This window comes from Mesorhizobium sp. CNPSo 4684 (genome assembly GCF_057784315.1).
Genome location: NZ_JBWLUX010000018.1, coordinates 54501 through 110126 on the forward strand (window position 1 = coordinate 54501; position 55626 = coordinate 110126).

Annotated in this window: 54 protein-coding genes (1 of these 54 cut by a window edge); 26 read left to right on the forward strand and 28 right to left on the reverse strand. The window is 63.4% G+C overall.

The features are described 5' to 3' along the window. Positions 1 to 37: 37 nt before the first annotated feature. Both AC04SG_RS18405 and AC04SG_RS18410 read left to right on the forward strand, forming a co-directional pair. The gene (locus tag AC04SG_RS18405; RefSeq protein WP_488552189.1) at positions 38 to 1411 is read left to right on the forward strand and encodes an NfeD family protein; all 1374 of its coding nucleotides are present in this window, start codon (positions 38 to 40) and stop codon (positions 1409 to 1411) included. Then, positions 1408 to 2166, forward strand: a complete 759-nt coding sequence (locus AC04SG_RS18410; protein WP_192248875.1) for a slipin family protein — start codon at positions 1408 to 1410, stop codon at positions 2164 to 2166. Before AC04SG_RS18405 ends, AC04SG_RS18410 begins: the two co-directional genes overlap by 4 nt. Before the next feature lie 141 nt (positions 2167 to 2307). On the opposite strand, the gene AC04SG_RS18415 is transcribed toward AC04SG_RS18410, so the two are convergent. Continuing rightward, a complete protein-coding gene (locus AC04SG_RS18415; RefSeq protein ID WP_488552190.1) occupies positions 2308 to 3237 on the reverse strand; it encodes a LysR family transcriptional regulator in 930 nt (309 codons plus the stop codon). 97 nt (positions 3238 to 3334) lie between these two features. On the opposite strand from AC04SG_RS18415, the gene AC04SG_RS18420 reads away from it, so the two are divergent. Continuing rightward, entirely contained in the window at positions 3335 to 4345 is a 1011-nt protein-coding gene (locus AC04SG_RS18420; RefSeq protein ID WP_488552191.1) for a zinc-dependent alcohol dehydrogenase family protein, read from the forward strand. A gap of 63 nt (positions 4346 to 4408) precedes the next feature. On the opposite strand, the gene AC04SG_RS18425 is transcribed toward AC04SG_RS18420, so the two are convergent. From AC04SG_RS18425 to AC04SG_RS18435, 3 genes are read right to left on the reverse strand one after another with little or no spacing between them, the layout of a single operon-like run. Beyond that, positions 4409 to 6724, reverse strand: coding sequence for a xanthine dehydrogenase family protein molybdopterin-binding subunit (locus AC04SG_RS18425; RefSeq protein ID WP_488552192.1), 2316 nt, complete (start codon positions 6722 to 6724; stop codon positions 4409 to 4411). Further along, positions 6721 to 7704, reverse strand: a complete 984-nt coding sequence (locus tag AC04SG_RS18430; protein WP_488552193.1) for an FAD binding domain-containing protein — start codon at positions 7702 to 7704, stop codon at positions 6721 to 6723. Before AC04SG_RS18430 ends, AC04SG_RS18425 begins: the two co-directional genes overlap by 4 nt. Further along, entirely contained in the window at positions 7701 to 8195 is a 495-nt protein-coding gene (locus AC04SG_RS18435; RefSeq protein WP_488552194.1) for a (2Fe-2S)-binding protein, read from the reverse strand. Before AC04SG_RS18435 ends, AC04SG_RS18430 begins: the two co-directional genes overlap by 4 nt. Positions 8196 to 8600: 405 nt before the next feature. Here AC04SG_RS18435 and AC04SG_RS18440 point away from each other — a divergent pair, with 405 nt between their 5' ends. Beyond that, positions 8601 to 9218 carry a TetR/AcrR family transcriptional regulator gene (locus tag AC04SG_RS18440; RefSeq protein ID WP_488552195.1) on the forward strand — a complete coding sequence of 206 codons (618 nt, stop codon included), beginning with the start codon at positions 8601 to 8603 and terminating at the stop codon, positions 9216 to 9218. A 7-nt stretch (positions 9219 to 9225) separates the two neighbouring features. Here AC04SG_RS18440 and AC04SG_RS18445 read toward each other — a convergent pair whose 3' ends face one another. The 6 genes from AC04SG_RS18445 to AC04SG_RS18470 all read right to left on the reverse strand — a co-directional run bounded on the left by AC04SG_RS18445 (position 9226) and on the right by AC04SG_RS18470 (position 17103). After that, on the reverse strand, positions 9226 to 11316 hold the full coding sequence (locus AC04SG_RS18445) for a bifunctional AfsR/SARP family transcriptional regulator/alpha/beta hydrolase (RefSeq protein WP_488552196.1): 2091 nt from the start codon (positions 11314 to 11316) through the stop codon (positions 9226 to 9228). 525 nt (positions 11317 to 11841) lie between these two features. Then, complete coding sequence (locus AC04SG_RS18450) at positions 11842 to 12129, reverse strand: hypothetical protein (protein ID WP_488552197.1); 288 nt, start codon at positions 12127 to 12129, stop codon at positions 11842 to 11844. A 12-nt stretch (positions 12130 to 12141) separates the two neighbouring features. After that, positions 12142 to 14691, reverse strand: coding sequence for a caspase family protein (locus AC04SG_RS18455; RefSeq protein WP_488552198.1), 2550 nt, complete (start codon positions 14689 to 14691; stop codon positions 12142 to 12144). A 266-nt stretch (positions 14692 to 14957) separates the two neighbouring features. Continuing rightward, a complete protein-coding gene (locus AC04SG_RS18460) occupies positions 14958 to 15962 on the reverse strand; it encodes a zinc-dependent alcohol dehydrogenase family protein (protein ID WP_488552199.1) in 1005 nt (334 codons plus the stop codon). 49 nt (positions 15963 to 16011) lie between these two features. Then, positions 16012 to 16284: a hypothetical protein gene (locus AC04SG_RS18465; RefSeq protein WP_488552200.1), complete on the reverse strand. Its 273-nt coding sequence runs from the start codon at positions 16282 to 16284 to the stop codon at positions 16012 to 16014. Between the two features lie 66 nt (positions 16285 to 16350). Further along, positions 16351 to 17103 carry a DUF899 domain-containing protein gene (locus AC04SG_RS18470; protein ID WP_488552201.1) on the reverse strand — a complete coding sequence of 251 codons (753 nt, stop codon included), beginning with the start codon at positions 17101 to 17103 and terminating at the stop codon, positions 16351 to 16353. Between the two features lie 387 nt (positions 17104 to 17490). Here AC04SG_RS18470 and AC04SG_RS18475 point away from each other — a divergent pair, with 387 nt between their 5' ends. Together AC04SG_RS18475 and AC04SG_RS18480 are read left to right on the forward strand one after the other, a co-directional pair. Then, the gene (locus AC04SG_RS18475; RefSeq protein ID WP_488552202.1) at positions 17491 to 18711 is read left to right on the forward strand and encodes a helix-turn-helix domain-containing protein; all 1221 of its coding nucleotides are present in this window, start codon (positions 17491 to 17493) and stop codon (positions 18709 to 18711) included. A gap of 33 nt (positions 18712 to 18744) precedes the next feature. Then, positions 18745 to 19377 (forward strand): Vgb family protein, encoded by a 633-nt coding sequence (locus tag AC04SG_RS18480; RefSeq protein WP_488552262.1) that lies wholly within the window; start codon positions 18745 to 18747, stop codon positions 19375 to 19377. Between the two features lie 40 nt (positions 19378 to 19417). On the opposite strand, the gene AC04SG_RS18485 is transcribed toward AC04SG_RS18480, so the two are convergent. Continuing rightward, on the reverse strand, positions 19418 to 19723 hold the full coding sequence (locus tag AC04SG_RS18485; protein ID WP_488552203.1) for a hypothetical protein: 306 nt from the start codon (positions 19721 to 19723) through the stop codon (positions 19418 to 19420). A gap of 253 nt (positions 19724 to 19976) precedes the next feature. On the opposite strand from AC04SG_RS18485, the gene AC04SG_RS18490 reads away from it, so the two are divergent. Further along, a complete protein-coding gene (locus tag AC04SG_RS18490; protein ID WP_488552204.1) occupies positions 19977 to 20588 on the forward strand; it encodes a sulfotransferase family protein in 612 nt (203 codons plus the stop codon). Between the two features lie 164 nt (positions 20589 to 20752). Here the strand turns inward: AC04SG_RS18490 and AC04SG_RS18495 are convergent, their stop codons facing one another. From AC04SG_RS18495 to AC04SG_RS18505, 3 genes are all read right to left on the reverse strand, one after another. After that, entirely contained in the window at positions 20753 to 21484 is a 732-nt protein-coding gene (locus AC04SG_RS18495; RefSeq protein WP_488552205.1) for a DUF2270 domain-containing protein, read from the reverse strand. A gap of 148 nt (positions 21485 to 21632) precedes the next feature. Then, complete coding sequence (locus tag AC04SG_RS18500) at positions 21633 to 21863, reverse strand: hypothetical protein (RefSeq protein WP_488552206.1); 231 nt, start codon at positions 21861 to 21863, stop codon at positions 21633 to 21635. A gap of 93 nt (positions 21864 to 21956) precedes the next feature. Beyond that, the gene (locus AC04SG_RS18505; RefSeq protein ID WP_352560664.1) at positions 21957 to 22259 is read right to left on the reverse strand and encodes a hypothetical protein; all 303 of its coding nucleotides are present in this window, start codon (positions 22257 to 22259) and stop codon (positions 21957 to 21959) included. 302 nt (positions 22260 to 22561) lie between these two features. Here AC04SG_RS18505 and AC04SG_RS18510 point away from each other — a divergent pair, with 302 nt between their 5' ends. The 8 genes from AC04SG_RS18510 (at position 22562) to AC04SG_RS18545 (ending at position 31982) form a co-directional block, all read left to right on the forward strand. Then, complete coding sequence (locus AC04SG_RS18510) at positions 22562 to 23704, forward strand: helix-turn-helix domain-containing protein (protein ID WP_488552207.1); 1143 nt, start codon at positions 22562 to 22564, stop codon at positions 23702 to 23704. A gap of 406 nt (positions 23705 to 24110) precedes the next feature. After that, positions 24111 to 25760 (forward strand): putative bifunctional diguanylate cyclase/phosphodiesterase, encoded by a 1650-nt coding sequence (locus AC04SG_RS18515; RefSeq protein WP_488552263.1) that lies wholly within the window; start codon positions 24111 to 24113, stop codon positions 25758 to 25760. 266 nt (positions 25761 to 26026) lie between these two features. Next, on the forward strand, positions 26027 to 26548 hold the full coding sequence (locus AC04SG_RS18520; protein ID WP_436259314.1) for a ubiquinone biosynthesis methyltransferase UbiE: 522 nt from the start codon (positions 26027 to 26029) through the stop codon (positions 26546 to 26548). Further along, positions 26545 to 27723, forward strand: a complete 1179-nt coding sequence (locus AC04SG_RS18525) for a methyltransferase domain-containing protein (RefSeq protein WP_488552208.1) — start codon at positions 26545 to 26547, stop codon at positions 27721 to 27723. The genes AC04SG_RS18520 and AC04SG_RS18525 overlap by 4 nt, the downstream gene beginning before the upstream one ends. Continuing rightward, positions 27720 to 30086, forward strand: a complete 2367-nt coding sequence (locus AC04SG_RS18530) for a SpoIIE family protein phosphatase (protein WP_488552209.1) — start codon at positions 27720 to 27722, stop codon at positions 30084 to 30086. The genes AC04SG_RS18525 and AC04SG_RS18530 overlap by 4 nt, the downstream gene beginning before the upstream one ends. Positions 30087 to 30088: 2 nt before the next feature. Next, entirely contained in the window at positions 30089 to 30649 is a 561-nt protein-coding gene (locus AC04SG_RS18535) for a slr1658 superfamily regulator (RefSeq protein WP_488552210.1), read from the forward strand. 18 nt (positions 30650 to 30667) lie between these two features. Next, on the forward strand, positions 30668 to 31006 hold the full coding sequence (locus AC04SG_RS18540) for a slr1659 superfamily regulator (protein ID WP_488552211.1): 339 nt from the start codon (positions 30668 to 30670) through the stop codon (positions 31004 to 31006). Positions 31007 to 31259: 253 nt separating this feature from the next. After that, on the forward strand, positions 31260 to 31982 hold the full coding sequence (locus AC04SG_RS18545; RefSeq protein WP_488552212.1) for an ATP-dependent DNA ligase: 723 nt from the start codon (positions 31260 to 31262) through the stop codon (positions 31980 to 31982). A 49-nt stretch (positions 31983 to 32031) separates the two neighbouring features. Here the strand turns inward: AC04SG_RS18545 and AC04SG_RS18550 are convergent, their stop codons facing one another. Both AC04SG_RS18550 and AC04SG_RS18555 read right to left on the reverse strand, forming a co-directional pair. After that, on the reverse strand, positions 32032 to 34254 hold the full coding sequence (locus tag AC04SG_RS18550; RefSeq protein WP_488552213.1) for a sensor domain-containing diguanylate cyclase: 2223 nt from the start codon (positions 34252 to 34254) through the stop codon (positions 32032 to 32034). Positions 34255 to 34462: 208 nt separating this feature from the next. Further along, entirely contained in the window at positions 34463 to 34651 is a 189-nt protein-coding gene (locus tag AC04SG_RS18555) for a hypothetical protein (RefSeq protein WP_142868598.1), read from the reverse strand. A 179-nt stretch (positions 34652 to 34830) separates the two neighbouring features. On the opposite strand from AC04SG_RS18555, the gene AC04SG_RS18560 reads away from it, so the two are divergent. From AC04SG_RS18560 to AC04SG_RS18570, 3 genes are all read left to right on the forward strand, one after another. Continuing rightward, positions 34831 to 37122, forward strand: coding sequence for a cation:proton antiporter domain-containing protein (locus AC04SG_RS18560; RefSeq protein ID WP_488552214.1), 2292 nt, complete (start codon positions 34831 to 34833; stop codon positions 37120 to 37122). A gap of 18 nt (positions 37123 to 37140) precedes the next feature. Next, on the forward strand, positions 37141 to 37707 hold the full coding sequence (locus tag AC04SG_RS18565; protein WP_488552215.1) for a hypothetical protein: 567 nt from the start codon (positions 37141 to 37143) through the stop codon (positions 37705 to 37707). Between the two features lie 168 nt (positions 37708 to 37875). Continuing rightward, complete coding sequence (locus AC04SG_RS18570; protein ID WP_488552216.1) at positions 37876 to 38178, forward strand: DUF1330 domain-containing protein; 303 nt, start codon at positions 37876 to 37878, stop codon at positions 38176 to 38178. A gap of 150 nt (positions 38179 to 38328) precedes the next feature. On the opposite strand, the gene AC04SG_RS18575 is transcribed toward AC04SG_RS18570, so the two are convergent. Both AC04SG_RS18575 and AC04SG_RS18580 read right to left on the reverse strand, forming a co-directional pair. Further along, the gene (locus AC04SG_RS18575; RefSeq protein ID WP_488552217.1) at positions 38329 to 38958 is read right to left on the reverse strand and encodes an ankyrin repeat domain-containing protein; all 630 of its coding nucleotides are present in this window, start codon (positions 38956 to 38958) and stop codon (positions 38329 to 38331) included. A gap of 131 nt (positions 38959 to 39089) precedes the next feature. Next, on the reverse strand, positions 39090 to 40301 hold the full coding sequence (locus AC04SG_RS18580; protein ID WP_488552218.1) for an MFS transporter: 1212 nt from the start codon (positions 40299 to 40301) through the stop codon (positions 39090 to 39092). A gap of 356 nt (positions 40302 to 40657) precedes the next feature. On the opposite strand from AC04SG_RS18580, the gene AC04SG_RS18585 reads away from it, so the two are divergent. After that, positions 40658 to 40909 (forward strand): endonuclease domain-containing protein, encoded by a 252-nt coding sequence (locus tag AC04SG_RS18585; protein ID WP_488552219.1) that lies wholly within the window; start codon positions 40658 to 40660, stop codon positions 40907 to 40909. Between the two features lie 120 nt (positions 40910 to 41029). Continuing rightward, positions 41030 to 41458, forward strand: a complete 429-nt coding sequence (locus AC04SG_RS18590; RefSeq protein WP_488552264.1) for a VOC family protein — start codon at positions 41030 to 41032, stop codon at positions 41456 to 41458. Positions 41459 to 41551: 93 nt separating this feature from the next. Here the strand turns inward: AC04SG_RS18590 and AC04SG_RS18595 are convergent, their stop codons facing one another. Then, positions 41552 to 42136 carry a dihydrofolate reductase family protein gene (locus tag AC04SG_RS18595; RefSeq protein ID WP_488552220.1) on the reverse strand — a complete coding sequence of 195 codons (585 nt, stop codon included), beginning with the start codon at positions 42134 to 42136 and terminating at the stop codon, positions 41552 to 41554. Positions 42137 to 42256: 120 nt separating this feature from the next. On the opposite strand from AC04SG_RS18595, the gene AC04SG_RS18600 reads away from it, so the two are divergent. Continuing rightward, positions 42257 to 42673, forward strand: a complete 417-nt coding sequence (locus tag AC04SG_RS18600) for a winged helix-turn-helix transcriptional regulator (RefSeq protein ID WP_488552221.1) — start codon at positions 42257 to 42259, stop codon at positions 42671 to 42673. Between the two features lie 222 nt (positions 42674 to 42895). Continuing rightward, positions 42896 to 43096, forward strand: a complete 201-nt coding sequence (locus AC04SG_RS18605; protein ID WP_488552222.1) for a hypothetical protein — start codon at positions 42896 to 42898, stop codon at positions 43094 to 43096. Positions 43097 to 43296: 200 nt separating this feature from the next. On the opposite strand, the gene gcvA is transcribed toward AC04SG_RS18605, so the two are convergent. Continuing rightward, positions 43297 to 44196 (reverse strand): transcriptional regulator GcvA, encoded by a 900-nt coding sequence (gcvA, locus tag AC04SG_RS18610; protein WP_488552223.1) that lies wholly within the window; start codon positions 44194 to 44196, stop codon positions 43297 to 43299. A 130-nt stretch (positions 44197 to 44326) separates the two neighbouring features. On the opposite strand from gcvA, the gene AC04SG_RS18615 reads away from it, so the two are divergent. After that, entirely contained in the window at positions 44327 to 45031 is a 705-nt protein-coding gene (locus AC04SG_RS18615; protein ID WP_488552224.1) for an SDR family oxidoreductase, read from the forward strand. 34 nt (positions 45032 to 45065) lie between these two features. Here AC04SG_RS18615 and AC04SG_RS18620 read toward each other — a convergent pair whose 3' ends face one another. From AC04SG_RS18620 to AC04SG_RS18655, 8 genes are all read right to left on the reverse strand, one after another. Continuing rightward, the gene (locus tag AC04SG_RS18620; RefSeq protein ID WP_192248980.1) at positions 45066 to 45974 is read right to left on the reverse strand and encodes a carbohydrate ABC transporter permease; all 909 of its coding nucleotides are present in this window, start codon (positions 45972 to 45974) and stop codon (positions 45066 to 45068) included. 1 nt (position 45975) lies between these two features. After that, entirely contained in the window at positions 45976 to 46827 is an 852-nt protein-coding gene (locus tag AC04SG_RS18625) for a carbohydrate ABC transporter permease (protein ID WP_376740443.1), read from the reverse strand. A gap of 287 nt (positions 46828 to 47114) precedes the next feature. Further along, entirely contained in the window at positions 47115 to 48440 is a 1326-nt protein-coding gene (locus tag AC04SG_RS18630) for an ABC transporter substrate-binding protein (protein ID WP_488552225.1), read from the reverse strand. Between the two features lie 39 nt (positions 48441 to 48479). Next, positions 48480 to 49565 (reverse strand): ABC transporter ATP-binding protein, encoded by a 1086-nt coding sequence (locus tag AC04SG_RS18635; RefSeq protein ID WP_488552226.1) that lies wholly within the window; start codon positions 49563 to 49565, stop codon positions 48480 to 48482. A gap of 195 nt (positions 49566 to 49760) precedes the next feature. Beyond that, positions 49761 to 50351, reverse strand: coding sequence for a DUF922 domain-containing Zn-dependent protease (locus tag AC04SG_RS18640; protein ID WP_488552227.1), 591 nt, complete (start codon positions 50349 to 50351; stop codon positions 49761 to 49763). A 70-nt stretch (positions 50352 to 50421) separates the two neighbouring features. Then, positions 50422 to 51705, reverse strand: coding sequence for a D-tagatose-bisphosphate aldolase, class II, non-catalytic subunit (locus AC04SG_RS18645; protein WP_488552228.1), 1284 nt, complete (start codon positions 51703 to 51705; stop codon positions 50422 to 50424). Continuing rightward, entirely contained in the window at positions 51702 to 52685 is a 984-nt protein-coding gene (locus AC04SG_RS18650; RefSeq protein WP_488552229.1) for a tagatose kinase, read from the reverse strand. The genes AC04SG_RS18645 and AC04SG_RS18650 overlap by 4 nt, the downstream gene beginning before the upstream one ends. A 240-nt stretch (positions 52686 to 52925) precedes the next feature. Further along, positions 52926 to 53183: a DUF1127 domain-containing protein gene (locus AC04SG_RS18655; protein ID WP_488552230.1), complete on the reverse strand. Its 258-nt coding sequence runs from the start codon at positions 53181 to 53183 to the stop codon at positions 52926 to 52928. Positions 53184 to 53353: 170 nt separating this feature from the next. On the opposite strand from AC04SG_RS18655, the gene AC04SG_RS18660 reads away from it, so the two are divergent. From AC04SG_RS18660 to AC04SG_RS18670, 3 genes are all read left to right on the forward strand, one after another. After that, positions 53354 to 54781, forward strand: a complete 1428-nt coding sequence (locus AC04SG_RS18660) for a LuxR C-terminal-related transcriptional regulator (RefSeq protein WP_488552231.1) — start codon at positions 53354 to 53356, stop codon at positions 54779 to 54781. A 67-nt stretch (positions 54782 to 54848) separates the two neighbouring features. Next, positions 54849 to 55478, forward strand: coding sequence for a glutathione S-transferase family protein (locus AC04SG_RS18665; RefSeq protein WP_488552232.1), 630 nt, complete (start codon positions 54849 to 54851; stop codon positions 55476 to 55478). Positions 55479 to 55625: 147 nt separating this feature from the next. Next, a protein-coding gene (locus AC04SG_RS18670; RefSeq protein WP_488552233.1) for a hypothetical protein crosses the window boundary here: on the forward strand, position 55626 shows a 1-nt sliver of it. 248 nt of this gene lie beyond the right edge of the window; a 1-nt sliver of its 249-nt coding sequence is all that appears in the window; the start codon is cut by the window's right edge — 1 of its three bases falls inside, at position 55626; the stop codon falls past the right edge of the window.

Below are 55626 nucleotides of genomic sequence, written 5' to 3' on the forward strand. Positions count from 1 at the left end.
AAAATACAACCCATATTGAATCTATGGAGCTTTGAGCGTGACCTTCGCGCGGGTGGCCCTTTTTGCTGCGGCCTTCGTTGTCGCGGCTGTCGTTTCTCCCTTCTCATCAGCCGAGAGCGAGAAGGTCGCGCTGAGCGTCGCCATCGACGGCGCCATCGGGCCGGCAAGTACCAGGCAACTCAAGGAAGCGCTTGATGTTGCCGCCACGCGGGACGCCGAAGTCCTCATCCTTCAGCTCGACACGCCTGGCGGGCTGGTCACTTCGATGCGCGAGATGATCGCCGACATCCTGGCTTCGCCGGTGCCTGTCATCGGCTATGTCGCGCCGGCCGGCGGCCATGCGGCGAGTGCCGGCACCTACATCCTCTATGCCACCCATGTGGCTGCGATGGCGCCCGGCACCAATCTGGGCGCGGCGACGCCGGTCGAGATGGGCGGGCTGCCGTCGCTTCCCGGCGGCGACAAGAACAAGGGCGAGGAGAAGGACGCCACCGGCCGGCCGGCGAGCGACGCCATGATGGCCAAGGTAACCAATGATGCGGTCGCCTTGATCCGCTCGCTCGCCGAACTGCGCGGGCGCAATGGCGACTGGGGCGAAAAGGCCGTGCGCGAGGCGGCGAGCCTGTCGGCCAATGCGGCGCTGCAGGAGCATGTCATCGACTTTGTGGCCCGCGACACCACCGAGCTGCTGCAACTGGCCGATGGGCGCACGGTCGATGTGGCCGGCAAGAAACAGGTGCTGGCGACCACGGGCCTGCCGGTCGAAACGCTGGAGCCCGGCTGGTTCATCCGGCTGCTCTCCGTCATCACCGATCCGAACATCGCCATCATCCTGATGCTGGTCGGCGTCTACGGCATTGTCTTCGAGTTCACCAGCCCCGGCGCCGTCGCGCCGGGCGTCATCGGCACGATCTGCCTCGTGCTCGGCCTCTATGCGCTCAATCTCCTGCCGATCAACTATACCGGCCTTGCCCTGATGCTGCTTGGTGTTGCCTTCCTCGTCGTCGAGGCCGTCAATCCCACAGTCGTGCTTGGATTCGGCGGCGTCGCCGCCTTCCTGCTCGGCGCCGCCATGCTGCTCAAGACTCAGGGGCCGGGCTTCGCCGTGTCATGGGCCGTCATCGGCCCCGCCGCGGCGCTGACGCTGGGGCTGGCGCTGCTGACCGGCACCTTTGTCTGGGCGGCGCGCAACAACCCGCCGCGCGTCGGCGGCGAGGCCATGCGCGGCCAGCCCGCCGAGATCCTCGACTGGCAGGGCGGTGAGGGCCATGTGCTGGCCTTGGGCGAGCGCTGGCGGGCGAAGGCCGACGGACCCGTCGCGCCGGGCGACAGCGTCGAGGTGACCGATGTCAGTGACCTCGTGCTGACAGTCAGGCGCCGCGAAGCGGGAGACAATGGAGCAATAAAATGATGATTGGTTACGTGGCCTATCTGATCCTCGCGCTGGTCGTGATCATGTTCCTGTCCGCGGCCATCCGTATCCTCAGGGAATATGAGCGCGGCGTGGTCTTCACGCTCGGCCGCTTCACCGGGGTCAAGGGTCCCGGCCTCATCCTCCTCGTGCCCTTCATCCAGCAGATGGTGCGGGTCGATCTGCGCGTGGTGGTGCAGGACGTGCCGCCGCAGGACGTCATCTCGCGCGACAACGTCTCGGTGAAGGTCAACGCGGTGCTCTATTTCCGCATCGTCGACGCCGAGCGGGCGATCATCCAGGTCGAGGACTTCATGGCCGCCACCAACCAGCTGGCGCAGACCACGCTGCGCTCGGTGCTCGGCAAGCACGAACTCGACGAGATGCTGGCCGAGCGCGACAAGCTCAACAGCGACATCCAGGAGATCCTCGATCAGCGCACCGATGCATGGGGCATCAAGGTGTCCAATGTCGAGATCAAGCACGTCGACTTGAACGAAAGCATGATCCGCGCCATCGCCAAGCAGGCCGAAGCCGAGCGACTGCGGCGCGCCAAGGTGATCAATGCCGATGGCGAGCAGCAGGCGGCGGCAAAACTCGTCGAGGCCGGCAAGATGCTGGCGGCCGAGCCGCAGGCCATGCAGCTGCGCTATTTCGAGGCTTTGCACGACATCGCCGGCGAGCGCTCGTCCACGGTGGTGTTCCCGCTACCGGTGGATCTGCTCAGCCAGTTCCTCAAGCAGCAGGGGAAGTGAGCGAAGGCCTGAGTCGGCGCGACGGGCGAGGAAACCAAGCTGGAATGAAAGCCGCTTTCCTTCGCACCCACCTTATGGTCTGCCGGCCATCTCTCCGCAAAAGGCCGGCCATCTCTCCGCAAAAGGGGAGACTGGCAAGCCTCACCGCCGCCAGGGCGGCTCCGGGGCGAAGCGCTTGCCGATCCAGTCGGCGAAGGCGCGCGTCTTGGCGGCTTGTCCCTTGGCTGAGGGCGTGACGACATAGATCGCGCCTTCGTCGGCCAGCGTCCAGTCTTCCAGGATTGGCACCAGCCGTCCGTCGGCGAGTTCGCGGCCGACCAACCAGTCGGTGCTCATCATCAGGCCGACGCCTTGCACGGCGGCCTCGACCAGCACCTCGGCATCATCGGTGACCAACGGCCCCGAGACTTCGACGCGCACGCTCCGGCCTTCCCGGTCGGTCATCTCCCAGGCCGGAAAGGTCTGGAAACCGCTGAAGCCCAGGCAGGAATGTTCGAGCAGCGCCCGCGGTGTCTCTGGCCTGCCCCTTCGGGCGAGATATGAGGGGGCGGCGCAGAGCAGCCGCCGCCGCGTCGCCACCTTGCGCGCCACCAGGCGTGAATCCTCCAGCGCGCCGAGCCGCACGGCGACGTCGAAATTCTCGGCGACCAGATCGGCGAAACGGTTGGAGAATTCGGCCTCGATGCGGACATCGGGAAATTCGGCAAGGAACTGAGGCAGCAGCGGCCCGATCCACATGCGCCCGAACGTGCCGGGCAGCGCCAGCCTGAGAAGGCCGCGCGGGCCGCCGCCGGCATGCGCCGACGCGGCAGCCTCGGCCTCGTCCACGGAGGCGAGGATAGCGCGCACCCGCACCATGAATTCGGCGCCCGCTTCCGTCAGCGACACGCTGCGCGTCGTGCGATGGAGCAGCCTGACGCCCAGCCGCTCCTCCAGCGATTGCAGGCGCCGCGACAGGATGGTCGCGTCGCGCCCGACACGCGCCGCCGCCCTTGTGAAGGACCGCGCCTCGGCGATGGCCGCGAAGGCCACCATTTCGGCAAGGGTCATCGGCTCATGAGATTGCTGCATAAGTCACACTATTGAAATGTAAAAGGCAAGGATTATCCAGACATATCGCAGCAGCTAGCTTCACTCAACCCATCAATCGTCCCACCGGAGTGAAACCATGAAAGCCATCGAACTGAGCCAACCCAGGCTGGACGCCTTCCGCGCCGCCACCATTGCCACCCCCAAACCGCAGCGCGGTGAGGTGCTGATCCGCCAGCGTGCGGCGAGCCTCAACTTTGTCGATGTCGCGGTGGCGAGCGGTAACTATCCCGGGCCGAGCTTTCCGCTCGTCCCCGTCGCCGACGGCGCCGGCGAGATCGTCGCGCTGGGCGAGGGGGTCACGAGGTTCGCCGTCGGCGATCGCGTTGTCGCCCATGCCAAGCCGCGCTGGATCGGTGGCCGGCCGCGGCCTTACGAGATGACGCAGATGCGCGGCATCTCGCTGCCGGGATCGCTGGCCGAATATGTCGCGCTGCCGGCCAATTCGGTCGTGCCGGTGCCGGCGCATCTCTCCTTCGAGGCGGCGTCGACGCTGCCGATCGCCGGCACCACAGCCTGGAACGCCATCCGCGCCGCCGATGTCGGGCCGGGCTCGGTCGTCGTGCTGCTCGGCACCGGCGGCGTCTCCATCTTTACCCTGCAGCTGGCGAAAGCCGCCGGCGCCACCGTCATCATCACTTCGTCGTCGGACGAGAAGCTGGAGCGGGCGAAGGCACTCGGCGCCGATCATCTCATCAACTACCGCGCGACGCCCGACTGGGACGGCAAGGTGCTGGAACTGACCGGCGGCCTCGGCGCCGACCTCGTCGTCGAAACCGCCGGCACCGCCACCTTCGCCCGCGCCGTCAACGCTGCCGCGCCTGGCGGCACGCTGTTCACCATCGGTTTCGTCACCGGCGCCGAGGCCACGGTCAACCTGCTGCCGATCATCATCAAGGCGTTGAAGGTGGTCGGCAACAACACCGGGTCGGTATCCGACCTTCGCGACGCCGTCCGCGCCATCGGTGCAGCCAGGATCGAGCCGGTCGTCGACAAGGTTTTTTCGCAGAACGAAGCGGTCGAAGCCTACGCACACATGGCCGCCGGCGGCCTGCACTTCGGCAAGCTGGTGTTCGGGTTGGAGTGGTAGGTAGGGGCCGACGCCGGAGATTGGCGAGGCGAGGTGACGACGATCTCCCCCGCCATCGCTTTCCTAAATCAGTTTCTCCAGAGTGATCGGCAGATCGCGCACCCTTTTCCCGGTCGCGTGGAACACCGCATTGGCGATCGCCGGCGCCACGCCGACGATGGCCAGTTCGCCCACGCCCTTGCCGCCGAGCACCGAGGAATGCAGGTCGGGAATGCCGACCGAGATCACTTCGATATCGGGGATGTCGGCATTGGTCGGCACCAGATAGTCGGCGAGGTTGTTGTTGACGATGCGGCCATGCCTGCGGTCGACGATGCCTTCTTCGAGCAGTGCCTGGCCGATGCCCATGATGATGCCGCCCTTCCACTGGCTTTCGGCGAGTTTCGGATTGTAGAGCCGGCCGGAATCCAGCGCCGACACCACGCGCGACACACGCACCGTGCCGAAATCCTCGTCGACCCGCACCTCGATGAAATGCGCGCACCAGGAGTGGCGCGAGTAGTCGCCCTCGGTGTGCGGCACCGACGTGGCGATGGTGGTGTAGTTCTTGTAGCGGTCTTCGGCGCTCGAATTGGCCGGCATGGTGTCGCCGGTGGCTTCGATGCGGTCGCGGCCGACGCTCGCCAGCAGTTCCGCAATCGAGACATCGGGACCATCGCCGCGCGGCGCGGTTATGCGGCCATTGGCGACGACCAGCGTGTTGGCCTGCAGCGCGTGGAAGGGCGAGCGCGGATCGCTGATCGCCAGCCCGACCAGCTGGTCGAGCGCCGATGTCGCCGCCTTGTAGACCGCGCCGGTCATCACGCCGGCCAGCCGCGACCCGCCGGCGACGCCGGCGCGGGGAAAGCGCGAGTCGCCGAGCTTGACCACGACATCGTCGGCCGGCACGCCGACCGTCTCGGCCGCTGTCTGCGCCAGGATGGTGTAGGTGCCCTGGCCCATGTCGATCGAGGAGCTTTCGACCTCGACGGAGCCGTCGGCGAGGATGCGCACGATGGCCTCGCCATAGGCGCGCCGCACCGGATAGGTGCCGGCGGCGACGCCCCAGCCGATCAGCTGGTGGCCGTCGCGCATCGAACGCGGCTTCGGCGTGCGCTTCGACCAGCCGAAGCGTTCCGCACCGGCGGCAAAAGCCTCGCGCAACTGCCGGGTCGACCAGGCTTTTTTCGCTTCCGGATCCTGTTCGGCATAGTTCCTGAGCCGGATCTCCAGCGGGTCGATGCCGACCTCATAGGCGAGCTCGTCGATGGCGCATTCGATGCCGAAGGCGCTGGGGTTTTCGCCAGGCGCCCGCTTGGCGCCGGGCACCACCGTGTTCACCCGCACAACATTCTGCTTCGAGGAGAAGTTGGGCGTGGCGTACATGATCGAGGTGACCGACGCCAGCGGCTCGACCCACATGCCGTCGACCGCGGTCTCGTTGACGCCGCGATGCACGATCGACTGGATCTTGCCGTCACGGCCGGCGCCGATCGTCACCGTCTGGCGGGTCGCGGCGCGGCCGCCATAGGAGGTGAAGTTCTGCGGCCTTGTCAGCACCAGCTTCACCGGCCGTCCGAGCATTTTCGCCGAGGCCGCCGCCACCGCGCTGTGGGCGAGCGCCAGCGCCTTCGAGCCGAAGCCGCCGCCAATATAGGGCGAGACCAGCCGTACATTCTCGAACGGCACGCCGAACCATTCGGCATAGGTGCGCGCCATGCCGTCCAGCCACTGGCTGGGCTCCCAGATGGTGAGCTCTTCGCCCTGCCAGCGCGCGATCAGCCCATGCGGCTCCATCGCCGCCTGGTATTCGCGCTGCGTATTGTAGGCGGCGCAGATGCGCACCGGTGCGGCGGCGAACGCCGCTTCGGCGTCGCCCCATTCCTTGGTCATGACATCGATCGGGATGCCGTCGCCGGCCTTGGCATCGCTGAGGTCGACGATGGCCGGCGTCTCGTCATAGCTGACCTCGACCAGGGCCGCCGCGGCGACCGCCTGCTCGAAGGTCTCGGCCACGACGGCGGCTATATGCTGGCCGGAATACGTGACAGTACGGGCGAGCGGTGAGTATGTCTTCTGCGTTGGCGGATTGCCCAGCCAGTCCGACGCGCCTTTGATCTCCATGATGGTGTCGGGCGTCAGCACCAGAAGCACGCCCGGCGCGGTCTCCGCGGCCCGTGTGTCGATCGCGCGCACCGTACCGGCGGCGATGGTGGCCTCGACCATCACCGCATGCGCCAGCCCGTCGAGCTGCTGCTCGAAGGCGTATTTGGCAGCACCGGTGATCTTGGCCGGGCCATCGACGCGCGACAGCCGTCCGCCGACCGCGCCGTCGGAGGCGTCGCCATGTCTCGAATCGGCATGTCTTGTATTGGCATGTCTGATGTTGTGAACGGTCATGCCGTCTCTCCCAGTTTGAGGATGGCGCGCGCGACCACGCGCGGCGCGAGCTCGATCTTGTAGTGGTTGGCGCCATGGTCGACGGCGCCTTCCATGGCGAGCCCGCTCGCCTTGCGCACGGTGTCTTCGTCCAGGACCTTGCCTTTCAGCGCCTCTTCCACGGCGCGCGCCCGCCACGGTTTTGTGGCGACGCCGCCGAGCGCGACGCGCAGGTCGCGGATGGTACGGCCGTCGGCTTCCAGCTCCAGCCCGACCGCGGCACTTGCCGCGGCGAACTCGTAGGACTGGCGGTCACGCACCTTGAGATAGGTCGAGCGCCGCGCGGCGGCCGAACCGGGGATCTCGATCGCGGTGATCATCTCGCCGGCGCGGATGTCATGCTCGCGCTCAGGCGTGTCGCCCGGCAGCAGGAAGAAATCGTCGACCTTGAGCACGCGCTTGCCGAGATGGACCGTCGCATCGAAGGCGACGAGCGCGGTGGCGAGGTCACCGGGATACATGGCGATACAGGCCTGGCTGGTGCCGAGCACGGCGTGGCCCCGCGTCACGCCGCCGATCGCCGAGCAGCCGCTGCCGGGCTCACGTTTGTTGCAGGCGGAAAAGTTGGAGGGGTCGCGGAAATAAGGGCAGCGCGTGCGCTGCATCAGATTGCCGCCGACGGTCGCCATGTTGCGCAGCTGCGCCGAGGCGGCCTGCCACAGTGCTTCCGAGACAGCGGGAAAATGGCTCTTGATCCCGGCATGGTCGGCGACATGGCTCATTTTCGCCAGCGCGCCGAGCGTGGCGTGGCTTGCATCGACGCTGATCGTGTCCAGCCCCTTGAGATGGGTGATGTCGACCACGGTCTCAGGTTGGGCGACGCCGCATTTGGCGAGGTCCACCAGCGTCGTGCCGCCGGCAAGCAGCATGGCGCCGGGAAGCGCCGTCGCCTTGCGCGCGGCCTCGATGCTGTCGGCGCGAACGTAGGAAAAATCCCTCATGATGCCACCTCCAGGGCCGCCTGGCGCACGGCGGCGACGATGTTCGGATAGGCGCCGCAGCGGCAGAGATTGCCGGCCATGTATTCGCGGATCTCGTCGTCGGAACCGGCATGGCCCTCGCGGATGCAGGCCACCGCCGACATGATCTGTCCCGGCGTGCAATAGCCGCACTGGAAGGCGTCCTGCTCGAGGAAGGCCGCCTGCACGGCACTGAGCGTTCCGTCGGCTCCGGCCAGCCCTTCGATGGTGGTGATCGAGCGGCCTTCGACTTGTGCGGCAAGTGTCAGGCAGGCAAGCACGCGCTCGCCGTCGACATGCACAGTGCAGGCACCGCACTGGCCGTGGTCGCAGCCCTTCTTGCTGCCGGTCAGGTCGAGGCGATCACGCAGCGCGTCGAGCAGCGTGACGCGCGGCTCGACCTGCAGTTCATGGGAATGGCCGTTGATGGTGAGGTGGATCGGGATGGTGGTGGAGGTGGTTTGGTCGGTCATGAGGCGTCTGGCTCCAGTTGCTTGACGCTAGGGGGTTGAAATGGGGCTTGGGCGGGGCAGGGCAAGGGTAATCTCTCCCCTTGAGGGGGATGGCTGCGGCCAGAGGGGGTCGCCTCGCGTGGAGCGCTAACCCCATCTGCCGCAGGTGGTCGCGCCCGGTCGAGCCGACCCCCTCTGTCGCCTTCGGCGACATTCTCCCCCTCAAGGGGGGAGATTACGCTCGCCACGGCTTTCGCCGTTCTCCAGCGGGCAGGGGAAGCTTTCAGTCCTTCAACACGTGACATACTGCTTCCCTTGGTTATATGATGAAAGCACTCCACTAAAGCGGAGGCGCCTCCGTTTATTTAACGTGGGGGCTGAACTGTCCCGGTTCAAGCCCCATATGTGCGTTGAGTGGAGAAAAAATTGGACGACCAGCAGACAACAACCGCCCAAGGTGCGCGCGAAGCCGCAGCGCCGAAGCCGCTGCGCGCCGACGCGCAGCGCAACCGCGACCGGCTGGTCGAGGTGGCGGCGACGGCTTTTGCCGGGCAGGGCGTCGATGCTTCGCTGGAGGAGATCGCGCGCCAGGCGGGCGTCGGCATCGGCACGCTCTACCGGCATTTCCCAACCCGCGAGCATCTGGTCGAGGTGGTCTACCGGCGCGAAGTCGAGGCGCTCTGCGCGGCTGCCGATGACCTCGCCAGCCACCATCCGGCCGATATGGCGCTGGAACAGTGGATGCAGCGCTTCGTCGATTACATCGCCACCAAGCGTGGCCTGGCGGCCAGTCTTCGCATCCTGTTCAACACCAATTCCGCCGTGTTTTCCGACTTGTCGGGCCGGGTGTCGCTGGCCTTGCGGCAACTGGTCGAGGCGGCTGCGGCCGAAGGCTCGATCCGCGGCGACGTCGACGCCTCCGATGTGCTGCATGCGCTCGGCGGCATCTACTCGGCCCCCGACACCAAGGACTGGCGCGACCGCTCACGCCGGCTGGTCAAGCTGCTGATGGACGGGCTGCGGTTTGGGGCGGGGAAAAGGTGATCAGCGCTTAAGTCGAACCATCGACCGAATAGAACGGAAACGCGCCGGGCAGCCCGATTGCTGCCATTTCGCCACGCTCCTCGAACCGCAGGCCGGAGCCGACCACGAGATCGCGCACCGTGCGTGACGCGATGATTTCGCCCGGCCGCGCATGACCCAGCAGCCGCAACGACAGCTCGATCGCCGCGCCGGAAAATTGATGGCCGCGCTGCTCGCACTCGCCGATATGCACCGCCGAGCGAACCTCGACACCGGATCGCCGCAAGCGATCGCGAATGGCGATTGCGCACTGGATCGACCGCGTTGGCCGCTGGAAGACCGCGAGCACCTTGCCGTCAGCTCGGCTGATCTCTCTGCCTTCGGCCGCGAGGAGTTCACCATGGAGCGCCTCGGCGTGCCGCTCGGCCGGCTCGATGCCCAAAGGCGAGCCCGTCATATCTAGGGACAGCACCGACACCAGCAGCCGTTCGCCTGGAGCCGCCGGCAAGGCGCCGGTGACGAAAGCCTGGATTTCGTCGACAAGGCGATCGGAATTCTCGCCCCAGATCACGTGGTCGCGGCCGGCGAACTCGATATGTCTGGCGCCTTCGATACTCGCTGCCAGGAAGCGCCCTTCTTCCGCGTTCACCCAGCGGTCGCCCGTTGCCTGGGCGATCAGGGTCGGCACGTGAATGGCCGGCAGGATATCGCGGACATCGATTTCAGTACCCCAGCGCCAGAGCGCGATCGCCTCCGCCGGTGAGGCCGAGTTCCTGAGATAGGCGGCGAACCATTCCCGTTCGAATGCGTCGTTCATCAGGCTGGGGGCCGCATTGCTCATGTCGGCCGGCTCGCCCCACTGTCTTTCGATGGCGGCGAGGTCTTCCTCCACTTCTTGCCCCGTCCTTCCCCAGGGATAGTCCCGCAGCCGTCTGCCGCTGGCATAGGTTCCGTTGAGCACAAGTGCGGCGGTGCGCTCGGGGTAAGTCGCCGCGAACAGCATGCACATCGGGCCGCCCTCGGAACTGCCGAACAGAACCGTGCGCTTGGAACCGACCGCATCGAGCACCGCCCGCATGTCTTCCATGCGTTCTTCCAGCGTCGGCAAGCCGACATTGCGGTCGGACAAACCGGTGCCGCGTTTGTCCGTGCGGATCAGGCGCGAAAAGCGGCCGAGACGCCTGAGCACATGCGCAAGCCGCGGCGAGTCCCAGGCAAGGTCGAGGTTGGACACCCATCCCGAGACATAGATCAGGTCGATAGGGCCGTCGCCCGTGACCTGATAGGCAATGTTGACCCCCGCCGATTTGACGTAGCGGGTCTGCGGTCGCGCGGGTTGGTGACTGAAGCCGGTGGCGTCATCCGCATCGGTCGTGGGTGGCTGTGCCGGCGCTATCGTTCGGCGTGTGCGCAGCGTCTCGAACAATTGCCGCGTCTCCGGCTCGGGCTGCAGCTTGAGATCGCGTTGAAGCGCAGTGCGGCAGTGCTCGTATTGCTTCAGCGCGAGATTGGTCCTGCCTTGCGCCGCATAGGCGCGCATCAGGGCACGGTGGACGTCCTCTCTCAGCGGCTCCATGGCCAGCAGACGCGTCGCCACGCGCACGCATGCGGCAGGATCGTTCGTCGCGGCATAATGCGCGACCAGCCTGTCGAGTGCCGCGACGGCCAAAGCCCGCAGCCGCTCGCGTTCGATCCTCAGCCAGTCCTCGAATGGCTCCGCCTTCAGGCCGAAGCCGTCGAGCAGGTCGCCACGGTAGACATTGAGCGCCAGTTCGAGGTCTTCGGGTGCCGGGCTGGCGACCAGCGCCTCGAACCGCGCGACATCGAAATCAAGGTCGTCGAGATGCAGAGCGACGCTGTCGCCGTCGGTAAGGAAGCGGCCGCCGCCGCATGCCTGCATGGCCTTCCTGACGGACGATACCGCTTGCCGCAGGCTCATTCGCGCCTGCGCCTCGCCGTTGATGCCCCAGAGCAGGGTCGCCAGCTTCTCGCGCGACTGCGAATGCCCCGACTGTAGTGCGAGATAGGCGACCATCGCACGCGCCTTGCGGCTGATGGCCGGAACCGCGGCCCCGGCAAAGTCGAAACCACCCAGCAGGTGAAGATAAGGTCCGGTCATCGGATCCCGCCACGGTCACAGCATGACGACGATCCGCTCAAGCTCACTCCATTTCAACAATTATTCCGCCGCCGAGGCGCTTTTCACGATTCCATCACGCAGGTTCCCACGCGTTTCTCACGACGGTTGAGGAGATTGGCCGCACTGGCTCTCTTTTCGCAGGAGGATACCGTGCATCACCCTGGCTCGACCGAATGGCCCATCTGGCATGACAACCCTGGGCGCGACCTGCAAGAGCTTGGCGCACCATCGCGTCACGACATTGCGCTGGCTCGCTATCTCGAAACGCAACAAGCCCATCGGGCATCGACGGCTCGCAGGCTCGATCCGGTGGCGGTCTTAGCCTCGGCACTGGCAGCGTTCGTCGGTCGCGTTTTCCGCGCCGCTCTGCGCCGAATTATCCGCCGGCCAACCAATGCGATACGTGGATGGACGGCGTCGGCTTGACGCTGTCCAAGGCTCATGCGGAATTCAGCAAGACCCTTTTGGGGCCGTTGAGCGCGCGCCGCCCTTTGGTTGACGATCTCATCCCCAGCCGCCGCCGCCACCGCCGCCGCCGCCGCCACCGCCGCCGAGAGCAGGAATAACCGGCGGCTTTTGGGGTGCCTCCTCGGCCGGCTTGATCACTTTGCCGGTAGTCGCCTTCTTGTATCGGACCACCTTTGGCTGGGGCGCTACGCGAACCACCTTGCGATGTTTCACGGGCGGCGCCGGCTCAAACATCGGCGACACCGAGGTGCAGCCCATGAGCCCGGCCAGAACGCCGGAGAAAATTGTCCCGATGAATGCCTGCTTGAATGCCTTGCCCACCATGGCCTCCATTGTTCAAAACAAGTCCCGACGCGGATTGGCTTCTTCCCAGACCCCCCGGGCCGCTTTGACCAGTTGCGTGTCCAGCGAACCGGACAGCGGGGTCTTCGACTTCAGCTCTTGACGCAGCGCGTCCAGGGCCGCCGTTTTTGGCTTCGTGCCGAACTGCGCCAGGCCTTTTTTGGCGTCCGGAAGCTCCTTGCGCAGATCGAGTGCAACGGCGAATGCCAGGAAACGCACAGCAACGGCCTGATCGGCCGTGTCGCCTTTCGCCATTTCGAGTGCGGCGCGATCATAGGCGCTGGACGGATCGCCGCGCGCGGTTGCCAGTTCGAACAGTCTTTGCGCTTCCGCCGGATCCTGGCGCACGCCCACGCCATCCCTGTACATGCGGGCGAGGCTGCCGGGAGCGTAGGGCTGGCCAAGATCGGTGGCCTGCTGGAACAGCGCCTGCGCCGTTTTCGGATCCTTGTCGATGCCCTGGCCGGCGAGGTAATTGCGGCCGAGCAGGTTCATCGAATACATGTCCTGGCGCTGCACGCCCGCCTGCAGGAAGGCGACGGCGCGGGCCGGATCGGCAGGCACGCCGTTGCGGCCCTCGGTGAAGATCGCGGCCAGATCGTTCATGGCATAGGTGTGCCCCATGGCCGCCGCCTTGAGCAGCAGGTCCAGGCCCTTGGCCGTGTCGCGGTTGACGCCGTAGCCGTTGAACAAAGCGCGGCCCCACGAGGTCATTCCGTAGGGATCGCCCTTGTCGGCGGCAGCCTTGTAGAGAGCGTTGGCCTGGGTGCGGTCGATGGGCGTTCCGGTCCCTGTTGCGTTGAGATAGCCGAGTTCGAAGACGGCGCGCACATGCCCCTTCTTGGCGGCGTCCTCGATGGCTGTCTTGGCCTCGGCGACCTTACCGGCAGCTAGCAGCGCGCGGCCGAGCTCGTAGCGGAAGCGAGCGACATCGGGATAGGTTTTCACCGCGGCCTCGCAGGCCGCAACAGCACCGGCGCCGATCTCGTTCGGCAGCAGGCCGGGCACCACTCCTTGCAGGTCGAGAGGCTCGCCGGCGGCGGTATCGCAAGCGTCGACCGTCGGCGACAGCTTCATCGTCGCGGGCTTCGACGAATTGCTGTCGGCCCGGATTTCGAAGCCGACCTCGACCGGCGCTCCGGCGCCGATCTGCGGCTCGTAGCGAAGATGGTCGACTTCACCGGCCAGAAGGCTGGATTGCGGCGACAACGTCCGATCAGGCAGCGACAGCGTTCCCGTTGCCGGATAGCCCGAGACCTTCAGGCTGACCGCCGGATCGTCGGTCGGGAAATCCAGATTGAGCGCAACAGGGCCAACGCCGACGGGAACATCGAGTTTGTGGTTCTCGATCGCTTCGGCGGCACCGGTGATGTGGATGCCGCGCTCCAGCACCTGCTGCTTCTGCTCGGCCTCGAGCGAAGCCATGATCTGCTGGCCGGCGGCGCCTTCGCCGCTCTTGACGCGGAACACCAATATGCCCTGGCTTCCGCCGCCCCAACTGTCATGCGTGGCATAGGCGAGCATATCAACCTCGTCCTGCGTGGCGGCCCCCTTTGGGACATCCATCTGCAGGCGCGGCAGGTCCTTGCCCGCGATCGGTTCGCCCACCGCGACGTCCTTGCCGTCCAGCATCAGGCGGCCCATTGCGGGGGGCCTTTCGATGCTGACGCTGACAGCGCCGCCATCGACATCGAGCGGCTCCGGAAGGCCGAGAGCGACAGGGCCGACCCCCGACAGCACGACCTTCTCCAGCACTGGCGGCAGCGAGGGCCGGTTGCTGCGGCGTACCAGCACCACGTCGTCGATCAGCGAGGAATTTTCCCAAGGCACCTGCATGCCGTTGGTGGCCTGCACGACATCGCGGCGCACCGCCGACATGACCGTGCGGATCTCCTGGTTCGGCGCAAGCGCGCGGCGTGAAAATGCCGATGAAAACGGGCTGAGGTCGCCGCTGCCGTCATAGGCGACGGCGCCCGGTTCGGTGGCGAAGGCAATCAGCGTGTTGAGCGAGCTGCGCACCTGCGCCAGTCCGGTGTTGCCGGCGGTGACAAGCTGGTCACGCAGCCAGTAATTGTTGCGCGGGAAGGGGTTGTTGCGGCAGGCATCGAGGATGATCACCTGGATCTTCGACTTCGAGCGCAATTGCTCCAGCACATCGTTGAGCTTGATGGCCTGGACCTCGATGTCGGCGGCCTTTTTCAACGAGGCGTCGACCGGTATCAGGAAATTCTCGCCGCCGATCTGAAAGCCGTGCCCGGAATAGTAGACGACGGCGAGATCAGCGCCGTCGACGGCGGCCAGGTAGTCCCGGAACTGGCCTTCGAATTGCTGCTTGGTGAGATTCTCGGCGACGAAAACCTCGAAGCCCGCCAGGCGGAACGTGGCCGACACGTCCTCGGCATCCTTGGCCGGGTTCTTGAGTGCCGGGATGTCACGATATTCGGAATTGCCGATGACGAGGGCGACCCTTCGATCGGCGCAGGCCTCAAAGGTCGTGAGGCTGACGAGGATGAAGGCCGCGATGAATCCGCAAAGTCGGAGCATGGCAAAACCCCTGGCCGCTGCCTGACGCCGACGAGAACACCGCTTGCGGCATCAAGGCCCGTTGATCGTATGCAACCTGCCACAGGATAAAGTGAAAGGCCCGTCACCGCCAGACCATGGCAGGCGATTTCTTTCGGCGCTGACTGACCGTGGTGGCAGTAGCACGCGCGTCAAGAGCGGGTATGTGACAAGTCTCACAGTCACATCAACGTGCTGAATGCGCTGTCCGACACCAGGGACTGGTGGGTTGCGGCAGGATGCGATGGTCAAATTTCGAGGCAAACCTTGCCGAAATGCTTTTGCGTCTCGTAGTGCCTGAAGGCAGCGGCGATGTCCTGCAGTGGAAAGCTGCTGTCGATGACGGGCTTCAAACGGTTGACCTCTATCGCCCGGATCATGTCTTCCTGGTCGGCCCTGCTGCCGATGGAAATTCCGCTGATGCGGATCTGGTTCGAAAACAGCGCCGGGATCGAAACCTCGGCCGCAAAGCCGGTCAGCACGCCGACGAGCGCGATGTGCCCGCCTGTGCGGCAGGCCGCGATCGACTGCGCCAGCGTCGCGGGTCCGCCGACCTCGATCACCTGGTCGACACCGCGTCCGTTGGTCAAATCCCTCGCCTTGCCGCCCCAGTCGGACACCGCCTTGTAGTTGATGACGCTGTCGGCCCCGAGGCGTCTCAGCTTCTCCAGCTTCTCTTCACTGGACGAGGTGGCGATGACCCGGGCGCCGGCAGCCTTGGCAAATTGCAGCGCAAACAGCGACACGCTGCCGGTGCCGAGGATCAGCACCGTGTCGCCGGGCTTCACCTTGCCGCACGTCACCAGGCCTCGCCAGGCGGTAACGCCCGTGCAGGTAAGCGTTGCCGCCTCGAGATGCGTATAGCCCGCCGGCGCCTTGGTGAAGGCCTGCGCCGGCATGGACACATATTCGCTGGCGAAGCCGTCGAAACTGTCTCCTGGAATGTCGCGCCTTGTCTCTGATGTCATGTCGCCGCCCAGCCAGCCGGGATAGAAGGTGCTGACGACGTTATCTCCTGACTTGAAGACATTGACACCGTCGCCGACGGAAATCACCTCGCCGGCGCCGTCCGACAGCGGCACGCGGCCGTCTGCGAGCGGCACCTTGCCTTGCACGGCGAAATCGTCGCGCATGTTGAGCGAGCAGGCGCGGATCCTGACCAGCACCTCACCTGGCCCAGGCCGGGGCTGATCCTCCTCGACCAGGTCGAGCTTGTCCAACCCGCCCGGCGCTCTCAGCCTGACCAGCCTCATTGTGTCTCTCCGACGTGCGGGGTGTTCAGAATGGCAGTGGCGAACCGGACTATTGCCGGGCCGGCCGGCCGGAAATCACACGCAACCATGGCGCCAGATGGAAGGCGCTCATCAAGAGATACATCACCGGCATGCCGGTGAGCAGGGAGGCATCGGCGCCCAGGCACGACATCATGCCGTCGCCAGTGTGAATGCAGGTAATCAACGCCATCGCAGCGAAAGTCGGCGCCGCGGCGAGGCACAGCCAGTCGGCGATGCCGAGAGGCGTCGCGCCGATGGATTGAGGGATCTCGCTGCTGATGCCTGTGCCGATATCGCTCATGGTTCTCATCCTTCGAAAGGTTGGGTTCCTCTCCCCCGCCGTCGGCGGGGGCGAGGAACTCGCTCCTTACTTGCCGTCCTTATCCCGGAACGCGGCTTCGCCGGCGGCGGCCACCGCTTCCCATGTCTTGTCGGGTCCGGCGTCGTAATTGTCGTGCCAGTTCCACCAGCTGTAGAGCTCGGTCTGCGGATAGCCTTCGGGCGAGTCCTCCCAGACCTCCTGGCGGCCGAGCGGCGTGGCGTCGAGGTAACTCCAGACGGTTCCCATCGCCTCGTCGCCGCGGCTGTTGATGAAGTAGGTGCGATACACCTTCTTGCCGTCCTGGATGAAGACGTTGTGGCCGTGCCATTCGTCGACGCCGAAATCCTTGTCGAAGCTGTCGGTGATTGTGTACCAGGGCATCTGCCAGCCCATCCGCTGCTTCAGGCTGACAATGTCGGCCTGCGGCGCGCGCGAGGCGTAGGCAAGCGTGGTGTTGCGGGCGTTGAGATGGGCGAGATGGCCGACCTGGTCGGCGCCGAGTGAACAGCCGCGGCAGGCATGTTCGGGCCAGCCATAGACGCCGGGTTCGTAGAAGGCGCGGTAGACGATCAGCTGGCGGCGGCCCTCGAACAGGTCGAGCAGGCTTGCCTTGCCGTTGGGGCCTTCGAACACATAGGCCTTGTCCACTTCCATCCATGGCATCCGCCGGCGTTCGGCCGAGAGCGCATCCCTGGCGCGCATCGTCGCCTTTTCCTTCACCAGCATCTTTTCGCGCTCCGCTTCCCATTCCTGCCTTGAAACGATTGGTGGGGTCTTCATTGCCACGTGCTTGGTCATTGCTCGTCTCCTTTGCCGGTCATTACGCCGTTGCGGCCTGTCGTTGCCTGCTGATCGTGAGGTAGGGTAGGGCCGGAAGGCGGCGAGGGCGGAGTTACAAATGTGACGGGATTTGACGGAGGCCCACCGCAGCAGGGGTGGCGGGGCCGCGCAGTGTGCTCAAGATCCTCGGAAGCAGGCATTGTCAGTTATCTCCAATGAGAAGCTTAAAAATACCATCTGAGATGCTCAGGCTAGCGACTGCCGATATTGCCGTCAACGCCGCCCGAGGTGTCTCCTGCCAGCCCAGATGGCCAGGTTGCCGCCCCGGCTTGCTGCTTGGCGGCGGTGACTTAAGTTAGGGCCATGACCGGCGGAGGTGGGAGTTACAAGTGTGACGGGATTTGAATGGACTCGCTGATCACCGCGGCAGGGCTGGCGCTGGCGGCGGGTGATCCGCTGGCCGCGCTCGACCGCGTCGCGCTGCGCGAGGACGCGCCGGCGCTGGCGCTGCGCGGCATTGCGATGGCGCAGCTCGGCGATCTCGATCGCGCCAAGCTGCTGCTGCGTCGGGCCGGCCGCGCCTTCGGCTCCAAAGAAGCGGTGGCGCGCGCCAGATGCGTCGTCGCCGAAGCCGAGATCGCGCTGGTCTCACGTGACCTCGGCTGGCCGGCCAAGGCGCTCGATGCGGCGCGGGCGACATTGGAAAGGCACGCCGACCGGCTGAACGCCGCGCATGCCGGCCATCTCAAAGTGCGCCGCCTGCTGCTCATCGGCCGTCTCGACGAGGCTGAAGAGGTGCTGGCCGGGCTCGACCCGGCGCCGCTGCCACCCGCCTCACGCGCCGCGCATGAACTCGCCGTTGCCGGCATCGCCATGCGCCGGCTCAAGACGAAAGCCGCGCGCGCAGCCCTTGAATGGGCGCGCCACGCCGCCCGCCGGGCCGGCATTCCGGGCCTTATGGCCGAGGTCGACAGCGCCTTCCTGTCACTCGACACGCCGGCGGCCCGGCTGATCGCCAATGGCGAAGAGCGACCGGTTCTGCTCGAAGAGGTCGAGGCGCTGCAGACGTCGTCGGCGCTGGTCGTCGATACGTTCCGCTATGTCGTGCGCAAGCAGGAAACCACGGTCTCGCTGGCAACGCGCCCGGTGCTGTTTGCACTGGTGCGTGCGCTCGCCGAAGCGTGGCCGGTGGATGTGCCGAGGGCAACACTGATCGCCCGCGCCTTTGGCGGCAGGCACGCCGATGAATCGCATCGCGCCAGGCTGCGGGTCGAGATCGGCCGGCTGCGCGCCGAATTGCGGCCGCTGGCCGGCATCGAGGCGACCAGCCAAGGCTTTGCGCTGGCGCCGCGTCAGCCCGTCGCGGTCGTGGTGCTGGCACGGCCGATCGAGGAACGGCACGCGGTGATGCTGGCCTTCCTGGCCGATGGTGAAGCCTGGGCAAGCTCGGCGCTCGCGCTCGCGCTCGGCGCCGGCCAGCGCAGCGTACAACGGGCGCTCGAGCAACTGGCCGAGGCCGGCAAGGTGCAGTCGTTCGGCCACGGCCGGGCGCGCCGCTGGATGACGCCGCCTGTGGCCGGTTTCACGACCACCTTGTTACTCCCGGCACCGCTGCCAAACGGCTAGGAAGGCTCCGTGACCATGATCGAGGACCAGGACATGAAACATTCAGCCGCCGAAATCCTGCGCGAATACGGGCCCTTTCCTGACGTCGACATCGTGCATGGCGTGAGCTTTGACGGGCAAAATGTCTGGTTTGCCACGGGAGAGAAGCTGACCGCCTTCGATCCGGCAAACGGTGAAACAAAACGCGCGATCGATGTCGCGGCCCATGCCGGCACCGCCTATGACGGCCGGCATCTGTTCCAGCTCGCCGGCGACCGCATCCAGAAGATCGATCCGGATACGGGGCATGTGCTGGCCACCATCCCGGCGCCCGGCGGCGGTCGCGACTCCGGCATGACCTGGGCCGAGGGCACGCTGTGGGTTGGGCAGAACCGGGAGCGCAAGATCCACCAGATCGATCCCGAGACCGGGAAAATCCTGCGCACCATCGAATCCAACCGCTTCGTCACCGGGGTGACCTGGGTGGATGGCGAACTGTGGCACGGCACCTGGGAAGGTGACCACAGCGACGTCCGGCGCGTCGACCCGCAAACCGGAAAGGTGCTGGAGCGGCTCGACATGCCGGCGGGGAAGGGCGTGTCTGGGCTCGAATCCGACGGCGGCGACCGCTTCTTCTGCGGCGGCGGCCCAGGCGGCATGGTGCGAGCGGTACGCCGGCCGAGATAGGCAGGCAGCTTGTCTTATGCTGCGGAACGTTCGGCCGAGATCATATCCCGGAGCCGTCGAGCTGCTGGGCGTCCTCGCCGTCCCAGGGCGCCGGCATCGAAGCCCGGCTCAGATTGGCCGTCGGCAGCGGCATCCAGCATTTCAATTCGGGTTCAGGATATTCGATCACCCGTCCCGGAGACGAATCGGAAGAGCGCCAGCCTTCTGAACCGAACTGGTCGGCGCGCGACCAGTAGGCGAGGTCGACCTCGGCCGGCCCCTGTTCCGACGGCCTCACGGTGACCAGGATGCGGCTGCCGTCCTTGGGCGCGCTCGCCATATGCCGCCAGCGATCGGGTTCGTCCATCTCATGTCCTCCTGCGGTCTGCAATCTGGCTGAATAGTCGCTTCGTGGCCGAGGCCGGTCAACCGATCTTTGTGTGGGACAGATCTATCGTTGGCGGCTAATCTGGCCCGGGCGCAGTTCTGATATATACGATGAAGAGTGAAGAGTTGCTGCCTACGCGGCGCTTCCTGCGGAGAGGCTGCTATCGTGCAGCCGCTGAGCGATGCCAACCTGCCAGCTGACCGACCTCGGCGGTTCGAGCCAGGGAGGAAAAATGTCGATCAAGGTGATCGGGACGGGCTTTGGCCGCACCGGAACGGATTCGATGAGCGAAGCGCTGACGATACTCGGCCTGGGCCCCTGTCATCACATGTCCGAAGTCATCGCCAACGAGGAGCAGAAGCGGCTCTGGCGTGCACTGGCGAAGGGTGCTGCGCCTGATTGGAGCGAGCTGTTTGCCGGCTATGCCTCCTGCATGGACTGGCCATCGGCGCATTACTGGCGCCAGCTGATCGAGGTCTATCCCGATGCCTCGGTCATCCTCACCTGGCGCTCGCCGGAAAGCTGGTGGCAGAGCTTCGAGAAGACCATCCTGGCCGGCATCAGCCAGCTTCAGGATCACGAGGCGCTTGGCATTTCCCTGATCGCCAAGCAGGTCTTCGGCGGCAAGGCGCATGATCGTGCGACCGCGATTGCCCGCTATGAAGCCAACGTCGCGGCGGTCATGGCGACAGTACCGCGGGAGCGGCTGCTGGTCCATAAACTGGGCGACGGCTGGGAAACCCTGTGCGCGCATCTGCGCGTTCCAGTGCCCGACCAGCCCTATCCCAACCGCAACGACACCAAAGAATTTCGGGCGCAATTTGGGTTGGACCGGCTGCCCTGAGCAAGGTCTGCGGCTTCGCCAATCCTCTGCACGCGACCGGCGATGACGCCCCATTGTCCGTGATATCGCTCGATGCGCTGCGCCATCGCGGCTAAGCCGACACGCGTCGGTATGCCTGCGAAACAATTGCATCCAAAACCCGATTGCGCTTTCGGGGACAATGTTCAGACATGCACGGTGCCATGCGAAAGCTCGCCCTCGTCGCTCGAGATGAGGAAAGCGGCGGCAAGCATGCCGACATAGAGCAACCCGACCATGCACACCACATAGATGCCTGGAACAGCGCCGAGCTGCGCCACGCGCGTGGCATCGAGAAATGACGCGCCGAAGCCGATCGGCGATCCTTCGCGCTGCAGGCTGGGCGTCGTGATTTTCAGCACCCAGGCCAGCATCAGGATCGTGTACATAAAAATGTAGTTGCGGCGCAGCCGGCGTACCAAAGCCGCGCGCTGCGAGATCAAAAAGCGTGGCGAACGCAGGCCTTCGCCGACGATGGCCAGCCAATTGGAGGCGTAGTCAGGCTGCGGCGAGAAAATCTGCGCGAAATAATAGCGCTCGAATTGGCGCACCCTGGCCCGGTAGACGTCGAAGAAGCGATAGCGCCGCGCCTCGATCCACAGAAGCAGCGTGATCAACAGCATGGCGAACAGCAGCACGCCGTGATGGGCGCTGGGTGTCGACAGCGAGACTGAGAGCATGGCGGCGACGACGGTGATCGCCCAGTTGCTGGTGCGGTCCAGACGGTCGCGCCAGCCGGCCATGCGGGCTATCTCGGCGCGATGAAAATGTGACATGGTGGTCGCGAGTTCCGATGAGGTGAGCTTCAGCGCGAACGCATCCGACACCCGCGGCGCTGCTGCCGCTTCGACGGGCTTCACAGTCTGGACCTGGGACATCCCTTTGCCATGCGCCTCCCAACGCTATGGCCGGCCGAAAGACAGCGGCCACACCCCGTAAGTCACAACGCACGGCGGGTAGAAACGTTCCAGCCGCTTTGTTTATGCACTCAGCCATACCCGCTCGGCTACGCGATCGAGCGGTGCGCTAATGCCCGCTTTCCGCGACTTTTTGCCGACGAGACCTGACCGCTTCCAGCAGTTCGTGCTCGCCGGTGTGAGCATTTCGAAAAATGGCCACAACCATCACCGCCAGGATTTCGGCGTCCGGGTCCAAAGGGTTGAGATGTTCATCCGCGCAGACTTGATCGAACACGCGTTCGCAAATAGCCAGATCGTGAGGGCTGAGGCAGGTGCGATTGGAACGCCTACGCAGCATTTGTGCGAACCTTTCAGGGCCCGCTGCCCGACGAGCCGCTGAAGCGATGGAATGCTCCAGCGATAATATCGTCGACAGTGTATTGCGGTGAGTTTACTCGTTTCCTGACGATTGAACGGTCAGCAATCCCAAAATTTCCGCGCACTCGCGAGCTTTATACTGACCGATGTTCATCAACTGGTAGTAATCCTGTCGCTTGTTTTCCGGGATATGAAAGCCGCGCCTAAAATCGGCCGCCTCCTTCGGAGTTCGAGTGCAGCCGATTTTACTGGCTGTGACTTTCAAACTTGCCAGTGAGCATCCGATCCTGGCCGCAATATCCTTCAACGGCTCGTTGTTAACGTATCCGTCAAGAATTATCTTGCGACGAGCTTCGCTGTTGAGCTTTGCGTTCATTTACAGGGTCTCCCCAACTACGCTTCCACAATGCTCAATTCTATATGCAGCGGGCTGAAGAGTGTCGTTAGCGTCGCATCCAGAAACTTATCTCGGAATGCATTTCTTGCTGTTACTCGCCGCGATCGCCGGCCCTGTCGACGCGAGTTCCGCTGTAGTTGGCAGGGTTGCGGCTGTGGTCATCGACGGCTGGATCTGGCTGGTCTGTCGATATCGGCCTCAAAGTCTTGCCAGATGCCCGAAGTACACCACATGATTGAGAGGGGCATGGGGCATACCCGAATCGGATATGGCACCACGCGATGGACGCTAAAAAGCCAGACGAGGCACCTGCGAGGCAGCCGCCGGAGCGTGATCGACGTCGTTGGCCGCGCGAAGCTCACCCTCACAACGAGTCAGCTTCGCCACTCGCGCCGGCGCTCGAGCCTTTGTCCTTTTCAACGCTCGAACTGGCGCCAGAGGATCAATTCGCCGCCTGGCAAGCGCATATGGCTCCGCTTGTCGAGGTCAAACTGCCGGATGACAAATCGCCGGACGATGGCTTTCCCGCCGACCACACGGCCTGGAACCTCGGTGGCATGCTGATCGTTCAGCAGCGCGCAGCGGCACACAGTTACATGCGTTCTGCCGCAAAACTCCGGTCCAGTTCGATCGATCACTGGTGCATCGTCTTGCCCCATACTGGCCGGTCATGGACGGAGGTCGATCGTCGCGTGGCAGAAAGCCAGCCGGGCAAATTGGAGATCAGATCGCTCGGCTACCCGTTTCGCGGGAGGGCAACGGACTCTGAAAGTCTCCTTCTGTATATGCCGCGTGATTTGTTCGCCGATGCGGCGGCAAGCCTCGACGCGAAGAACAATTCAATTCTGTCCGGCAACTTTGCCAACCTCCTGGTCGGCTACATTAACAGCGTAGAGGCAAGACTGCGCAGCCTCACGGCTGACGATCTGCCTCGCATTGTACATGCAACGCGCAGCATGATCATCGCCTGCCTCGGGCCTGCGGCGGAACATGCTGCCGCCGCCGAACAACTGGCGAATGTTGCGCTCATGGAGCGGGCGCGCAGATACGTCCACCAGAATCTGGATGCGGCTCATCTGACACCGGATTCAATGTGCCGGGCGCTCGGCGTCTCGCGCTCCCGTCTCTATCAGTTGTTCGAACCAAGCGGTGGAGTTCTCCATTACATCCAAAGCCGCCGGCTTCTGGCAGCGCATATTGCGCTCAGCGATCCGGTGGACAGCCGGCGAATTGTTGAAATTGCCGAGGCCTTCGGGTTTAGTTCAGCGGCCAATTTCAGCCGGGCATTCAGCAAGGAATTCGGTTACAGCCCCCGCGAAGGCCGCAGCACGGTGGTGTTGTCGCGCCCGGCCCACTCTGCTTCGCATGCCGAACACCAGAAGGCCTCTTCCTTTGAAGGTTGGCTCAAAGCGCTCGGAAATTGAAACAGGATCGGCGATGTTGAGGTGGCAGGTTCAAGCAGGCTTGCCGGGGGCGGCCAAGGCGATGCTGCATCATGAACCAGAATATTCGTGTCGCGTCGACCGCGCCATCATCATACAGCCAATTGCGATTTATTAACCAACTGTGACTGTTCATCGTTATCGACAGTTTGCCGCCAATCACGGCGGAGCATACATTGCGACTATGCAGCATGAGGAACTTGTTAAGACTGCCAGTTGAAAGTTTGCCAAGTTTGGCAGTTATGCTATTTCTGAACTGGGGGACGCGAATTAACACCGCCTATGGAGGTGGCTCTTGCACCCGGAGGCATCAGGCGTCGGCACGCAGAGTGAGGGGTCTTCCTCATGCGATGTTCCACGTGCCGGCGAAGCGCTTCTCGCTGACCTTTTGGCAAACACGACCGAACTTTTGTCGTTCTATGACCGCGATTTTTGTTTGACGCACTACGCAACCAAGCTCAAAGGCGTGTACGGAGGCGCGGTAGCGGCGGGTGCCCCCGTTTGGGAGATCTACCCGAGCTTCCTCGATGCGAGGTACCGCGACGAATTTCTTCGTGTGTTCCACGGCGGCACCCCGGCACACATCGACTTGCCGCGATCATCGGACGAAGTGCCCTGTTCCGTTTTCGTCTTCGCCACCGCGAATGGTGTGGGAATCATCGAGACAAGGGGGCACGGCGAGCGGAGCGCGGCGGAGGAGCAGGAGCATGTAACTCTGCTCCATCACGCGACGCACGACGTGCTAACAGGACTGCAGAATCGGCGGCGATTCGGCGAGCGGCTACAGCAAGCGCTGGCGGCCATCGGCGAAGCAAAGCCGAAAGCCGCCCTGCTGCAAATCGACCTCGACGATTTCAAAGCGGTCAACGACACGCTCGGTCATGGAGCAGGCGACACGCTTCTTCAGCTCGCCGCGGGTCGAATCCGCGACGCGCTGCAGGACGGCGAATCCGCATACCGCTATGCCGGCGATGAGTTCGCCGTCATCCAATTGGGAAAGGATCAGCCAGCGGAAGCCGAGCGCCTCGCAGGATCTCTGGTCGACGCGTTCAAGGAGCCGTTCGTCATCAATGGCATTCCCGTCTTCGTCGGCTCGAGTATCGGAATTGCTTTCGGGCCGGAGCACGGGACCGATGGCGAGCAGTTGATGAAAGCCGCGGACATTGCTCTTTACGCAGCCAAGACGGACGGACGCGGTTGCGCCCGAACGTTCAACCGTTCGATGCTGCTCCTGCTCGAGCAACGCGAGAATCTGAGGCGCAACCTTAGAACCGCGCTGGAGCGGGGCGAGCTTTATCTGGAGTATCAGCCCCTCATTCGGTCTCCCGCGTCGGTGATCGGTTTCGAAGCGCTACTGCGGTGGCGGCACCCCGAGATCGGAATCATACCACCCGGCGTGTTCATACCGATCGCCGAGTCGGACGGTCTGATGGACGAGATTGGCCGATGGGTGCTTGAGGAGGCCTGTCGCCAGGCATTGACGTGGCCCTCCTCGCTGACGATCGCAGTGAACCTGTCGCCTGCTCAGTTCCTTAGCGGATCGCTGACTGACACCGTGGCCCAGGTCATCGACGCAGTTGGAATCCGGGCCGACCGACTTGAACTCGAGATAACCGAAACGGTTCTTCTCGAGAAGACGATCGACAATATCGACACATTAAACACTCTGAACGTCTTGGGAATACGAATATCGCTCGACGATTTTGGAACATACTACTCATCGTTGAGCTATCTTAAGAACTTTCCCTTCGACACGTTGAAGATAGATCAGTACTTCATTGCGGACCTGGGGACCGATCTCAAAAGCCAGACCATCGTGCGATCGATCATAAATCTGGCGCACGGCCTGGGAATAAGCGTCACCGCCGAGGGGGTTGAGACGTCGGCGCAGGCGCGGTGGCTTATCAAGGAGAACTGCGATTGCCTGCAGGGCAATTTCCTGGGACGCCCACTCGGAGCCGATGCAATTGGCAATTTCATCAGACGATCCCAGCTGAGGGTGGTGCGAGCGATGGAGAAATCAAATCGGGCGGTTTAGAGCGGTTTGATAGAACCTCTGATCCTAAGTATTTGTTTTTACACAAATCCGGACGGAAAACCGCTACGCATGTTTCCTGGAATTGCTTTGCACCTTGCACCCTTTGTTAACGGTGAAGTGGAGATTTGTGGAAACGATCGAGGCAGATACCGCTCAATTCTTCGAGTCGGTGCAAGAGTGGCTCATCACGGCGCGGGGTGAAATTTTCGTCGCGGAGACCATCGCCCTACCAGGGCTCAATGCTGATGGAACAAGGGAGGATGCCTATGGGACCTGTTCATCATGAGCTGGCTGGCGAGCCGACTTTTGCGCCCATGATCCAGATCGACATGGAAATCAAAGCTTTCGTCTCCGCCTGGAGACACTGCGATTATGTCTCGACATACACGGCCCGGATGATCAGTCAAAACAGATCAGACTCGGTCCGGCATTCAAATCTCTTTTCCTCTGCCCTCAATGAATTGCTGGAAGTCGCCTTTCGTACGCGCCATGCCGGTGGTGAACTGGCATGCAGGGTATCCCGCCACGGCGCGACGGACAGGATCGAACTGACGTTCCCATGCGTGCCAGAGGAGCGCGAATTCTATGAAGAAGCCGTGTCACGCGTCGCAGGAACAGAGGCCAGGGAGCGATACCTCAATTCGGTGTCTGGGGATGTCGCGCCCAGCCGGGAGGTCGTGCTCCTGGAACTGGCTGTCGACTACAACGCGGTACTCAGGGTGGAGGAAGCCGATGGTGATGCAATCAAGCTTGTCGTGGATCTCCCGCTTGAGGGCCTGCAACATTGAGCCCTTACGACCTCCTCCCGCGCTTCAAGGCGCAATATGACGCCAACAACCAGGAGTTCTCCATATCCGGGGTGGTCCGGCCTCAGGCAATCGATGAACTTGGGCCTAGCATAGCATTGCTCCGCGATGCGATCGGCCGTGTGCGCGGCGTTCTCTACGTCAATGTCAGACGCCTGACGCAGATGAACAACGCCGCGTTTCACGCCTTTTCGAGGATCCTCATCGACGCCTGCCGCGCTCGGCCCGATCTCAAATTCGTCGTCATCACGTCAAGCGTCGTCGGATGGACCTCGCGAAAATTCGGTCGCTTGAGCGGAATCGAGCCGAACATCACGGTCGAGGAGTATGACAGCGAATTCTATCCGGGACAGGGCTTCCTCGAGGAAGGCGGGTTCGTTCCGATCCTGCGTTCACAGACGAAGATGACCTGGCGCCACGAGCGCGCAATCTTGCCGCGACACGGCATGAGGCAGGGGATCGTCATGGCCGACATCTGTTGCGGGATCGGCGATTTCGCCGTGCTCGTGCAGAAGGAGTTCCAGCCATCGCGGATCGTCGCCCTCGACCACTCCATATCGAGCCTGAACTATGCTCGACAGGTGATGCGGGAGTTCGATATCCGGGGCATCGAATATACCTATGGCGATGCGTCGGAGATGCTGCTCGATGAAGCGCAGTTCGACCTGGTGACCTGCCGGCATTCCCTTCAGATATTCAATCGGCCTGAACTCATCCTCAAGGAGCTCTACCGCATATGCAAGCCGGGCGGGCGGGTCTACATCACCAACGAGAAGAATTCGCATTGCCTCGGCGAGCCGCGCGCCGAAAGCATCCGTTGGACCTACAACGAGGTGGCGAAGCTGTTCGGGCATTTCGAGATGGACGTCGAGCTTGGGCCGAAGAGCCGGCGATACCTGATGGAAGCAGGATTCGAAGACATCCGTGTGGAGACCTTCATGGTCACTAACATGGACGGCGATTCCCAGGATTTCGCCGATGTCATTGCCGCCTGGGCGGATGTCTATGCGGGCGAGATGGCGACCAGGCGCGGTGATGGACCGGAGTTCGTCGCACAGTTCCGGCAGGGTTTCGAGGACCACATTTTCGCTGCGCTCCATCCCAAAGGTTATGCGGGTTGGCCGATCTGGGTCGCATCGGGGCGACGGCCGCAATGAAAGTCGACAATGAGCCTACGCCGCGCTTCGGCCTACGCTCCTTTCGAGCGAAATTCGTGTTGGTCGTTGGCGGCGCCGTCCTGTTCGACCTCCTGCTGAGCGGTGGCCTGGCCCTTTGGAACGTTCAGAAGCTGTCGCGCGACGCAACATCGGAAGTCGGTGAGGGCCTGACGACCGCAAACCAGGAATACATTCGTTCCTATGCCGAATCGACAGCGTTGAGCGTCGATCTGCTGCTCGATCGGGTTCACGGCGACGTCAAGGCGTTGGCTGGCGTACTGCAGGCCCAAATCAACGAACCGACGAGGCAGCAAGAGGTCGGAGCGACGCTTTCGCATGAAGCGCCCGGCTCCGTGAAGGTCGTCTACGACGCGCAGGGCGATTGGGCGCAGAACCTGCCCGGCGCGCCTTCCGTGGTCAGTGTCTGGGGCTACCTGCTGGGCGCCGACCACGCTCCGCTGCCGGGCGTTCAGAAGGAAATCGATGACAGTACCGTGATCGATCTCGTCGCGCCGACTCTCATGGCCAGCGGATCGTCCAAACTGCAAATGTACTATATTGGTCCAAAAGAACGGCCGATCTTCAGGACGGTGCCGTATACGGACCAGGCGCAGACCTTCGACAAGCTTTATCCGGGCCACAACAAGGCGGAGTTCTGGGAGTTCTTCTTTCCGGGAATCTATGGCTCATGGCAGCAATGGGCCAGGGATCCGGCCTCGCGTCCGGTCCCTGACGATATCACCCAGACAGCGCCTTACACCGATGCAATCACGGGAAAGCTGATCGTCAGCTTTTTCCACCCGCTGTGGACGCGCGATCGCACCGGTATCGCAGGTACGGCCGGGGCCGACATCACCCTCGATCAGCTCGCGGAAGTCGTCGAAAGGGTGAAGATCGCTGAAACCGGGTTCGGCTTCCTCACCATGTCGACCGGCAATGTGGTGGCGATCAATCCGTCGGGCCAGGCGATCATCGGCCTGACTTCATCAAGCGACGCGGGCACGCAGGGCGTCACCGGCCTAGAGCGGTCACTGCGGGGAAGTACGCAGCCGGCTATCGCGTCGCTGCCTCTCGGCCAGAACAATGACGGTGTCATTCAGCATATCATGCTCGACAACAAGGGCGAACGCGTACCCTACATTGTTGTCCTCAAGCGACTGAAGCCGACCAATCTGTGGAGTTCGGGACCGATCAAGTCCGAAACGATGTCGGTCGGGATCGTCGTTCCCGAACGGGAGATCTATGCGTCCCTGTTTGCCGCGCAGAAGAGCATTTCGCGCGCAACCAATCGTATCCTGCTCTTTCAGATCGGTGCGATCATCGTTTCGCTTCTGATTGTTTTCGCGGCCGTGCTCGGAATTTCGAAGCGGATCACCGCGGGCCTCAGGGCGCTTGCCAGTGCCGCCCAGCGGCTCCAGACCAAGGACTATTCAGTCCGCGTCAGCATTCCGACGCGCGACGAGGTTGGAGCCGCTGGCATCGCTTTCAACCGCATGGCCGAGCAGATCAGCTTCCACACGGAAAACCTCGAGCAACTCGTCGACGAACGAACCAGAGAGCTCGGCGACGCCAATCAGGAGATTTCCGCTCTCAACGAAAAGCTGCAGGACGAGAACGTCCGCCTCGGCGCCGAGCTCGCGGTTGCCAAGCAGATCCAGTTGATGGTCCTGCCGAAACCATTCGAACTCGAAGCGATTCCGGGGCTGGAGATCGCAGCCTACATGCGGCCGGCCGACGAGGTTGGCGGTGACTATTACGACGTCCTGCAGAACGGATCACGGATCAAGATCGGCATCGGCGACGTGACCGGTCATGGTCTCGAGAGCGGCGTGCTGATGCTGATGGTCCAATCCGTCGCACGCGCGCTGCAGGAGACCGACGAAGCGGATCCGCACCAGTTTCTGGACCGGCTGAACAGAGCGATCTACAAGAACATCGAGCGGACGAACACCGGCAAGCATCTCTCGCTGGCCTTTCTTGACTTCGAGGATGAGCGGGTAACGCTATCCGGCCAGCATGAGGATGTTCTCGTCGTGCGTGCGGACGGGGAGGTCGAACGCATCGATACGCTTGATCTGGGCATGCCGGTTGGTCTGGAGAATGACATCTCGAAGTTCATCGACACGCGTGACATCCAGTTCGAGAGTGGCGACGTGATCGTGCTGCACACCGACGGTGTGACCGAGGCGGAGGATCAGGACAAAAGGCTATTCGGGTTCGAGCGCCTCTGCCAGAGCGCAAAAAAACGTTACGGCGGGAGCGCCGAGGACATCAAAACCGGGATCATCGAGGATCTGATGGCCCATATCGGAGTCCAGAAGATCCATGACGACATCACCCTCGTGATCATAAGGCACACATAGCAATGACAACGCTGTTCGGGACCCCTGACATTGCAATCGGGATGAAGGAGAGCGTCAGTCGCGTTCGGCTGTTCGATGGACCTCTCGACTTGAGTTGGCGTCATTGTGCCACCACCTCGGACTTCATCGCCGATCTTTTCGCGTTGCGCTTCCGGTCGTCCCGCAATGACTACATCGAAGTGCGGCACAGCATCGGATATCTGGTCAACGAGTTAATCGAGAACGCCGTCAAGTTCCGCGCACCGGGCGAGATCGTGATCGAGGCATCGATGGATTCGGAGTGCTTCAAGCTCAAGGTGTCGAATGACGTCGATGGTAAAGACGCCTCCGAGTTCAAAAGCCTCCTGGCGGACATTACGGTTGGCGACCCCAGAGACCTGCTGATACAGCGAATCGAAGCGAACGCCGCGAGCCCCGACGTGTCACGCTCCGGGCTCGGATTGCTGACGTTGATGAGCGACTATGGCGCGCGCCTCGCCTGGATATTCAGCTCTACCGACGAAGGCGATCGGATTTGCCTGGAAACCTACGCCTCCATTCCGATCTCGCAAACGCACAACTAGAAGAAACGAAGCCAGGCCATGGAAATCAAGACAGACGACTACCGCGTGTGGAACGAAGGAAGCGATATTTTCTTCGACGGCGCAATGCGGCTTGCCAGTTCCGAGGCCGGTGCGCCCGTCACGGCTTTGGCGACCAGTGTTCTTGCGTCAAATCCTGCTTCCATTACGCTCAATTTAAAGGACCTTTACTTTCTCAACTCTTCCGGCATCAACCTGCTGGCGAAATTTACCATCGAGGTTCGCAAGCATCCCGATGTTCGATTCGTCGTGCGTGGAACGCCCGACATACCCTGGCAATCGAAATCACTGCCGAACCTGAAGAAGCTGCATCCCGCCCTGGTGCTTTTGATGGACTAAGGCCTGTCGGTCTTCAGGCCTGAACACCAACAGGCCTAACTGGGTCACCTAAATTGGCCAAAGGACTGCGTGAGCCAGCGGCAATCCCGGGCAGCATCGGCCGGTCGGTGCAAGAGCGCCGCACCGAGAGCGAGATATGTACGCCAGGATAAGTATCTGGATGCGAAGCTAACGACATTCCGGCCTCGTCCGTAGATGTTCGCGATAGTCCGGCGGGGGCTCGGCACAGGCGGCAGGCGTCCAGATAGCTGGTGTGTCGCTGCCTGTGCCGACAACGCCCCCCGCTACGCGGTCAAAGGTGTCCGTCTTGAGTAAGCGTAGCAAGGTCAACGGCGGCCGGCTGGAGTTCATTCCGCCGCAGATCCCGACTCTGGTCAAGCAACCGCCCGAAGATGGGGGATGGGTTCACGAGGTCAAGTTCGACGGCTACAGGACGCAGCTCATCATCGATCAAGGCGGCGTGCGTCTTTACAGCAAAAACGGCCATGACTGGACGGCAAAATACTGGCCCATCGCGCTGGCAGTCGAGCTGCCATGCAGGGCTGCCATTCTCGACGGCGAGGTCATTGTAGCCGGTGAGCAGGGCGCTCCCGATTACCCTGCGCTGGAAGCCGCGATCTGGAATGAGCCGAGCCGGCTGGTGTTCGTGGCGTTCGACATCCTCCATCTCGATGGTCGCAATCTTGCCCCCTTGCCCCTGCTGCAGCGCAAGCACGCGCTGTGGCAACTGGTTGAACCTGGCGCGGGCAAGATCCGGTACAGCGAGCATTTCGACGGCGATGCGCTGGCGATCCTTCACGCCATCGACAAGATGGGGCTTGAGGGCATCATCTCGAAGCGCGCCGACAGCCGCTACCGGAGCGGACCGTCGACCACATGGCTGAAGGCCAGATATTTCGAGGAAGGCGATTTCCGAATTGCCGAGCGTCGTTCGCCAGCCTGGCACGGCTCCAATGGCCCTGATGGCCACGCTTGACGGCGAGAGACTGTATATCGGCAGCGCTGATTGCAGCTCGGACCGCCAGTTAGCCCTTGTTGTCCACACTCGCTTTCGCGGCGGCCGATACCAGCTGGATCGCGGGCCGCTCGCCGGGAGCTCCGCTCTTGGCGACGACGACGCGGTCGCGTCCTTCGCCTTTGGCATCGTAGAGCGCGTGGTCGGCGGCATTGGTGATTTCTGCCCAACCCGATCCATGCTCGGGGTAGGCGGCAACACCGAACGAGACCGTCACGGTGCCCAGCGTGCGGCCGCGATGCGTCAGGTGAAGCTGCCTGATTGCCTGGCGCAGTGCTTCCGCCCGCTCGGCGCCTTCCTCGAGCGAGCATCCCGGCATGACGATGGCGAATTCCTCCCCGCCGTAGCGCGACACCACGTCGCTTTCGCGCGCGTGCTCGATCAATGTGGCGGCGACTTGCTTCAGCACGAGGTCGCCGGCTTCGTGACCGAACGTGTCGTTGAACTGCTTGAAATGATCGACGTCGAGCATGAGGATCGTCAGCGGCTGGGCCGAGCGCTCCATCCTGCGCAGCTCACGGCTGCTCGTTTCCTCGAGATAGCGCCGGTTGAACAGGCCGGTGTTCGGATCGCGGATCGATTGCTGCCGCAACGTCTCACGCAGGCGCAGATTGGCCAGCGCCAATGCCAGCGTGTCGACGACGCCGCGCAGGATCTGCTGCCTTTCAGCCAGCCATTGCGGCTTCTCGGCTGCGTTCGGTTCGCACAGATGCAGGATGCCGAGCGTCTCGCCTTGCGCCGCCAGCGGCATGCAGACGTAGCCCTTCTTGCCATTCTCGGTGATATGGGCGCAGCGCGGCGTCAGCATGCCCGGGCCGGCGACATGGTCCTGGCCGCGCCGCAGCGCCCAGCAGTCTTCCGGCGCAAATTGCGTGGCGCTCGACCGGACGTCGCCCCAATGCGCCATCTCCTCGACCAGATTGCGCGAGGCGCTGGTCAAATGAACGGTTCCGCTCAAGCCGCCGAGGAACTCGGTCATGGCCGTGCCGACCACTGAAAAAGCTTCGGGGAAGGTCACGCAGGCCTGCAGCAGCTCGCCAAGCTTGACCAGGCGGGTGGTGGTTTCCGACTTCTCGTGCAGCTCGCGGTTAAGCACCGCCAGCTGATCGGCACGCTCGTTGACGACCCCTTCGGCGCGGCGCAGCTCGCTGATGTCGTTGAGGGTGAGGACCAGACCGCCGTCGGATCGGCTGAGTGGGCTGCAGCTGGCGATGACCGGCAGATGCGAGCCGTCGGATCTGGTCAGGCGCACCTCGCCTTGGTGCTGGCGGCCGGTGGTCAAGGCCATTTCGATCGGTGAAGCGCCGGCTGCGAAGCCGGCACCTCTCGGGTCGCGCACCGTCAGCACCGAATCCCATTGCTGCCCGACAATCTTGTCGGCGCGCCGCCCGATCATCGTAACCGCCGCCGGATTGGCGCTGGCGATGCGACCGTCGCTGTCCAGCACGGCGATGCCTTCGGCCGCCGTCTCGACGATATCCTCGACATGCGCCCGCGCCGATGCAAGCTGGTCCGCCATGATGTTGAACCCGTCGGCCAGCTGTCCGAACTCATCCTTGCGGGCGTGGCTGATGCGGGTCATGGCATTGCCCTTCGCCAGCGCTTCCATGCCGCCCATCATATCCTTGAGGCCGGAGCCGAAACGGCTGAGCAGCATCCATGCAAACCCCACCGCGACCAGCACGGCCGCCGCCGCGCTGAGGCCAACCAGCCAGAGCAGGCTGTTGGTGCGCTCTTCGGCGGCATTCAGGACAGGGTCATATTCCAGCAGCACGGCGCCGATGATCGTATCCTCGGGATACTTGATCGGCACCGCGAGTATGGCGTTGACTTCCTCCGGGTCGACGAACTTGCGCGGGACGCCGTCCTCCAGCGTCTGTCCGATCTCGTTGCCGGGATCGTGATCGAACTTGTCGCCGACTTGGTGCTCTTCGTCGGTCGCATGGGCGACGACAGTCTTGTTGCGGTCGAGGACCAGGAAATCCCGGTGCAGGCGGCGGTGCTGGTGCTCCATGAATTGCTTGAGCGCGTCAGGCCGCTCGAACAGCGAAGGCGTCCCGTCGGACGGCTTGAAGACAATGGTGTCGGCCAGTTCGTGCGCGACGTTGGTCGCTTCGGTCAGTCCAAGATATTTGGTCGCGGCGATCTGCGTGAAGATGGCAACGCCGCCAACCAGCCCGATCAAGGCCGCGGCGCTCACCATGCTGAGAATGATCTGGCTTCTAATGCGCATGACACGAATCCGCCGAGGATACCGGCATCCTATACGCTGGATCGAGCCTGTATTTCATTGTCTGTCTTTTATTACCAAATGCTTATCAACGTGCTAACGGCGAGCCCGAACCTTGTCTCGTCGGACGCGATCAAAGACGGGCGATTGCCGGTTCGTCAGTCGATGGCATGCCGAGGCCGCTCCTAGCCGAAGCGGCCTCTTCGTGGGACTACCGCAGCCTTGCCGACCGTGGAAAATCCACCACCTCCGCCACCGGCCGTGTGTACTGGGCCGCAACGATCGCCTCGATCAACAGGTCGAGCGCCGCAAGGGCCTCGCTGCTCGTTTCGTCGTCGCCGCGCAGATAGTGGCCGGCCCGCTCCAGATGCAGCCGGGCGGCGGCAAAGTCGCTTTTCATTAGCTTCTCCTTATTGCCCGCCGTGCGCCGAACATGTGCGACTCGCTTTACCCGAAAGCAAACATCCACAGCCGCCTTTGAATCGAATTGTCCTGACCTCGCCGAATGTGCTGGATGGGAGCGGCGCCCGTGCAACCGATGTCGCATGCAACCGTTATTTCGGGCAGAATGAGGGGTGCATGTCTTTATCGTTCCCGCACAAATGGCGCTGGCTTGTCGCGACCGCGGCGGCGACCCTGTTGCTCACCCCGGGCGCAGCCTTGCCGGCTGAAAAGACCGGCATGTCCAGCGAAGGCATTTTCGTTCTGGAAATCATCCTGCTGCTGGTCGTTGGGCGCGGCCTCGGCGAGCTGCTCGAACGCATCGGCCAACCGGCCGTCATGGGTCAGCTCATCGGCGGCATCCTGCTCGGACCCTCGCTGCTCGGCTGGCTTTGGCCTGAGGCGGAGCGTCTGGTTTTCTCCGGCGACGCCTCGCAAAAGATCATGATCAACGCCATCGCCCAGCTCGGCGTGCTGATGCTGCTCCTGCTCACCGGCATGGAGACCGACCTCAGACTGGTGCGCAGGGTCGGCCGCGCCTGCTTCTCCATCTCCGCCGCCGGCGTCGCGATTCCCTTCGTGCTCGGCTTCGCGGCGGCGCAGGCCATGCCTGCGTCGCTGCTCGCCGAGGACAGCGAGCGCGTCGTCGCCGGCCTCTTCCTCGGCACCGCGCTGTCGATCTCCTCGGTCAAGATCGTCGCAATGGTGGTGCGCGAGATGAACTTCATGCGCCGCGACCTCGGCCAGATCATCGTCTCCTCGGCGATCATCGAGGACACGATCGGCTGGGTGATCATCGCCATCACAATCGGCATCGCGACCAAGGGCCGCATCGACCTCGGCAGCCTTGCCTTCACGCTTGCGGGCGTCGCCGCCTTCATGGCCTTTTCCTTCACCCTCGGCCGCCGCATCGTCTTCGACGCCATCCGCTGGACCAACGACAGTTTCAGCAGCGAATATGCCGTCGTCACCGTCATCCTCGCCATCATGGGCGTGATGGCTTTGATCACCGAGCTGATCGGCGTCCACACCGTGCTCGGTGCCTTCGTTGCCGGCATCCTTGTGGGCGAGTCGCCGATCCTGTCGCGCCACATCGAGAGCCAGTTGCGCGGCGTCATCACGGCGCTGTTCATGCCCGTGTTCTTCGGTGTCGCTGGTCTCTCGGCGGACCTCACCGTGCTCCTTGATCCGCAGCTTGCGCTGCTCACCGTGGCGCTGGTTGCCATCGCCAGCGTCGGCAAGTTCGCCGGCGCCTTCATCGGCGCGGAGTTGGCCGGCATGAGCCGCCGCGAGGGCATCGCGGTCGGCTGCGGCATGAACGCGCGCGGCTCGACCGAGGTCATCGTCGCCTCGATCGGCCTTTCGATCGGAGTGCTTTCGCACAACCTCTTCACCATGATCGTCACCATGGCCGTCATCACCACGCTAGCGATGCCGCCGACGCTGCGCTGGGCACTTGGTCGCCTGACACTCGGCGAGGCCGAAAAGAAGCGGCTGGAGCGCGAGGAGGTCGACCAGCGCGGCTTCGTCGCCAATCTGGAGCGGCTGCTGGTGGTGGCCGACGAAGGCGTCGTCGGCCGCTTCGCCGCCTACATGGCCGGCGTGATCGGCGCCGGCAAGCCGATGACAGTGCTGCATGCCGGCGGCGAGAACGAGGCCGAGCCGGGAGTGGAACCGAAGCTGGAGGAGATCGAGAAGGGGGCCGAGCACAACCGCGAGGCGGCGAAGGACGCCGACGAGCAGCCCGCCGCCAAGGCTCCCGTCACCCGCAGGCACGGCAGGCACGTATCGGCCGAGACCGTGGCGAGGGAGGCGCGCAAGGGTTACGGCGTGCTGATTGTCGGGCTCGGTCGCGCGCTTACCGCCAAGGGCGGCTTCACTCGCCGCCTCGACGAGATCGCCGGCGCCTTCGACGGCCCGCTCTGCCTTGTGGTCAAACCCGCTGCCGCCGGCCGGCAGATGCCGAGGCTCGGACCCGGGGCCGGCCGGATCCTGGTGCCGGTCAACGGCACGTCGGTCGCCCGCCGTGGCGCCGAGCTGGCGCTTGCCATTGCCGCCGTCACCGGCGCGCCGGTCAAGATGCTCTATGTTGCGCGGGTCGGCCGAGACGAGCCGCGCGACACCGTCTCGCATCGCCGCAGGGAGGCGGTGCTGAAAGACATCGTTGCGCTTGCCGACCGCTACGGCGTCGAGATCGAGACTGCCATCCGCAGCAGGGCCGCCGCCGCCGATGCCATTGCCCGCCAGGCCGGCAGGGGGGTGGCGATGATCGTCATGGGCGTGGCGCGACGGCCTGGCGAGGAATTGCTGTTCGGCGAGACGACCAGCAGTGTGCTGCAACGCTGCCGCTGCCCGGTGGTGCTGATTTCCGACGAACGGCTGCCCCGCGACGACGCCGCCCGCGAGGCGCTGCGTTCCGGCACCGGTTGACAAGCCAAGGAGGTCACGATGAGCTTCAGCGCAAAACCCCTCGACGAGACCACATGGCCGCAATTCGCCGCGCTGGTCGAGCGGCACAATGGCGTCTGGGGCGGCTGCTGGTGCATGGCGTTCCACGCCAAAGGCGTCGGCGCTGCCGGGAACCGCGCCGAGAAGGAGGCCCGGGTCCGCGAGGGCCATGCACATGCGGCGCTCATCTTCGACGGCGCGGCGTGTGTCGGCTGGTGCCAGTTCGGCCCGACGCGGGAGCTGCCGCGCATAAAGCACCGGCGCGCCTATGAGGAAGGGCTGACGAGCCTACCGGACTGGCGCATCACCTGCTTCTTCTCCGACAAGGCTTACCGCGGCAAGGGCGTCGCGGCAGCAGCACTTGCCGGCGCGCTCGCCGAGATCGCCCGCCTCGGCGGCGGCACGGTGGAAAGCTATCCCGAGGATGCGGAAGGCCGCTCGGTCGCCGGCGCCTTCCTGCACAATGGCACGCTGGCGATGTTTGAACGCCAAGGTTTTCAGCGCGCCCGCAAGATCGGCAAGCATCGCTGGGTGGTCGCACGGACGGTGGAGGCCGGCGGCGCCTGATAGCTTGGTTCACCAAGCCGTCTCCTCGGATGCGCTTAATATGATTTGATACTAATATGATTGCCGCATCAGTAGATTTCGACGACTTCGGCGGGCGCCGATGCCGTTGCTGATGATGTGCAAGGCAATTTGAGAAGGGACGATTGGCAAACAGGGAGGAGACACGGGATGGCGGCCTATCTTATCGCCGATGTCGATATCACCGACGCGGCCATATTCGATCAATACAGGCGTGAGGTTCCGGCCACCGAGGAGCGCTACGGCGGCCGCTATCTCGCGCGCGGCGGTGCGACCAAGGTGTTCGAGGGCGACTGGCACCCGCACCGCCTCGTCATCATCGAATTTCCCGACATGGCATCGCTTTCGGCCTGGTATGACTCGCCGGAATACGAGCGTTTGAAGGAGATCCGCTTTCGCAGCGCCAGGACACGCATCCTGGCTGTCGAAGGGATCGCGTTGTCGCCGACCTAGAGCATGATCCCAAAAAGTGGGTACCGGTTTTTGGAAAAGATCATGCTCCAACAAAGGGGTAGATCATGATGAGATTTCAACCAAATCTCATCGTGATCTAGGCCGTGATCTGTCGCGCTGGGAGAAATGTGGCGGAGCGATCTGACGCGCTTACTTGCCTTCGAAGAAGGCGTGGATCGCTGCTTCCAGCGTCTCGATAAGCTCGGCATTGCGGGTGCTGCCGGCCCAGATCAAGGCATTGAGCCGCATGTCCTTGTTGAGGAAGTTCACCTTCCTCGTTTCCAGCAGATATTGCACCACGTCATAGTGCCGCCCCTTGATCGCCTCGATAAGCGCGCTGTTGCGGCCGGTCTTGTCGGCCGCATTGACATCGGCGCCGCGTTCGACGAGCAGCCTGACGATCCCCAGATGCCCGGTCCTTGCCGCCTCGATCAGCGCCGTCCGGCCATAATAGTCGGCGCGCGCGTCGATATCGATGTCGCGATGCTTGATCAGCGCCGTTATGGCGGCGTGGTGTCCCTTGGCCGCGGCGAGGCTGAGCGGCGTGCTCTTCCATTTGTTCCTGGAATTCACGTCGATCTGCGGATGCGAAATCAGCGCTTCGAGCACCGGGCCGCGGGCGTTGTGGGCCGCCAGATGCAACGCCGACCAGCCGCCTTCATCCGTCTGGTTGATGTCAGCCCCCGCTGCCAGCTCGGCGCGGAGGGTCGCGATGTCGCCTGTCTCCGCCGCCCCCAACAGGGTCGACCAGCCTCTCGCGTCCTCGGCTTCCAGGCCCACTGCTACTGCCTCCGTGAACAGACTTGGCAAGGATGCACGCCGGCCTGGCCGGCGGTATCTTCGGCCGGAAGCCTTTCATAATCGCATGCATGGGGCAAACAGATTTCCGCGCCGGACGGGAACCAGCGATTTCAAGCCGCTTGCAGCCGCTCCCGGCCGGGCTGCGGCGGGAAGGCGATGGCGATGCCGGCGGCACCCAGGCCAACTAGCGCCGAGCCGATGAACAGCCAGGAATAGCTGGCATAGGCGTCGAAGATCATGCCGCCGGCGAGCGGCCCGAACGACATGCCGAGGCTGGACAGCAGCGTGGCGGCGCCGAGCACCGTGCCGATGATGCGCGGCCCGAAATAGTCGCGCGCCAGAACGGCATAGAGCGGCATGACCCCGCCATAGGTGGCGCCGAAGATGATCGCCAGGAGATAGAATTGCTCGAGATTGCCAACGGCGAGATAGGCGGCGATCACCACCGCCTGGATGGCTAAGCCCACGATCAGCACCGGCTTGGCGCCCAGCCTGTCGCCGAGCACCCCGTAGAGCACGCGCCCGCCAAGGCCGGCAAGGCCCTCGACGCTGTAGATCGACACGGCGGCCATGGGTGCTACGCCGCACGACATGGCATAGCTCACCATGTGGAAGATCGGTCCCGAATGCGCCGCGCAGGAGGCGAAGAAGGTCATCCCCAGCACCAGGAATTGCGGCGAGCGCAGCGCTTGGCCGACGCTGAAGCCGGGATCGTCCGCGACAGGCGCGGGCGCACCGCCATCCGATGCCGCGACCGCCACCGACGGCTGGCGCACCAGCAAGACGGCGGGCAGCAACAGCACCCAGGCCATGATGCCGATGTCGAACATGGCGGTACGCCAGTCATAGGCGGTGATCAGCCAGCGCGCGAAGGGCGAGATCGTCATCGGCGCCACGCCCATGCCGGCCGAGACCAGCGACACGGCAAGGCTGCGGTGGGTGTCGAACCAGGCGGTGGTCAGCGCGATCATCGGCGCGAAGAAGGCGCTGGCCGCCAGCCCGACGATCACGCCGTAGCTCAACTGGAAGACGATGAGCGAATTGGCGCGGCTCGCCACCACCAGCGACAGGCCGAGCAGCACCGCGCCAGCAAAGACAACGGGGCGGGCGCCGACACGGTCATAGATGGCGCCCCAGGCAAAGCCGCCGGCGCCCATCACCAGAAAGTTCAGCGTCATGGCGCTCGAAATACCGGTGCGCGACCAGTTGGTGTCGAGCGCCATCGGCTCCAGAAAGATCGCCAGCGAAAACATCGCGCCGAGCGCCACACAGGTCATCAACGCGCCCGCCGCGACGATGACCCAACGATAGGAATTGTTCATGGTCTTCTCCAGAAATCGGTTCGATGCGGCGCCAGCTCCATTGCGCCGCTTGCGTCCGAAGGACGTTGGTGGGATTTCGAATCCGACAATCCGGTTGCATTTCTTATCCGGATTTTTTGGCGGCGTTGCGCACTATCTCCCCCCTTGTGGGGAGAAAGCGATTTCAACATCTTAGCCGTAGACTAAGTGTTAGAAATCGCAAGAGAGGGGGTTTTCACGCGCCCCTGCGCCAACAGGTTCCGCCACCACGCCGTGCCTTTGCCAGAGAGATGCGTTCCGATGCAACGAAGGCCGAAAACATCCTTTAGCAGGCGTTGCGGAACAGGCAACTCGATGGCTTGAAATTCAAGCGGCAAGTGCCGCTGGACGGCTACATCCTCGACTTCGTTTGTTTCGAAGCGCGGCTGATCGTCGAGGTCGATGGCGGCCAGCATTCGGAATCCGAAAAAGACGCAGTGCGTGACAGGCATTTCGAAATGAAGGGTCTGAGGACGCTGCGCTTCTGGAACGACGAGGTGGTGCAAAACATCAACGGTGTATGCCTGACAATCCTGGCAGAAGTACGCAAAGGGGACGGCCAAGCAAATCCCCTCTCTTGCGATTTCTAACACTTAGCTTCGCTAAGATGTTGAAATCGCTTTCTCCCCCACAAGGGGGGAGATAGAGCTTGCGCCTCGCGCATTGACGATATCGTCGCTGGTTCTAGATTGATCCGCTCATAACAGGAGATATCGCTCATGGAGCTGCATCGCGGCCGCCTCATCGACCACATCCAGCTGGTGGTCAGGGATCTCAAAGCAAGCCGGCGTTTCTACGAAGCAGTGTTCAAGGTGCTTGGTGTTCCGATCGGTGGCGAGGCCGAGGACTATTTCTGGGCCGACGAATTGTTCATCTCCAGCCTCGACAGCCGGGCGGCGAGGGGGCAGCTGACCGGGCGTCATCATTTGGCCTTCCAGGCCAGGGACAACGCCATGGTCGATGCCTTCTACAAGGCGGGCTTGGCTGCCGGCGGCACCGACAATGGCGCGCCAGGCGAGCGGCCCTACCATCCCGGCTACTACGCCGCCTTCCTGCTCGACCCCGACGGCAACAACATCGAGGCGGTGTACCACGGCCCGGCGAAGCGCAGCGCTGCTTCGGTCGAGATCAATTTCTAGAGCAGTGCCAGGAAAGCTCCCAGCGGTTCTCGCCCGGAATTCTCTTGAAAACAAGGAGTTGCAGCGGTTTTTCGATTTAGGGATTGAACCAGATCAAGCCGGGGCGTAGCGGTTCACCACCATGCCGCAGGCGTAGGCTTTCGAGCCGACGAGGCGCAGTTTTCTGAAGCCGCCCTGGTCGAAAATCCGCTCGCCGTCGCCGAGCGCCGCCGGATTGATGAACAGCTGGAACTCATCGACCAGCCCCGCCGCAATCAGCGCCGAGGCAAAGCCGGCGCCGCCGAACACCGCCATGTCGCCACCGCTCTCGGCTTTCAGCGCCTTGACCTCGCGCGGCAGGTCGCCGCTGGCGAGGACGGTGCGCTCCCACCGCGATGACGCGAGCTTGTCGCTCAGCACCACCTTGCGCGCCTCGACGATGCGCTGCGCAAAGGCGTAGAAGGGATCGCGCGGATAGTTTTTCGCCGCATTGCCCCAATGGGTGAGGTAACCCTCTTCGGCCATCTTGCGGCTGAGCAGGATGGTGTCGATGCCGGCGAACACGGCGTTGAAATCGTGCTTCAATTCGTCGTCCCACGGGGAATTTCCGCCCCATTCCCAGAGCTGCCAGTGCTCGTCGCCGGCCGCGCCGACAAAACCGTCGACCGACATCTGCATTTGCAGGATCAGCTTTCTCATCGTCGTTCTCCTCATTCGACCTGAGTGTCGCCCAGGTGGAAAATGGTTTACTTCTAAAATCATTGACGCAAGGAGAAAATGGTGTCAATAGTAAAGTGATTTTAAAATGGAACCATAGAAATGTCGGCCAGGGAAAGATCCGGTTGCCCCATCAGCCTCTCGCTCGAACTGCTCGGCGACCGCTGGACGCTGCTGATCGTCCGCGACCTGGTTTTCGCCGGAAAGACGCACTTCAGGGAATTTTTGCAGTCCGACGAGGGCATCTCGTCGCGCACGCTGGCCGAGCGGCTGCAGACCTTGCAGGATGAGGGCATCGTCACCAAGAGCGACGATCCCACCCACAAACTCAAGGCGATCTACCGGCTGACCGAGGCCGGCATTGACCTGTTGCCCGTGCTGGCGACGCTGGGCGCCTGGGGCAGCAAATACCGCAACGCCGATAACGAACTCGCCAGGATCGCCGACGAACTGGCCGCGGGCGGGGAGGTTGCCCTTGAGCAGATGAAGAAGAAGCTGCGCGCCGAGCATATCGGCTAGGGCGCAACGCTGGCTTCCTTTTCGCGATGATGGCCGGGCTACATCGATTGACGTCCCCGGGTGACGCTATCATCATGCGTCACCAGCTTATCCTTCCCATCCCGCAAATCGCTGTGGCCGTAGCCACGTTTGCGCCGGATTGCCGTCGCCTGAAAGCACGGCGTCTGCCAACCAGCGCGCGGTGGCGGGGGCGGCGTGCATGCCGATCGAGCCCATGCCGCCATGCACGTACAGCCCCTCGATCGCGGTGCGGCCGAAAAATTCCTGCCGGCCGAACTGCAGCCCGAGCGCAGCGGCGTCAACGCCCGCTCTTCGCAACTCGGCCTCTACCTCGTCGGCTTCTACAATCCGGTCACCGGCCTGCTCCGGGAAATCGGCAAGGAGGCGAAGGCGGTGGCGGCTGACATTGCGCGGCGAGGGTAAAGAGACGCTGCCAGCGAAGCTGCCAATCTCCCTCCTTGCGGGGGAGATGCCCGGCAGGGCAGAGGGGGGTGTGAAGGAACGCCAACGATCGACGTCGTCCGTTCCTACCCCCAAATCCAGGGGCTGACCGATAGTTTGACAGGCCAGAGGGACAGCACCCCCCTCTGTCCTGCCGGACATCTCCCCCGCAAGGGGGGAGATCAGCTATCCTCCACCCCCGCCTCATCCAGCAGCCATTGTCGCACCGCTTGAGTCGGCTCGGGATGGCGTTGCTTGCGCGGCACCACCACATGGAAATCCTGCGTGCCACGCATTTCCGCCTGGATCGGCTGCACCAGCCGGCCGGCGGCGAGGTCGGCGGCGACCAGGAAGCGACTGGCGAGCGCGACGCCCTGGCCGGCAATGGCGGCGTCGATCGCCAGGCCGGTCTGGTTGAAGCGCATGCGTTTGGCCTCGGCGGCCATCTTCAGGCCAAGCGCTTTCTCCATGAACTCCGGCCAAAGATTGTGCGCGTCGTGCAGCAGCACGTGATGCTGAATATCGGTCGGCGCGATCTCGTTCGCGCCGACCGGCAACAGGGAAGGGCTGCAGATGGCGACGATCTGCTGTGGAAACAAAAGATCCACCATCAGGCCGGGGCCGAAGGGCGAACGCCCTTGCCTGACCGCAATGTCGACGCCGTCGGTCTGGAAACTCGACAGGCTTTCGCTGGCCAGAATGCGCAGGTCGACCAGCGGATTGTGCGCCACGAACTCCGGCAGTTTCGGGATCAGCCATTTGGTGGCGAAACTTGGGGTAACGCTGATCGTCAGCCGCGCCGGTTCGGGCCGCAGCAGCAAGGTCGCCTCCGAGATCAGCTCGAAGGCACGGCGGATGTTGGGCACATAGGCGCGGCCCTCGTCGGTGAGCGCCAGGCCGCGGGGCAGCCGCTCGAACAGTTTTGCGCCGAGGTCGGCCTCCAGCCCGCGTATGTGCTGCGCCACCGCGCCTTGCGTCACGTTCAGCTCCTGCGCGGCGATGCGGAAGTTGAGGTGGCGCGCGGCGGCTTCAAAGGCGCGCAGCGCATTCAACGGCGGCAGGCTGAGGAAGGCTTCGGACATGCAGTAGTTTTTCTACAGCTTGATTTCAGGCTTTCTGGTTCGAACCAGATGGCGAAACCGGTTATAGCATTGCTCGAACCTCGGAAACATGGCTTTCAGAGCCGGCCAACCCGCGCGAAGGAAAATCAACATGAGTGTAGAAAAAGTGGCTGTTGTCGTCGCCGGTGGCAGCGGCATGGGCGCGGCGGCGGCGAAACGCCTGGTGGCGGACGGCTTCAAACTCGCGATCCTGTCGTCTTCCGGCAAGGGCGAGGCGCTGGCCAAGGAGCTAGGCGGTCTCGGCGTTACCGGCTCCAACCAGTCGAATGACGATTTGCAGCGGCTCGCCGATCTCACGCTTGAGCGCTTTGGCCGCATCGACGTGCTGGTCAACAGCGGCGGCCACGGGCCGCGCGCGCCGATCCTCGAAATATCGGACGAGCAGTGGCACACCGGGCTCGACGTCTATCTGATGAACGTCATCCGGCCGGTGCGCATCGTGGCGCCGCAGATGGTCAAGCAGAAGGCCGGCGCCATCATCAACATCTCGACGGCATGGGTGGTCGAGCCGAGCCCGATGTTCCCGACGTCCGCCGTGTTCCGCGCCGGCCTTGCCGCTTACACCAAGATCTTCGCCAACACCTATGCAGCGGACAATGTGCGCATGAACAATGTGCTGCCCGGCTGGATCGACAGCCTGCCGGCCACCGAGGAGCGCCGCGACAGCGTGCCGATGCAGCGTTACGGCACGTCGGAGGAGATCGCCGCCACCATCGCTTTCCTCGCCTCGGAAGGCGCCGGCTACATCACCGGCCAGAACATTCGTGTCGACGGCGGCATCATCCGCGCAATCTGACGCATCGGCTTGCCTCCCAATGGACCCCGGCGCGTTATTCCTTCACCGCGCCGGTCATCGAGGAAACATAGTGCTCGACGAAGAATGAATAGAGCACGACGACCGGCAGCGAGCCGATCAGCGCGCCCGCCATCAGCGCCCCCCATTCGTAGACGTCGGAGCGCACAAGCTCCGTCAGCACGCCCACCGGTACCGTCTTGTTTTCGGACGACTGGATGAACGTCAGGGCATAGATGAACTCGTTCCATGACAGGGTGAAGGCGAATATGCCGGCCGAGATCAGGCCGGGCACCGACAGCGGCAGCACGATCTTGGTTAGGATCTGCCACCGGCTCGCCCCGTCTATCAGCGCGCATTCCTCCAACTCGAACGGGATCGAGCGGAAGTAACCCATCAAAAGCCACGTGCAGAACGGTACCAGGAAGGTCGGGTAGGTAAGGATCAGCGCGAAGGGCGTGTCGTAAAGCCCAAGGTTGAACACCATCACCGACAGCGGAATGAACAGGATCGAGGGCGGCACGAGATAAGCGAGGAAGATGCCGAGGCCGACCTGCCGCGCCCCGGAAAACCGCAGCCGCTCGATCGCATAGGCTGCGAAGACCGACGCCAGCAGCGACAGGAAGGTAGCGGCGGTCGAGATCATGATCGTGTTGAGCAGCCAGCCCGGATAGGACGTCTCGAACAAGAGATAGCGGATGTGCTCCAATGTCGGATGCACGACCCAGAACGGATTGAACTGCGCATAGTCGGTCATCTCGAGATTGGGTTTAACCGCCGTGATCGTCATCCAGTAAAAAGGAAACAACAGCACGATGACGAACACCAGCAACGGCAGATAGACCGTTACCACGCGGCGCGGCAGGCTCTGCAGGTAGCCCATGCCGCCTTCGTCGATGTCCGGACGTTTGGTCTTCTTGGTCGCGGCCGTCTTGATCATGACCATGTCAGTCTCTTCCACCTTGTTGCCATTTGCGGCGTTGCAGGCCGAAATAGCTGAACAGGATCGCCGCCAGCAGGAACGGGATCATGGCCACCGCGATGGCCGCGCCTTCGCCAAGCTGGCCGCCGGAAATGCCGCGTTGGAACGACAATGTCGCCATCAGATGCGTGGCGTTGACCGGTCCGCCGCGGGTCAGCACGTAGATCAGCTGGAAATCGGTGAAGGTGAACAGCACCGAGAACGTCATGGTGATGGCGATGATCGGCGTCAGCAGCGGCAGCGTCACATAGCGAAACAATTGCCAGCGCGTGGCGCCGTCGAGCGTGGCGGCCTCGTAAAGCGACTGCGGGATCGTCTGCAGGCCGGCAAGCAGTGTGATGGCGACGAAAGGAATGCCGCGCCAGACATTGGCCGCGATGACCGAGGCGCGCGCGTTTGTCGGATCGCCGAGGAAATTGATGCGGTGGTCGATCAGGCCCATCTGCTGCAGCGCCCAGGACAGGATCGAGAACTGCGAATCGTAGATCCACCAGAAGGCGATGGCCGAGAGCACGGTTGGCACCACCCATGGCAGCAGGACTACCGCGCGGAAGAACGATTTGAAGGGCAGGTTTTCATTGAGGATAAGCGCGAGCCAGAGGCCGAGCGCGAACTTCAGGATCGAAGCGCTGATCGTATACAGCAGCGTGTTGAAGACTGAGAGCCAGAAGACACTGTCGTTCCAGAGGTACTGATAATTCTCGATGCCGATGAAGATGCCGGAGCGGCCGATACGGGCATCGGTGAAGCCGAGCCAGACGCCGAGCCCGAGCGGATAGGTCAGGAAAACCAGGAGCAGCACCGCGGCCGGCAGCATGAAGCCGAAGCCAAGGGAATTGCGGCTCTCGGACAGGCGCGAAAAGATCGACGGACGCGGCTGGGCGGCAACGGACGACACGGCCATGAACAGCTCCTCACGAGCAATTCCAGGAAAAGTGTGTAGCGGCTTTCCGTCCGGAATTGCGTAAAAACTCACACTCAGATCAGGGCAGCGGTTCTATCGAAGCCGAACTGCTCTAGCAGGTTTCCTGGTCGGCCCGCACGGCCACCAGGCGATTTCAGGAACCGGACCGGGCAGCACGGCTGCCCGGTCCGGCTGTGCTCCTAGACGCGGTAGTACCGGTTGGCGCGCTTCTCCGCCTCTTCCATCGCCTCCTGCGGCGTCGCCTGGCCGGTTACGGCCTTGGCGAACATGTCGACCAGCACGTAGTCGGCCATGGTCGCCGCCGAGGCGTAGCCGAGCGGCCCGGCATAGCCGTTGGGACGCAGCGTCGCCGAGGCCTTGGCATAGGCGGCATTGTTCGGGTCGGCCGTCCACACCGGATTGCTGTCGAAGGCCTTCAGCGTCTGGCAGCAATAGCCGGCCGAGGAGGTGATCCAGTCCGACATTTGCGGATCCTCGAACATGAACTGCAGATAGGCCTTGGCCGCATTGGGGTAGGGCGTGTAGTCGAAGATGACCGCCGTGGTCACCTGGAACAGTTCGACCGATTTTCCCACGGGACCGATCGGCAGGTTTGTCGTGCGGATGTCCTTGGCGATTTCGGCCAGTTTCGGATCGTTGTCCTTGTTGGTCTTGGCCGTGTAATAGGCGGAAATACCGTTGGCTATGACGCCGAGTTCGCCGGCCAGGAAGGCGCGGTTGTTGTTGACGTCGAGCCAGCTTTCGGTGCCGGGAATGAAGGTCTTGTAGAGCGCCTGCGCGTACTCGATCGCCTTCAGCGTCTCGGGACTGTTGATGGTCACCTTGCCGCTCTCGTCGACCATCTGGCCGCCATGACTCCACAACAGCCAGTGAGCGTAGTTGTTGCCGTCGCCGACGCCGTGGCCATGCGTGAAGCCCGCCGGATGTCCCTTTGCCTGCAATGCCTTGCAAAGCTCGAGGAAGCCTGCCGTGTCCTTCGGAAACTCCGAGAAGCCAGCCTCCTTCACCCAGCTTTCGCGGTAGACGATTGCATTGCCGATCGTGGCCAGGGGCAGGCCGATGAATTTGCCGTCCCGTGTCGCATACTGCTTCGGCCCGTCGTGCCAGCCGCCGTATTTCGAACCCAGATACTCACCCAGTTCCGTCACGTCGTGCAGCTTGTCGGGATATTGGTGCGGGTCATCGAACCAGACCAACATGAGGTCCGGGCCGGAGCCGACATTGGCGGCGACCGCCGCCTTTGGGCGAATATCCTCCCAGCTTTCCTTGTCGACGCGAACCTCGACACCTGTCGCCTCGGTGAAGCGCTTGGTGTTGGCCAGCCATTGAGTCTCGTCGCCCGAGACGAAAGGCGACCAGCGAAGCAGCCGCAGCTTGGCGCCGTCCTCAGGCTTGTACTTCAATCCCTCCTGGGCAAAAGCGGGCGAGCCGACGAAGCGGCTTCCCAAGGCTCCCGCCGCAACACCTGCGGTCGTGCGGATTACATCCCGTCTCGTGAATTTCATGGTAGTCTCCTCCGGTTTATTTTCCTTGCAGTGCGGTCCTTACCATCCAGTGCGCGTTTCGAATCGTGTTCCGGTTTTGCCGTCAAACAGATGGATCAATCCAGGTTCGGCGGCGAGCCGTATGGTTTCGCCCGGCGTGAAGGAATGGCGTTCCCGGAAATTCGCGACAATCTCATCACCGCCGGCGGTGCGGCCGATCAACTGTATTTCCGACCCGGTCGGCTCGACCACCACGACGGTGACCGGAATGCCCTGATCGGGCGACAGGCGCAGGTGCTCTGGCCGTATTCCCAGCACCACTGGATGAGCATTGGCGACGGCCGGCGCGGCGGCCAACGGCAGGGAAATCCCCCCGGAGCCTCGAAAGGACGGCGAGCCGTCTGTCCCGATTTCACCCTTGATCAGGTTCATGGCTGGCGAGCCGATGAAGCTGGCGACGAAGAGATTGTTTGGCCTGTCGTACAGTTCCAGCGGTGGCCCGATCTGCTCGACGATGCCGTCATGCATGACGACGATCTTGTCGGCCATGGTCATGGCCTCGATCTGGTCGTGAGTGACATAGACTGTCGTGGTCTTGAGACGCTGGTGCAATTCCTTGATCTCGGCGCGCATCTGCACCCTGAGCTTGGCGTCGAGATTGCTGAGCGGTTCGTCGAACAGGAAAACCTGCGGATCGCGTACGATCGCCCGGCCCATGGCGACGCGTTGGCGCTGGCCGCCGGAAAGCTGACGTGGATAGCGCGTCAGCAATGGCAGCAGCCCCAGAATTTCGGCCGCGCGCTGAACGCCGGCATCACTTTCTGCTTTCGAAACACCCTTTAGCATGAGCGAGAACGCCATGTTCTCGGCCACGGTCATATGCGGGTAGAGCGCATAGTTCTGGAAGACCATGGCGACGTCGCGCTCTTTTGGCGCAACGTTGTTGACGACACGCTCGCCAATGGCGATCTGGCCGCGCGAAATCTTTTCCAGGCCGGCGATCATCCTGAGAAGGGTCGATTTCCCGCAACCCGACGGCCCGACCAGCGTGACGAACTCGCCGTCATTAATGTTCACACTGACGCCATGCAGTACCTCGACGGTCCCGAACGATTTGTAAACGTCGCCGATCGCGACAGACGCCATCGATTTCCTCCCGAACAGCTTCTTGCGACGCCCCGAAGGAAACCGCTTCTCTCCCGCCTCGCAACCGTCTCCCATTCCCCAATAGGTCGCGCGACGATCAGACGGTAGCGCTACCAAGCGTGCCTGTAAAGCGGTCACGCGGCCGGTGCTCTTGTCGTTTGAAGGCTCGGCGCAACGACTGGCAGCTCGGCAAAACTACCCTCCATTCACAAAAGCCAGCACCAGCTTCTGCAAATTGCCACCAGGACCGAATTCGACCTTGTCGAAGTCGCGGCTGGCCTGCCGCTGTGCCAGTGAGATCTGGGCAAGCTGCCGGGTCAACTCGGTCCTGATCTTTGTGCAGCCGGGGTCGTCGGCGGCGGTCATGCCGACGCTGATCGCCTCTATCTTGCGCACCATCTCGACGATGGCTGCGCCATGCACCTTTTCATGGGCGGCGAGGCCGGCGGCGAAAATCTCCCAGCTCTTCTGCACGGCGGGAGACAGCGGCGCGGCCGGCTTTGGCAAGGTGTAGGTTATGATGAGTTTCGGCCGCGCCGATTTGAGCACGCAGGCGCCGCCTTGCGGTTTGTAGTCCCGGGTCCAGGTCAGCTTGAAATTGGTGTGTGCAATGACGCGGCCTTTGCCCAGCAAGGGGCCTGCTTCGCCGATCGACGCGTAGAGTTCAGGGCCGCTCTGGCCTGATATGGCGTAGGTCTCGACCTTCTCGACCGGCTTCCAGTCCGCGCGTGCGGGCGAGGCGAGCAGCGAAGCCGCCAGTAGTACGAACAAAACGACTGGTTTCATGCTGATGTCAAAGGGCTGCCAAGGTTTATGCCCTTCGCTCTAGCATCGCGCGCGCCGGCTGACAAAGCAGCTAATCGCTGCCGCCTCGGCAAGCGGCGTCGTAGTCGGCCAGCACCTGGCCGACCGCCGCATGAAAAATCTCCTCGGGATTGCCAGCCGGACCAAGTGTGGCCGGCAGCGTCGGCAGGAACTGCCGCATCAGCGTTTCGGGAATGGCGACGCCGTCCAGTGCCTTGCGCAGCCGGCTGACGGCGGCGACGGCGGCGGGGTTGCTCCAATAGTAGCGAATTCGGTCGCTGTAGCTGTAGTGCCGCTGCAGATAGAGGTCTGCTTCGCTGCCGTGATAGTGGCTGTGCCAATGGCCGGGTGCTGCCAGCATCACTTGCTCCATAGTGTGGGCGAGCGGCCTGTCGCCATAGCCGTCGACCATCTCCGAGGCGATCAGGTCGAGACCGTAAAATGCCTCGCGCAGAGCAAATGTCAGGCCCGGGCCGACCTTGAGGATAGGAAAGCCGTTTGCAACGAGTGCTGTCAGCGCCGTGCGGCTCTGATAGTCGGTGGAATGCGCCTCATAGACGAGCGAGGGTTGCTCCTCGAGCAATCCGGTCAGGCCTTTCGATTTTTCCGGCGCATAGGCGACGACATTCTGGCTGCCGAATTCCACGCCCGGCTGTACCACCACGGCGATAACACGGCCAAAGGCGTCCGTCAGGCCTTCGCGGGCAAAGATGTCGCGATGAATCTCGATCGTGTGGCGCGCCGCTGCCGCTTCAGTAGGCTTCAACTCGCCGATCGCATGATCGACGCCGCCCGGAGCGGGAACCTCGGTGCCGATAATGTAGACTGGCAATGCGCCACCGCGCGCGAGCGCTGCCTTTTCAGCCGCCTTGGCCAACCGCGCCGCCCTGATAGCGATGATCTCGTCATCGAGTGCCGCCGGCTCGCCGGCGCATCCCATCGAGGCGTCGAGATGGATCTTGCTGAAGCCGGCTTTGACAAAGGCACTGACCATGGTTTCGGCCTTGTCCATCGCCTGTGCTGCCGGCTCGGCGCGCCACGGGTTCGGTCCCAGATGGTCGCCGCCGAAGAGGATGCGCGAGGCGTCCAGTCCCTCCTTGCCGGCAATCTCCAGCACGAAGGCCACGAACACCTCCGGCGTCATCCCGGTGTAGCCGCCGAACTGGTTGACCTGATTGCAGGTTGCCTCGATCAGCAGGGTGGCTTCCCTGTCCGCGACGGCGCGCCTGATCGCCGTCTGGATCACCAGCGGATGCGCCGAGCAGATCGAGGTGATGCCGTAGGGCGATCTGTTTCTGCGCGCGGCGGCGAGACCTGCAAGCGGGTTGGTCTTCATGTCGCTCTCGCGGTCCCGGCGATGAAATCGTCAAGCACGTCGAACCCGGCGGTGCCTTCCATGGGGCCGCGCCGCGTGACGTTGCGGGCGCCGGCGGCGTTGGCATAGAGCAGCGCTTTGCCGGGCTCCATTCCCTGGCGGCGGCAGGTCAAGTAGGTCGCGCCGAAACAGTCGCCGGCGCCGGTCGGGTCTACTTCTTCGACCAGGAAGCCGGGACAGTCGATCCGGGTACCATCGGCGCCGAACCAGGACGAGCCGTCGGCGCCGCGCTTCAGCACGATCTCGCCGACGCCTCTGGCAAAAAGCGCCGTCACCGCCTGATGCTGGTCATCGACGCCGGCCGCGGCAAGCAATTCGTCGCCGGAGGGCAGCAGCAGATCGGCATCGTCGACCAGAGCTGCGAATTGCTCGCCGTCGGCACCGTCGATCAGTTCCTTGCGCATATTCGGGTCGAAAGAAGTCGAGCCGCCGCGGGCGCGCACCGCTTTCAAGGCATACGCGACGATCTCCTTTAGCCCGGCCACGGACAAAGTGGACCCCATGACATGCAGATGCCCGGCCCGGTCCGCCAACAGGCGTGCAGCGGTGGTGAGATGGATCTGCCCGGCGGCGGATTCGGCGATGTTGTAGACAAAGTCGCGGCCGCCATCGGGCCGATAGCGCACGAAGGCGCATCCGGTCGGGAAGCGGTCGCTGACATCGACCGCAGAGATGTCGACGCCGCCGCGCTTCAGTCTTTCCAGGTTGAGGGTACCAAAATCGTCGCGGCCGACGCAGCCGATAATGCCGGCGCCGCCGCCCAGCCTGCCGACCTGGTCGATGAAGATCGCCGGTGCGCCGCTCGGGTAGGGACCAACAAGTGTCAGCGGTTCGAGGAAACCCATGCCCCGGTCGGTCGCCATGATCTCGACCAGGATTTCGCCGGCCACAATCGTTGGCCCCGTGGCCTCGGCGGCGATCTCGCGGCGCGAAAGGCTCATGCTTGCACTTCCTCCTCATCCCACCCGACTGCCCGTGGGCATGGCCGTCCAAGCCTGTTGCCGGGGTAAATCGCAGCGATGGCGAAGTCAACGAAACTTTCCACGCGTATATTTTATTTTTTCACCGCGCTGATATCGCAGGATTCGGTTGGCTGCTGTTAGGCCACATGCAAAGCAGGCGGCGACCGCAGCGAAAGGAAGACCATGCTCACGCTTGATGGGGCAAGTCTGCGCCAGAAGTCATCGCCGCCAGAACGGCTTGGCAAGCTCGATCTCGACCTGCTCCATGGTCAGGCCGATGTCGTCGATCAGTTCGGGCGTGTCCCTCGCCATCAGCGCCAGCTCCTCGCGAAACAGGGCACGCTCGAACCATGTGGTAATCAGGCCGATCAGGCCCACCCGGCGCTCAGAGCGGCTGGTCGCGCTGGCCGGCGGTTGGCGAAGGTCGAGCTGCACGGCATCGTAAAGCTCGGATACGGTGGTCAGCATGGTTTTCATCGCTTTGCTCCCTCGGCATGAATGGCCCTGTTGGGAGGGCATGCGAGAAGCTTCGGCCTCAGACGGCGATCGCGCCATCGGCCAGATGCGGTGTTTGGGTTCCCGCATTTGTAGTATTTTGCGTCGGCAACAGTTGAAACCATGCCGATCAGATGGCAGGAAGTTTCTTCATGAACCGCATCGCGACGTCTTCACCGGCTGACGCGCTATCGGACCGCGAGCGTGCGGTGGCGGAAAAATTTGCCTCGGGCCTGACCTATCGCGAGATCGGCGAGGCGCTCTTCATCGCCCCTTCGACGGTCCGCACCCATCTCGCCGCGATCTATGAGAAGCTCGGCGTCAACAACAAGATCGCGCTTGCGTCGCACATCAATGGCGCTGCGCGCGTCGCGCTGGCGCCATCGCTGGCCGAAGCCTCGCCGGTGCTTGCACTGTTTCCGATCGAATGCCTGAATGCCGAGGAGCGCTGGCGTCGCTTCGCTGACGGCCTGTCGTCGGACATCAGCATCGATCTCGCGCGCTACGCGGATCTGCCGGTTATCGCGTTCCACACCATGAAGTCGCTAGGCAGCAAGCCCGCCGATTTCGTCGCCGACGGCAAGGCGCTGGGCGTCACCTATATTGTCTCTGGCCAGTTGCGGGCGGATGACCGGCGGGTCCGGCTGACGATCCAGCTTGCCGACGCACAAAGCGGCGTCAGCCTGTGGAGCGAACGCTACGACCGCCCGGTCGAGGACATTTTCACCCTGCAGGACAGCCTGACTGAAAGTGTCATCAATGTGCTCGCCGGCAGTTTCGGCACGCTCGCCACGCTGGGCCGCAATGCGCTTAGCCGCAAGCCGCCGGCCAGTTTGCGGGCCTATGACTGCTATCTGCTCGGCGTCGAACAGCACAACACGTTCAGCCGTGCCGGCAATGTGGCGGCGATCCGCCTGCTTTCACGAGCGCTGGAGCTCGATCCCACCTTCGCCAAGGCCTGGACCGAGCTTGCCTATACCTATTCGATCGAGGCCTGCAACGGCTTCGGCGACGATGTGCAGAGTTCGATCGAGAACTGGCGGACGGCAATCGAAAACGCCATGAAACTCGACCCGACGGACAGCCACGCCTGTACCTGCCTTTGCGATCTCAGGGCCTGCCTCGGCGACCTCGAAGGGGCGGAGCGCGCGCATCGGCGCGCCTTCGAATACGGCTCCAACCATGCCGACACCCTGGTGCTGCTCGCCGGCAGCCGGACCCTTGTCGTCGGTGACCCCACGGAGGCAATCCCACTCATCGAGCGCGCCATGCGCCTCAATCCGCTGGCCCCGCCGTGGTATTTCGGCATGCTGGGCCGCATCCTGTTCGTCGCCGGCAGGCATTGCGAAGCCATTGCCGCGCTGCGCAGGGGCGCACCGGACTCTCCGAACACACTGATGTTCCTGGCGCTGGCGCATGCGGCGGTGGGCGAGGCCAAGGAAGCAGCCCAGATCGCGGCCCGCTTGAGGGCCGAATTTCCAGGCTTTTCGGTCGAGCGCTTCATCGCTTGCTATCCCGTGACAAACACGGATGCCGCGCTCGCCATTCGCCACGCAGCAAGGCTGGCGAAGCTCGGATAGCCGTAGCAGGAATCGGGTGGCGTGCGCCGCGGCGGCATGCAAATCCGGTTGGACGAAAGGGACCACCATGCTCACGCTTCATGATTACCTGCCATCGCAAAATGGCTGGAAGGCGAGGGTCGTGCTCGGGCTGCTCAAGATTCCCTACGAAAGCCGCATGGTCTCGATCTTCGAGGGCGAGAGCCACACAGACGCCTTCCTGAAGCTCAACCCGGCCGGCGCCGTCCCCGTGCTCGAACTCGAGGATGGGCGTGCGATCGCTGAGTCCAATGCGATCCTGACCTATGTTGCCGAAGGGACGCCCTTGCTGCCGGCAGACTTCTATCGGCGCGCCAAGATCATGCAGTGGCTGTTTTTCGAACAGTACAATGTCGAGCCGGTCATCGGCTCGCTGCGCTACTGGACATTGACCGGCCGACTCGAGCGCAACCAGGCTATGGTCACGGCCAAGCGCGAGGCCGGCGCCCGCACGCTCGCCGCGCTGGAGCGCAGCCTGACCGACACGCCGTTCCTTGTCGGCGACACGCTCACCATCGCCGACATCGCCGTCTATGCCTACGGCCATCTGGCCGAAGACTGCGGCTATGCGCTGGCGGATTTTCCGGCGGTCCTCGCTTGGATGGACCGGGTGCGCAACGCCATCGGTCCCGGCTATCCCGTTCATGTCTACGGCATCGATCCGCATTCGGGTGCCTGACGGCAAAAGCCGCGCGTTCACCTTGTCTGGTCGAAAACAAGACCCAGATTCTGCTTTGTCGGCGGTTTCGAGCTCACAATCCGCCGGCTGGATGCCGGATCCCGGCGTCATCTCGACGACAGGCCGGCACCTTGCATGGAGGTGACCA

Excerpts from the sequence above, each read along its gene's own strand:
- AC04SG_RS18410 (WP_192248875.1), top strand. The coding sequence starts at position 1,408 with ATGATGATTGGTTACGTGGCCTATCTGATCCTCGCGCTGGTCGTGATC.
- AC04SG_RS18415 (WP_488552190.1), bottom strand. The coding sequence starts at position 3,237 with ATGCAGCAATCTCATGAGCCGATGACCCTTGCCGAAATGGTGGCCTTC.
- AC04SG_RS18420 (WP_488552191.1), top strand. The coding sequence starts at position 3,335 with ATGAAAGCCATCGAACTGAGCCAACCCAGGCTGGACGCCTTCCGCGCC.
- AC04SG_RS18425 (WP_488552192.1), bottom strand. The coding sequence starts at position 6,724 with ATGACCGTTCACAACATCAGACATGCCAATACAAGACATGCCGATTCG.
- AC04SG_RS18430 (WP_488552193.1), bottom strand. The coding sequence starts at position 7,704 with ATGAGGGATTTTTCCTACGTTCGCGCCGACAGCATCGAGGCCGCGCGC.
- AC04SG_RS18435 (WP_488552194.1), bottom strand. The coding sequence starts at position 8,195 with ATGACCGACCAAACCACCTCCACCACCATCCCGATCCACCTCACCATC.
- AC04SG_RS18445 (WP_488552196.1), bottom strand. The coding sequence starts at position 11,316 with ATGACCGGACCTTATCTTCACCTGCTGGGTGGTTTCGACTTTGCCGGG.
- AC04SG_RS18450 (WP_488552197.1), bottom strand. The coding sequence starts at position 12,129 with ATGGTGGGCAAGGCATTCAAGCAGGCATTCATCGGGACAATTTTCTCC.
- AC04SG_RS18455 (WP_488552198.1), bottom strand. The coding sequence starts at position 14,691 with ATGCTCCGACTTTGCGGATTCATCGCGGCCTTCATCCTCGTCAGCCTC.
- AC04SG_RS18460 (WP_488552199.1), bottom strand. The coding sequence starts at position 15,962 with ATGAGGCTGGTCAGGCTGAGAGCGCCGGGCGGGTTGGACAAGCTCGAC.
- AC04SG_RS18465 (WP_488552200.1), bottom strand. The coding sequence starts at position 16,284 with ATGAGCGATATCGGCACAGGCATCAGCAGCGAGATCCCTCAATCCATC.
- AC04SG_RS18470 (WP_488552201.1), bottom strand. The coding sequence starts at position 17,103 with ATGACCAAGCACGTGGCAATGAAGACCCCACCAATCGTTTCAAGGCAG.
- AC04SG_RS18475 (WP_488552202.1), top strand. The coding sequence starts at position 17,491 with ATGGACTCGCTGATCACCGCGGCAGGGCTGGCGCTGGCGGCGGGTGAT.
- AC04SG_RS18480 (WP_488552262.1), top strand. The coding sequence starts at position 18,745 with ATGAAACATTCAGCCGCCGAAATCCTGCGCGAATACGGGCCCTTTCCT.
- AC04SG_RS18485 (WP_488552203.1), bottom strand. The coding sequence starts at position 19,723 with ATGGACGAACCCGATCGCTGGCGGCATATGGCGAGCGCGCCCAAGGAC.
- AC04SG_RS18490 (WP_488552204.1), top strand. The coding sequence starts at position 19,977 with ATGTCGATCAAGGTGATCGGGACGGGCTTTGGCCGCACCGGAACGGAT.
- AC04SG_RS18495 (WP_488552205.1), bottom strand. The coding sequence starts at position 21,484 with ATGTCCCAGGTCCAGACTGTGAAGCCCGTCGAAGCGGCAGCAGCGCCG.
- AC04SG_RS18500 (WP_488552206.1), bottom strand. The coding sequence starts at position 21,863 with ATGCTGCGTAGGCGTTCCAATCGCACCTGCCTCAGCCCTCACGATCTG.
- AC04SG_RS18505 (WP_352560664.1), bottom strand. The coding sequence starts at position 22,259 with ATGAACGCAAAGCTCAACAGCGAAGCTCGTCGCAAGATAATTCTTGAC.
- AC04SG_RS18510 (WP_488552207.1), top strand. The coding sequence starts at position 22,562 with ATGGACGCTAAAAAGCCAGACGAGGCACCTGCGAGGCAGCCGCCGGAG.
- AC04SG_RS18520 (WP_436259314.1), top strand. The coding sequence starts at position 26,027 with ATGGGACCTGTTCATCATGAGCTGGCTGGCGAGCCGACTTTTGCGCCC.
- AC04SG_RS18530 (WP_488552209.1), top strand. The coding sequence starts at position 27,720 with ATGAAAGTCGACAATGAGCCTACGCCGCGCTTCGGCCTACGCTCCTTT.
- AC04SG_RS18535 (WP_488552210.1), top strand. The coding sequence starts at position 30,089 with ATGACAACGCTGTTCGGGACCCCTGACATTGCAATCGGGATGAAGGAG.
- AC04SG_RS18540 (WP_488552211.1), top strand. The coding sequence starts at position 30,668 with ATGGAAATCAAGACAGACGACTACCGCGTGTGGAACGAAGGAAGCGAT.
- AC04SG_RS18550 (WP_488552213.1), bottom strand. The coding sequence starts at position 34,254 with ATGCGCATTAGAAGCCAGATCATTCTCAGCATGGTGAGCGCCGCGGCC.
- AC04SG_RS18555 (WP_142868598.1), bottom strand. The coding sequence starts at position 34,651 with ATGAAAAGCGACTTTGCCGCCGCCCGGCTGCATCTGGAGCGGGCCGGC.
- AC04SG_RS18560 (WP_488552214.1), top strand. The coding sequence starts at position 34,831 with ATGTCTTTATCGTTCCCGCACAAATGGCGCTGGCTTGTCGCGACCGCG.
- AC04SG_RS18565 (WP_488552215.1), top strand. The coding sequence starts at position 37,141 with ATGAGCTTCAGCGCAAAACCCCTCGACGAGACCACATGGCCGCAATTC.
- AC04SG_RS18570 (WP_488552216.1), top strand. The coding sequence starts at position 37,876 with ATGGCGGCCTATCTTATCGCCGATGTCGATATCACCGACGCGGCCATA.
- AC04SG_RS18580 (WP_488552218.1), bottom strand. The coding sequence starts at position 40,301 with ATGAACAATTCCTATCGTTGGGTCATCGTCGCGGCGGGCGCGTTGATG.
- AC04SG_RS18595 (WP_488552220.1), bottom strand. The coding sequence starts at position 42,136 with ATGAGAAAGCTGATCCTGCAAATGCAGATGTCGGTCGACGGTTTTGTC.
- AC04SG_RS18600 (WP_488552221.1), top strand. The coding sequence starts at position 42,257 with ATGTCGGCCAGGGAAAGATCCGGTTGCCCCATCAGCCTCTCGCTCGAA.
- AC04SG_RS18605 (WP_488552222.1), top strand. The coding sequence starts at position 42,896 with ATGCACGTACAGCCCCTCGATCGCGGTGCGGCCGAAAAATTCCTGCCG.
- gcvA (WP_488552223.1), bottom strand. The coding sequence starts at position 44,196 with ATGTCCGAAGCCTTCCTCAGCCTGCCGCCGTTGAATGCGCTGCGCGCC.
- AC04SG_RS18615 (WP_488552224.1), top strand. The coding sequence starts at position 44,327 with ATGAGTGTAGAAAAAGTGGCTGTTGTCGTCGCCGGTGGCAGCGGCATG.
- AC04SG_RS18620 (WP_192248980.1), bottom strand. The coding sequence starts at position 45,974 with ATGGTCATGATCAAGACGGCCGCGACCAAGAAGACCAAACGTCCGGAC.
- AC04SG_RS18625 (WP_376740443.1), bottom strand. The coding sequence starts at position 46,827 with ATGCTGCCGGCCGCGGTGCTGCTCCTGGTTTTCCTGACCTATCCGCTC.
- AC04SG_RS18630 (WP_488552225.1), bottom strand. The coding sequence starts at position 48,440 with ATGAAATTCACGAGACGGGATGTAATCCGCACGACCGCAGGTGTTGCG.
- AC04SG_RS18635 (WP_488552226.1), bottom strand. The coding sequence starts at position 49,565 with ATGGCGTCTGTCGCGATCGGCGACGTTTACAAATCGTTCGGGACCGTC.
- AC04SG_RS18640 (WP_488552227.1), bottom strand. The coding sequence starts at position 50,351 with ATGAAACCAGTCGTTTTGTTCGTACTACTGGCGGCTTCGCTGCTCGCC.
- AC04SG_RS18645 (WP_488552228.1), bottom strand. The coding sequence starts at position 51,705 with ATGAAGACCAACCCGCTTGCAGGTCTCGCCGCCGCGCGCAGAAACAGA.
- AC04SG_RS18650 (WP_488552229.1), bottom strand. The coding sequence starts at position 52,685 with ATGAGCCTTTCGCGCCGCGAGATCGCCGCCGAGGCCACGGGGCCAACG.
- AC04SG_RS18655 (WP_488552230.1), bottom strand. The coding sequence starts at position 53,183 with ATGAAAACCATGCTGACCACCGTATCCGAGCTTTACGATGCCGTGCAG.
- AC04SG_RS18660 (WP_488552231.1), top strand. The coding sequence starts at position 53,354 with ATGAACCGCATCGCGACGTCTTCACCGGCTGACGCGCTATCGGACCGC.
- AC04SG_RS18665 (WP_488552232.1), top strand. The coding sequence starts at position 54,849 with ATGCTCACGCTTCATGATTACCTGCCATCGCAAAATGGCTGGAAGGCG.